Annotated in this window: 53 protein-coding genes, 1 rRNA gene and 2 pseudogenes (2 of these 56 cut by a window edge); 27 read left to right on the top strand and 29 right to left on the bottom strand. The window is 34.9% G+C overall.

Annotation, left to right across the window (positions count from 1 at the left end; genetic code table 11):
• The 4 genes in view from PI23P_RS00305 to PI23P_RS00290 are tightly spaced (at most 59 nt apart) and all read left to right on the top strand, a layout consistent with a single transcriptional unit that may run on beyond the window.
• Window positions 1-508: the 3' portion of an SRPBCC family protein gene (locus PI23P_RS00305; protein ID WP_004568678.1), read on the top strand. It extends 11 nt beyond the left edge of the window; 508 of the gene's 519 nt are visible here — the last part of the coding sequence; its start codon lies off the left edge, out of view; it ends in the stop codon at window positions 506-508.
• A 59-nt stretch (window positions 509-567) separates the two neighbouring features.
• A complete protein-coding gene (locus tag PI23P_RS00300) occupies window positions 568-1,608 on the top strand; it encodes an o-succinylbenzoate synthase (protein WP_004568677.1) in 1,041 nt (346 codons plus the stop codon).
• Between the two features lie 3 nt (window positions 1,609-1,611).
• Window positions 1,612-2,550 carry a CPBP family intramembrane glutamic endopeptidase gene (locus PI23P_RS00295; RefSeq protein ID WP_004568676.1) on the top strand — a complete coding sequence of 313 codons (939 nt, stop codon included), beginning with the start codon at window positions 1,612-1,614 and terminating at the stop codon, window positions 2,548-2,550.
• A gap of 19 nt (window positions 2,551-2,569) precedes the next feature.
• Window positions 2,570-3,646 carry an AMP-binding protein gene (locus tag PI23P_RS00290; RefSeq protein WP_004568675.1) on the top strand — a complete coding sequence of 359 codons (1,077 nt, stop codon included), beginning with the start codon at window positions 2,570-2,572 and terminating at the stop codon, window positions 3,644-3,646.
• Window positions 3,647-3,652: 6 nt separating this feature from the next.
• Here the strand turns inward: PI23P_RS00290 and PI23P_RS00285 are convergent, their stop codons facing one another.
• The 4 genes from PI23P_RS00285 to PI23P_RS00270 all read right to left on the bottom strand — a co-directional run bounded on the left by PI23P_RS00285 (window position 3,653) and on the right by PI23P_RS00270 (window position 9,534).
• Window positions 3,653-4,369, bottom strand: a complete 717-nt coding sequence (locus PI23P_RS00285; RefSeq protein ID WP_004568674.1) for a YebC/PmpR family DNA-binding transcriptional regulator — start codon at window positions 4,367-4,369, stop codon at window positions 3,653-3,655.
• A 163-nt stretch (window positions 4,370-4,532) separates the two neighbouring features.
• Window positions 4,533-5,717 (bottom strand): acetate/propionate family kinase, encoded by a 1,185-nt coding sequence (locus PI23P_RS00280; RefSeq protein WP_004568673.1) that lies wholly within the window; start codon window positions 5,715-5,717, stop codon window positions 4,533-4,535.
• A gap of 3 nt (window positions 5,718-5,720) precedes the next feature.
• A complete protein-coding gene (gene pta, locus PI23P_RS00275) occupies window positions 5,721-7,811 on the bottom strand; it encodes a phosphate acetyltransferase (protein ID WP_004568672.1) in 2,091 nt (696 codons plus the stop codon).
• Window positions 7,812-7,905: 94 nt separating this feature from the next.
• Entirely contained in the window at window positions 7,906-9,534 is a 1,629-nt protein-coding gene (locus PI23P_RS00270) for an acyl-CoA carboxylase subunit beta (protein ID WP_004568671.1), read from the bottom strand.
• A 616-nt stretch (window positions 9,535-10,150) separates the two neighbouring features.
• On the opposite strand from PI23P_RS00270, the gene PI23P_RS12615 reads away from it, so the two are divergent.
• The 9 genes from PI23P_RS12615 to ettA all read left to right on the top strand — a co-directional run bounded on the left by PI23P_RS12615 (window position 10,151) and on the right by ettA (window position 17,610).
• The gene (locus tag PI23P_RS12615) at window positions 10,151-10,312 is read left to right on the top strand and encodes an NUDIX hydrolase (RefSeq protein WP_004568669.1); all 162 of its coding nucleotides are present in this window, start codon (window positions 10,151-10,153) and stop codon (window positions 10,310-10,312) included.
• Window positions 10,313-10,387: 75 nt separating this feature from the next.
• Entirely contained in the window at window positions 10,388-10,792 is a 405-nt protein-coding gene (locus tag PI23P_RS00260; RefSeq protein WP_004568668.1) for an OsmC family protein, read from the top strand.
• A gap of 12 nt (window positions 10,793-10,804) precedes the next feature.
• Window positions 10,805-11,338, top strand: coding sequence for an NADPH-dependent FMN reductase (locus PI23P_RS00255; RefSeq protein WP_004568667.1), 534 nt, complete (start codon window positions 10,805-10,807; stop codon window positions 11,336-11,338).
• A 109-nt stretch (window positions 11,339-11,447) separates the two neighbouring features.
• A complete protein-coding gene (locus tag PI23P_RS00250) occupies window positions 11,448-11,885 on the top strand; it encodes a MarR family winged helix-turn-helix transcriptional regulator (protein WP_026288767.1) in 438 nt (145 codons plus the stop codon).
• Window positions 11,886-12,574: 689 nt separating this feature from the next.
• Complete coding sequence (locus tag PI23P_RS12280; protein ID WP_367888919.1) at window positions 12,575-12,781, top strand: pirin-like C-terminal cupin domain-containing protein; 207 nt, start codon at window positions 12,575-12,577, stop codon at window positions 12,779-12,781.
• 189 nt (window positions 12,782-12,970) lie between these two features.
• Entirely contained in the window at window positions 12,971-14,995 is a 2,025-nt protein-coding gene (locus tag PI23P_RS00245) for an NADPH-dependent 2,4-dienoyl-CoA reductase (RefSeq protein WP_004568663.1), read from the top strand.
• 34 nt (window positions 14,996-15,029) lie between these two features.
• Window positions 15,030-15,584 (top strand): hypothetical protein, encoded by a 555-nt coding sequence (locus PI23P_RS00240; protein WP_004568662.1) that lies wholly within the window; start codon window positions 15,030-15,032, stop codon window positions 15,582-15,584.
• 97 nt (window positions 15,585-15,681) lie between these two features.
• Window positions 15,682-15,864 (top strand): CAL67264 family membrane protein, encoded by a 183-nt coding sequence (locus PI23P_RS00235; RefSeq protein ID WP_004568661.1) that lies wholly within the window; start codon window positions 15,682-15,684, stop codon window positions 15,862-15,864.
• Between the two features lie 54 nt (window positions 15,865-15,918).
• Complete coding sequence (ettA, locus tag PI23P_RS00230) at window positions 15,919-17,610, top strand: energy-dependent translational throttle protein EttA (RefSeq protein ID WP_004568660.1); 1,692 nt, start codon at window positions 15,919-15,921, stop codon at window positions 17,608-17,610.
• 131 nt (window positions 17,611-17,741) lie between these two features.
• Here the strand turns inward: ettA and PI23P_RS12865 are convergent.
• The 18 genes and pseudogenes from PI23P_RS12865 to PI23P_RS00155 all read right to left on the bottom strand — a co-directional run.
• Window positions 17,742-17,960 (bottom strand): annotated as a pseudogene (locus PI23P_RS12865) (DUF6695 family protein); the annotation flags it as partial.
• A 213-nt stretch (window positions 17,961-18,173) separates the two neighbouring features.
• A pseudogene (locus tag PI23P_RS12860) lies at window positions 18,174-18,365 on the bottom strand (DUF6695 family protein); the annotation flags it as partial.
• Between the two features lie 351 nt (window positions 18,366-18,716).
• Entirely contained in the window at window positions 18,717-18,959 is a 243-nt protein-coding gene (locus PI23P_RS00225) for a DUF6095 family protein (protein WP_004568659.1), read from the bottom strand.
• A complete protein-coding gene (murQ, locus tag PI23P_RS00220) occupies window positions 18,956-19,768 on the bottom strand; it encodes an N-acetylmuramic acid 6-phosphate etherase (RefSeq protein WP_018945072.1) in 813 nt (270 codons plus the stop codon). Before murQ ends, PI23P_RS00225 begins: the two co-directional genes overlap by 4 nt.
• 52 nt (window positions 19,769-19,820) lie before the next feature.
• Window positions 19,821-20,651 carry a DUF4249 family protein gene (locus tag PI23P_RS00215; RefSeq protein WP_004568657.1) on the bottom strand — a complete coding sequence of 277 codons (831 nt, stop codon included), beginning with the start codon at window positions 20,649-20,651 and terminating at the stop codon, window positions 19,821-19,823.
• A gap of 18 nt (window positions 20,652-20,669) precedes the next feature.
• Window positions 20,670-23,048: a TonB-dependent receptor gene (locus PI23P_RS00210; protein ID WP_004568656.1), complete on the bottom strand. Its 2,379-nt coding sequence runs from the start codon at window positions 23,046-23,048 to the stop codon at window positions 20,670-20,672.
• A gap of 152 nt (window positions 23,049-23,200) precedes the next feature.
• Window positions 23,201-25,426: an NADP-dependent isocitrate dehydrogenase gene (locus PI23P_RS00205; protein WP_004568655.1), complete on the bottom strand. Its 2,226-nt coding sequence runs from the start codon at window positions 25,424-25,426 to the stop codon at window positions 23,201-23,203.
• Window positions 25,427-25,865: 439 nt separating this feature from the next.
• Complete coding sequence (gene rplS / locus PI23P_RS00200; RefSeq protein ID WP_018945071.1) at window positions 25,866-26,216, bottom strand: 50S ribosomal protein L19; 351 nt, start codon at window positions 26,214-26,216, stop codon at window positions 25,866-25,868.
• 111 nt (window positions 26,217-26,327) lie between these two features.
• Complete coding sequence (locus tag PI23P_RS00195; protein ID WP_004568653.1) at window positions 26,328-27,812, bottom strand: ArnT family glycosyltransferase; 1,485 nt, start codon at window positions 27,810-27,812, stop codon at window positions 26,328-26,330.
• 2 nt (window positions 27,813-27,814) lie between these two features.
• Window positions 27,815-28,489, bottom strand: coding sequence for a tRNA (guanosine(37)-N1)-methyltransferase TrmD (gene trmD, locus PI23P_RS00190; RefSeq protein WP_004568652.1), 675 nt, complete (start codon window positions 28,487-28,489; stop codon window positions 27,815-27,817).
• Between the two features lie 137 nt (window positions 28,490-28,626).
• Window positions 28,627-28,779, bottom strand: coding sequence for a hypothetical protein (locus PI23P_RS12470; protein ID WP_155811758.1), 153 nt, complete (start codon window positions 28,777-28,779; stop codon window positions 28,627-28,629).
• 161 nt (window positions 28,780-28,940) lie between these two features.
• Window positions 28,941-29,873, bottom strand: a complete 933-nt coding sequence (locus PI23P_RS00185) for an NAD-dependent epimerase/dehydratase family protein (protein WP_004568651.1) — start codon at window positions 29,871-29,873, stop codon at window positions 28,941-28,943.
• A gap of 1,129 nt (window positions 29,874-31,002) precedes the next feature.
• Complete coding sequence (locus PI23P_RS00180) at window positions 31,003-31,953, bottom strand: succinylglutamate desuccinylase/aspartoacylase family protein (protein WP_004568650.1); 951 nt, start codon at window positions 31,951-31,953, stop codon at window positions 31,003-31,005.
• On the bottom strand, window positions 31,943-32,818 hold the full coding sequence (gene rimK, locus PI23P_RS00175; protein ID WP_004568649.1) for a 30S ribosomal protein S6--L-glutamate ligase: 876 nt from the start codon (window positions 32,816-32,818) through the stop codon (window positions 31,943-31,945). Before rimK ends, PI23P_RS00180 begins: the two co-directional genes overlap by 11 nt.
• A 4-nt stretch (window positions 32,819-32,822) precedes the next feature.
• Window positions 32,823-33,257, bottom strand: coding sequence for an ATP-dependent zinc protease family protein (locus tag PI23P_RS00170; RefSeq protein ID WP_004568648.1), 435 nt, complete (start codon window positions 33,255-33,257; stop codon window positions 32,823-32,825).
• Window positions 33,258-33,316: 59 nt separating this feature from the next.
• Window positions 33,317-34,873: an NAD(P)/FAD-dependent oxidoreductase gene (locus PI23P_RS00165; protein ID WP_004568647.1), complete on the bottom strand. Its 1,557-nt coding sequence runs from the start codon at window positions 34,871-34,873 to the stop codon at window positions 33,317-33,319.
• 160 nt (window positions 34,874-35,033) lie between these two features.
• On the bottom strand, window positions 35,034-35,921 hold the full coding sequence (gene prmC, locus PI23P_RS00160) for a peptide chain release factor N(5)-glutamine methyltransferase (RefSeq protein WP_026288766.1): 888 nt from the start codon (window positions 35,919-35,921) through the stop codon (window positions 35,034-35,036).
• Window positions 35,918-36,409, bottom strand: coding sequence for a GNAT family N-acetyltransferase (locus tag PI23P_RS00155; RefSeq protein ID WP_004568645.1), 492 nt, complete (start codon window positions 36,407-36,409; stop codon window positions 35,918-35,920). The genes prmC and PI23P_RS00155 overlap by 4 nt, the downstream gene beginning before the upstream one ends.
• Window positions 36,410-36,536: 127 nt before the next feature.
• Here PI23P_RS00155 and PI23P_RS00150 point away from each other — a divergent pair, with 127 nt between their 5' ends.
• From PI23P_RS00150 to PI23P_RS00130, 5 genes are read left to right on the top strand one after another with little or no spacing between them, the layout of a single operon-like run.
• Window positions 36,537-36,926: a hypothetical protein gene (locus PI23P_RS00150; protein ID WP_238299955.1), complete on the top strand. Its 390-nt coding sequence runs from the start codon at window positions 36,537-36,539 to the stop codon at window positions 36,924-36,926.
• A complete protein-coding gene (gene ribD / locus PI23P_RS00145) occupies window positions 36,927-37,991 on the top strand; it encodes a bifunctional diaminohydroxyphosphoribosylaminopyrimidine deaminase/5-amino-6-(5-phosphoribosylamino)uracil reductase RibD (protein WP_004568643.1) in 1,065 nt (354 codons plus the stop codon). It abuts the gene before it with no gap.
• Window positions 37,984-38,589 (top strand): HAD family hydrolase, encoded by a 606-nt coding sequence (locus PI23P_RS00140; protein ID WP_004568642.1) that lies wholly within the window; start codon window positions 37,984-37,986, stop codon window positions 38,587-38,589. The genes ribD and PI23P_RS00140 overlap by 8 nt, the downstream gene beginning before the upstream one ends.
• Window position 38,590: 1 nt before the next feature.
• Window positions 38,591-39,451 carry a DMT family transporter gene (locus PI23P_RS00135; protein ID WP_004568641.1) on the top strand — a complete coding sequence of 287 codons (861 nt, stop codon included), beginning with the start codon at window positions 38,591-38,593 and terminating at the stop codon, window positions 39,449-39,451.
• 48 nt (window positions 39,452-39,499) lie between these two features.
• Window positions 39,500-40,105, top strand: a complete 606-nt coding sequence (locus tag PI23P_RS00130; protein WP_004568640.1) for an IMPACT family protein — start codon at window positions 39,500-39,502, stop codon at window positions 40,103-40,105.
• Between the two features lie 82 nt (window positions 40,106-40,187).
• On the opposite strand, the gene PI23P_RS00125 is transcribed toward PI23P_RS00130, so the two are convergent.
• On the bottom strand, window positions 40,188-40,586 hold the full coding sequence (locus tag PI23P_RS00125; RefSeq protein WP_004568639.1) for an acyl-CoA thioesterase: 399 nt from the start codon (window positions 40,584-40,586) through the stop codon (window positions 40,188-40,190).
• A gap of 168 nt (window positions 40,587-40,754) precedes the next feature.
• Here PI23P_RS00125 and dnaA point away from each other — a divergent pair, with 168 nt between their 5' ends.
• A complete protein-coding gene (gene dnaA / locus PI23P_RS00120; RefSeq protein ID WP_004568637.1) occupies window positions 40,755-42,182 on the top strand; it encodes a chromosomal replication initiator protein DnaA in 1,428 nt (475 codons plus the stop codon).
• Window positions 42,183-42,210: 28 nt separating this feature from the next.
• Window positions 42,211-42,918 carry an SAM-dependent methyltransferase gene (locus PI23P_RS00115; protein WP_004568636.1) on the top strand — a complete coding sequence of 236 codons (708 nt, stop codon included), beginning with the start codon at window positions 42,211-42,213 and terminating at the stop codon, window positions 42,916-42,918.
• A gap of 97 nt (window positions 42,919-43,015) precedes the next feature.
• Here PI23P_RS00115 and PI23P_RS00110 read toward each other — a convergent pair whose 3' ends face one another.
• The 4 genes from PI23P_RS00110 to dapF form a co-directional block, all read right to left on the bottom strand.
• Complete coding sequence (locus tag PI23P_RS00110) at window positions 43,016-43,642, bottom strand: hypothetical protein (protein WP_004568635.1); 627 nt, start codon at window positions 43,640-43,642, stop codon at window positions 43,016-43,018.
• 397 nt (window positions 43,643-44,039) lie between these two features.
• The gene (mltG, locus tag PI23P_RS00105; RefSeq protein WP_004568634.1) at window positions 44,040-45,065 is read right to left on the bottom strand and encodes an endolytic transglycosylase MltG; all 1,026 of its coding nucleotides are present in this window, start codon (window positions 45,063-45,065) and stop codon (window positions 44,040-44,042) included.
• A 27-nt stretch (window positions 45,066-45,092) separates the two neighbouring features.
• The gene (locus PI23P_RS00100; protein WP_004568633.1) at window positions 45,093-45,614 is read right to left on the bottom strand and encodes a GNAT family N-acetyltransferase; all 522 of its coding nucleotides are present in this window, start codon (window positions 45,612-45,614) and stop codon (window positions 45,093-45,095) included.
• Window positions 45,614-46,384 carry a diaminopimelate epimerase gene (gene dapF, locus PI23P_RS00095; RefSeq protein ID WP_004568632.1) on the bottom strand — a complete coding sequence of 257 codons (771 nt, stop codon included), beginning with the start codon at window positions 46,382-46,384 and terminating at the stop codon, window positions 45,614-45,616. The genes PI23P_RS00100 and dapF overlap by 1 nt, the downstream gene beginning before the upstream one ends.
• A gap of 126 nt (window positions 46,385-46,510) precedes the next feature.
• On the opposite strand from dapF, the gene PI23P_RS00090 reads away from it, so the two are divergent.
• The 3 genes from PI23P_RS00090 (at window position 46,511) to PI23P_RS00080 (ending at window position 51,244) form a co-directional block, all read left to right on the top strand.
• Window positions 46,511-47,881 (top strand): trypsin-like peptidase domain-containing protein, encoded by a 1,371-nt coding sequence (locus PI23P_RS00090; RefSeq protein ID WP_004568631.1) that lies wholly within the window; start codon window positions 46,511-46,513, stop codon window positions 47,879-47,881.
• A gap of 133 nt (window positions 47,882-48,014) precedes the next feature.
• The gene (locus PI23P_RS00085; RefSeq protein WP_004568630.1) at window positions 48,015-49,457 is read left to right on the top strand and encodes a glyceraldehyde-3-phosphate dehydrogenase; all 1,443 of its coding nucleotides are present in this window, start codon (window positions 48,015-48,017) and stop codon (window positions 49,455-49,457) included.
• Between the two features lie 929 nt (window positions 49,458-50,386).
• Window positions 50,387-51,244: a class I SAM-dependent methyltransferase gene (locus tag PI23P_RS00080; RefSeq protein WP_238299954.1), complete on the top strand. Its 858-nt coding sequence runs from the start codon at window positions 50,387-50,389 to the stop codon at window positions 51,242-51,244.
• Window positions 51,245-51,250: 6 nt separating this feature from the next.
• Here PI23P_RS00080 and PI23P_RS00075 read toward each other — a convergent pair whose 3' ends face one another.
• A complete protein-coding gene (locus tag PI23P_RS00075; protein WP_004568628.1) occupies window positions 51,251-51,952 on the bottom strand; it encodes a DUF3291 domain-containing protein in 702 nt (233 codons plus the stop codon).
• A 492-nt stretch (window positions 51,953-52,444) separates the two neighbouring features.
• Between PI23P_RS00075 and PI23P_RS00065 the strand changes: the two genes are divergently transcribed.
• Window positions 52,445-52,993 carry a hypothetical protein gene (locus tag PI23P_RS00065; RefSeq protein ID WP_004568626.1) on the top strand — a complete coding sequence of 183 codons (549 nt, stop codon included), beginning with the start codon at window positions 52,445-52,447 and terminating at the stop codon, window positions 52,991-52,993.
• A gap of 92 nt (window positions 52,994-53,085) precedes the next feature.
• On the opposite strand, the gene PI23P_RS00060 is transcribed toward PI23P_RS00065, so the two are convergent.
• Window positions 53,086-53,748, bottom strand: a complete 663-nt coding sequence (locus PI23P_RS00060) for a hypothetical protein (protein WP_004568625.1) — start codon at window positions 53,746-53,748, stop codon at window positions 53,086-53,088.
• Between the two features lie 77 nt (window positions 53,749-53,825).
• On the opposite strand from PI23P_RS00060, the gene ligA reads away from it, so the two are divergent.
• The 3 genes from ligA to PI23P_RS00045 all read left to right on the top strand — a co-directional run.
• Window positions 53,826-55,823: an NAD-dependent DNA ligase LigA gene (ligA, locus tag PI23P_RS00055; RefSeq protein WP_004568624.1), complete on the top strand. Its 1,998-nt coding sequence runs from the start codon at window positions 53,826-53,828 to the stop codon at window positions 55,821-55,823.
• A gap of 111 nt (window positions 55,824-55,934) precedes the next feature.
• Window positions 55,935-56,624 (top strand): DUF4294 domain-containing protein, encoded by a 690-nt coding sequence (locus PI23P_RS00050; protein ID WP_004568623.1) that lies wholly within the window; start codon window positions 55,935-55,937, stop codon window positions 56,622-56,624.
• 825 nt (window positions 56,625-57,449) lie between these two features.
• Window positions 57,450-57,671, top strand: a 16S ribosomal RNA gene (locus tag PI23P_RS00045); it runs 1,296 nt beyond the window's last position.

The following is a 57,671-nucleotide window of genomic DNA, read 5'->3' as shown; positions in this document are numbered from 1 at the left end:
AAGAGTAATTTTAATCATTATTTCGATATTTGTGCTTGGTTTTTTAGCAACTGGCTTGGTAATAAGAGATACTAGTTATACAGCCAAAGTACTTGTAGAGAGGCCAATTGAAGCTGTTTTTGAAAGTTTCACACAAATGGACAGTGTTAAAAATTGGATTCCAGAAATTAAGTCAATCGAAGTTTTTCAGAACAATATTGGTGTTGCAGGGAGTGCCTACAAGGTGGTTGTTTTAAATCAAGGGCAGGAAATTGTGATGACAAAAAAAATCGTGGCATATGTGCCAAATGAGAAGATCACTTTATTTTATGACGCAGAAAATATGCTTAAAAAAGATGATTTTATTTTTACGAGAGAAAACGGAAAAACGCGAATTAGTTTGCAGGCTAGTTGCCAGAGTGAGTCTTTTTTGATGGGGTGTATGTTTCCCTATTTTAAGGGAACTTTTCGTGCGCAAGACCAATCATATCTGGAGAATTTTAAGAAATATATAGAAGCAAAAAGGTGAAATTTGTTTTATAGATTGCAGTTTATAATTCCCATTATATTCATATAAATAGTAGCATTTTGATAAAAGCAGCATATAAGAAATACCTTCTAAATTTTAAAAATCCAAGTGGGACCTCTCGTGGAGTTTTAAGAACAAAAGAAACATGGTTTTTTATTTTAGAAGATCAGGGTAAAGTAGGAATTGGAGAGACTGGTTTGTTTCGAGGACTGAGTATTGATGACGTTTCCAATTATGAAGAAAAAATGAGCTGGGCTTGCAAGAACATACAGATCGGTTTAGAGCAACTACTAGTCGAGTTTATAAACTTTCCTTCAATCCAGTTTGGTTTAGAACAAGCTTTTTTGTCTTTACAAAGTCAAGATAAATTCGAATTGTTTCCTTCAGAGTTTACAAAAGGAACGCATAGTATTCCTATCAATGGTTTGGTTTGGATGGGAGATCAGCAGTTTATGAAAGAACAGATTCAAGAAAAATTAAAATCTGGATTTTCGTGTATTAAAATGAAAATAGGTGCTATTGATTTTGACGCTGAAGTGGCTTTATTAAAAGTGATTAGAAGCGAGTTTTCTTCTAAAGAGATTGAGTTAAGGGTGGATGCTAACGGAGCCTTTAATCCACAAAATGCATTGGAGAAATTAAAAATACTATCAGATTTATCACTGCATTCTATTGAGCAGCCAATTCAACAAGGGCAATTGGAAGAGATGGCTTGGTTATGCGAAAAAACGCCACTAGCGATCGCATTAGACGAGGAATTAATAGGCGTGTTTGCGAGAGCGGAAAAAAAGAAGCTGATACAAATGATAAAGCCACAATTTATTATATTAAAGCCAAGTCTGGTTGGAGGTTTTGGCGGAAGTAAAGAATGGATACAGATTGTGGAAAGTGAACAAATAAAGTGGTGGATTACCTCCGCATTGGAAAGTAATATTGGGTTGAATGCAATTGCGCAATTTACACATACCTTAAAGAATGAATTGCCACAAGGTTTAGGAACAGGGAATTTGTTTAGCAATAATTTTGAGAGCCCGTTAGAAGTTGAAAAAGGGAGATTGCACTACAATAATTCTAAAAACTGGAGTTTTAATATAAATTAAAAAATGAATTTTATACAGCAAGCATATAAGGGTAAAAATGAATGGTATCACTGGTTATTTGCAATCTTATTGGTGTTTTTTGGATGGCAAATATTAGGTGTTCTACCATTGATTATTGCGGTGGCGGCAAAATCTGAAAGTGCAAGTGAATTTACAGCTTTTGCACAAGAAAATTTTATGACAGCCGGTTTAGACAAAAATCTCATGCTATTTTTGACGCTCTTTATGTTCTTTATAGGATTTGTTTTTTTGGGAATTGCGGTAAAATATATTCACAACAGAAGCATTACATCTTTAATAACAAGCAGGGATAAAATAGATTGGAAACGGTTTTTTTATGGCTTTTTTGTTTGGGGGTTTTTAGCCGTTGCAATGACTTATATCTCTATTTTTTTAGCCCCAGAAAATTTCACTTGGAATTTTAATGCAGTTCCCTTTTTCATCTTAGTGGCAATCTCTATTGTCTGTATTCCATTCCAAACAAGTTTTGAAGAATTACTTTTTAGAGGTTATTTTATGCAAGGAATTGGAATTTTAGTGAAAAACAGATGGGTTCCTCTAATTATTACCTCTTTGGTTTTTGGAATATTACACGGTACAAATCCTGAAGTTGCTAAGTTAGGTCAAAGCATAATGATTTTTTATATTGGTACTGGTTTGTTTTTTGGTATTGTAACGTTGATGGACGAGGGAACCGAGATTGCCTTAGGTCTGCATGCCGTTAATAATATTACGGCGGCATTTCTTGTAACTACAGATTGGACTGTTTTTCAAACTGACGCATTGTATGTTGATATTTCAGAACCTTCAGCAACGTGGGAGACGTTCTTACTGGTTTTTATTTTATACCCGTTCATGTTGTTTTTATTCTCAAAAAAATATGGATGGACAGACTGGAAAGAAAAGCTATCAGGTAAAATTACACGACCAAGTAGGTTATAAAAAATAGCGCATATTCAAAATGAAGTTAAAGCATATTAATTTTCATAAAGATTTCAAATTAAATTCAAATTCGTTTGCCTCGGTGGATGATCTATTGAATTATACATCCAAACTTTCTATAGATACACATCAATTTTTAGAAGCATGGTTTTCTAATAAGGAATATGTTCTTGTAAAGACTTCAGGATCTACTGGAACACCAAAAGAAATAAAGTTACAAAAAAGTCAAATGCAGAACTCTGCAATTGCCACAGGTGTTTTCTTTGGATTACATGAAAATACAAGTGCCCTGCTGTGTTTGCCAGTAGTTTACATTGCGGGCAAAATGATGCTGGTAAGGGCGCTTACTTTAGGTTGGCATCTAGATGTAGGTCCTGCAGATTCTAACCCTTTAAAAGATAATTTTAAAGCTTACGATTTTTCGGCAATGGTGCCAATGCAGGCTGAAAATGCAATCGACAACATACACAGGATTAAAAAATTGATTATCGGAGGAGGTGCCGTCTCTCATACCCTTCAAGAGAAACTACAACACGTGGTGACAGCGGTATTTGGAACTTACGGTATGACTGAAACTATTACACACATTGCCGTTAAAAAATTGAATAATTTCAGCCCTCTTTACAGGGGGGCAAGTGAGCAATCACTACACAAAGACTTTTATACAACCCTGCCACAAACAGAGATTTATAAGGATGAAAGAAATTGTTTGGTACTAAAGAACACAACTATTTCAGATGTGGTTATTTTTACGAATGATGTGGTTCGTTTAATTTCGGATACCCAATTTGAGTGGTTGGGAAGGTTTGACAATGTCGTTAACTCTGGTGGAATAAAATTATACCCTGAGCGCATCGAGGAAAAATTAGGAAGTATAATGAAGCAACGTTTTTTTGTGGCAGGAATTCAAGACGATGTTTTAGGTGAAAAGCTTGTATTAGTAGTGGAAGGACCGCCGTGTGTCCTTGACATTAAAAAGGCAGAAGTGTCCAAATTCGAAGTTCCTAAAAAAACATATTTTATTGATCATTTTGTGGAAACAGCCACAAAAAAAATCCAACGTAAAAAAACATTAGATTTAATTAATTTTAATTAATGTATTTTACATTTCCATTGAGTGGTATACATTCTGTACATCCTCGTCTTCTTCTAATTTTTCTAAAAGCTTTTCTACATCTGCCTGCTGCTCTTCTGACAGTTTCGAGGTGGTAGTTGGAATTCTCTCAAATCCTGAGGATAAAATTTCAACATTATCTTCTTCAAAGAAAGATTGAATAGCGCCAAATTGCTCAAAAGGAGCATAGATAATAATTCCTTCTTCATCATCAAAAACTTCTTCAACTTCAAAGTCAATCAGTTCCAACTCTAATTCTTCCAAATCAATGGTAATGTCTTCTTTTTTGATTGTGAAAGTACACACATGATCAAACATAAAAACAACGGATCCAGAAGTTCCTAAATTCCCATCGCATTTGTTAAAGGCAGAACGCACATTGGCGACTGTTCTATTGTTGTTGTCAGTGGCAGTCTCTAAAAGAAGTGCTATTCCATGCGGTGCATAGCCCTCAAATAAGACTTCTTTGTAGTCAGCAGTATCCTTATCAGTAGCTTTTTTTATGGCACGCTCTACGTTTTCTTTTGGCATGTTTGCAGCTTTTGCATTCTGCATGACTGCTCTTAATCTAGAATTTGAATCGGGGTTTGGACCTCCATCTTTGATCGCCATGACAATGTCTTTACCAATTCTAGTAAAAGTTTTTGCCATCGCTGACCAACGTTTCATTTTACGACCTTTTCTAAGTTCGAATGCTCTACCCATTTCTAATCTTCGTTTTTATTACTGCACAAATGTAAAAATTTGAATGTGTTTTCACAATTTTTTGTTGCACCTATTTATAGGGGTTGAAAGTATCTCATTGAGAAAATGGATACGGCTGTTTTTAGCTGCACGGATGTCTTAAAATAAAAACCAAAAAAGTATGTTATTTTATAATTTGATAGGTTTGTTTTGCAATCTCAAGTTCCTCATTTGTGGGGATCACTAATATTTTTACTTTGGACGTTACTGTTTGAATTTCTCGAATCTCTTTTGAGCGAATTTCATTTTTTTCTGAATCTAATTGAATGCCCAAAAAGTCCAAGTTTTCACAAGCCATTTTTCGCATGATTGCAGAGTTTTCTCCAATTCCAGCAGTAAAAATAAGTGCATCTAATCCGTTTAGAATCGCGGTGTAAGAACCAATAAACTTTCGAATGCGGTATCCTGCTAACTCCAAGGCGTTTTTACATTCTTCATTACCACTTTTAGCGTTCTCTGAGATTTCTCTTAAGTCCGAGTATCCAGTTAAACCAAGCATACCTGATTCTTTATTCAATAAGTTATAAACTTCTCTATCTGTTTTATTAAGAACATTTATTAGGTAAAAAATAGTTGATGGATCAATATCCCCAGAACGTGTTCCCATAATTAAGCCGTTCATAGGAGCAAAACCCATTGAGTTTTCTATACTTTTTCCGTCTTTAATTGCAGACATGCTACAGCCATTTCCTAAGTGAATGCTAATGATATTTTTAGACTTTTCGCCCAAATAGTCTATGGCTTTTTCTGAAACATATTTGTGGCTCGTTCCATGAAATCCATAGGCTCTAATTTTATGCGTTTCTAAAAATGAGTTTTTTATGGCATATTGATATGCTGTTTTTGGTATGGTTTGATGAAAGGCGGTATCGAAAACAGCAATTTGTTTTGCAGTTTTAAAGAGGGTTTCAGCAATCTCAATGCCAGCTAAACTCACAGGATTGTGCAAAGGAGCGAGATCGAATAACATGCGAATACTACTTTTAACTTCGGTGTCGACTACAACCGTTTTGCTAAATTTACTTCCACCATGTACCACTCTGTGTCCGACAGCTTTAATTTCTTCGACATGTTGGATGACACCAATTTTTGCATCTAATAAAGTTTCTGTAACTTTTTTAAGGCCCACTGTATGGTTCAGTACAGACAATGTTCTTTGCTGTTTTTCACCATCTTTTTCATGTGAAAAAATAGCACAGTCTGTTCCAATATTTTCAATCATTCCGATACATTCGACCGTTTGATTTGGCATTTCGATCACCTGATATTTCAGGGAAGAAGAACCCGCATTTAAAACAAGTATTTTCATGGCTTATTGATTTGCTTGAATAGCAGTTAACAGAACAGTATTAAAAATATCATCAACAGTACAGCCTCTACTTAAGTCATTTACAGGTTTATTTAAACCTTGTAACATCGGACCAATGGCCAGTGCCCCAGTTTCCCGTTGGATTGCTTTGTACGTATTGTTTCCTGTGTTTAAATCGGGAAAAATCAATACGGAAGCTTGTCCTGCAACTTCTGAATCTGGCATCTTTGTTTTTGCAACTGATCGGTCTACTGCCGCATCGTATTGTATGGGTCCCTCAATTTTTAAATTTGGATTTTTTTCTTTGGCCAAGGTCGTTGCTTTTCTTACCTTTTCTACCTCTTCCCCTTTTCCTGAACTTCCGGAAGAATAAGAGAGCATCGCAACTTTTGCTTCAATTCCGAAAGCTTCAGCGGAGGCGGCGGAGGAAATAGCAATTTCAGAAAGTTGCTCTGCATTTGGATTTGGATTTACGGCACAGTCTCCCATTACCGAAACTCTATCCGACAAACACATAAAAAATACAGAGGATACCACCGTAACTCCTGGTTTTGTTTTTATCAATTGCAAGGCAGGCTTTATGGTATGCATGGTCGTGTGAACTGCTCCAGAAACCATTCCGTCAGCCAAACCTTTCAGAATCATTAGCGTTCCGAAGTAGGAAACATCATGCACTAAATCCATCGCAGTTGTTTCGGACATTCCTTTGTGCTTTCTTGCTTCAAAAAGTGTGGTTGCAAAATCTTTGTTGTGAATGGAATTCTCAGGATTTAGAATGTTTAGCGCATTTAAGTCAATTTGTAGACCAATTTGATCGCATTTTAACTGAATTGTATTGCGGTCACCTAACAGCGTTAAATCAACAATATCTAGTAATTGTAGACGTGCTGCAGCTTTCAAAATACGTTCATCGTCGCCTTCTGGTAATACAATGTGTTTTTTAACAATTCGTGCTTTTTGCAATAAATTATATTGAAACATACTGGGGGTTAATTTCTGTGACCGATAGGAGGTCAGAATATTTGCTAGACCTTCTGCATTTACATATTTGTCAAAAGTATCGAGTGACAATAATATTTTTTTATTGTGTGTTGAATAGATTTTGGATTGTACAGCACCAATTTTATTGGAAACACTAAAAGTGCCACCGTCAACGGAAATAATAGGAACTGTGGATTGTACTCCTTCTATTAATTTTAGGATAGGCGCTTCTGGAATGATGCTACCGGTTAAAATAATTCCTGCAATTTTAGGATAATTTTTAGAGGCATTTGCCTGCAAAGCACCTAAAATAATATCTGCTCTGTCTCCTGGTGTAATGACCAACGCATTTTCTTTAATACGCGTTAAGTAATTTCTCAATTGCATTGCGCCCGTGCTATAGCTACCAATAGCGTTGTCTAAAAATTGAGCTCCAAATAAAACACGTCCGTTCAATGTTTCTACGACTTCTTTTACAGTTGGAAATGCTAAGAAATCTATTTTTGGAATGATGTCTATCTGTAGCTTTTCGGGAAAATTTTTAGTGAGTTCTTCACGAATATAGTCTACTTCGTCTTCTTCAATTTTGTTGGCAATGATTCCAAGAACATCCACCTCTTTATGAATGAAAGAGTTGTAGGTAAGTTGCATCGTATTTATAAAATCCTTCTTTTTCTTTCCGTTTCCAGAACCTACAATTAATGCTGGAATGTTTAAGTTTTTAGCAATCATTAGATTCACATCTAATTCGGTAAAACCTACTTCACCAGAGAAATCGGTACCTTCAACTAATACGTAATCATAGTTGGCCTCGATCTTTTTATATTTTTCAATGACATTATGAATCATTTCAGCTCCTTTTCCTGCACTTAAAAGAGAAACCACCTCACTTTGCTTGTAAGCAAAAGAATCCTTATAATCGATGTCTAAATTAAAGAAATTAATAGCTGTTTTGGTATGTTCATCATAACCGTCACTGTCAAATTCATTGATAATCGGTCTAAAGTAACCGACTTTAGCGGATTTTGTTAACATTACGCGCAACAGACCGAGGGATATCAAAGATTTACCACTGTCAGATTCTACGGTAGCGATATAAATAGCTTTATTCATGTTATATTTTATTGTTTTGCAAAAATAGTGCATAAAAAAATGGCGAATTGTGATAACAGCCATTTATTACTTATTATTGAATAGGTATTATTTACTAAACTTGTAAAATTCCCATATTAAAAGGTTTTTGAATAGGTGCATGGTTCGCTGCTTCAATTCCCATAGAAATCCATGTTCGAGTATCTAGAGGGTTTATAACAGCATCCGTCCATATTCTTGCTGCTGCGTAGTATGGCGAGATTTGTGCATCATACCGAGATTTTATTTGATCAAAGAGTGCCGCTTCTTTTTCAGGGGTAATTTTTTCTCCTCGTTTTTTAAGGGACGCTGTTTCTATCTGAAGTAATACCTTGGCAGCAGAATTACCACTCATTACCGCCAATTCAGCAGAAGGCCAAGCAACAATAAGTCTTGGATCGTATGCTTTTCCACACATGGCGTAGTTTCCAGCTCCATAGGAATTTCCAATAATAATGGTAAATTTTGGAACTACCGAGTTACTGACTGCATTTACCATTTTTGCACCGTCTTTTATTATTCCTCCGTGTTCTGACTTACTTCCTACCATAAAGCCAGTAACATCTTGTAAGAATACCAAGGGTATTTTTTTCTGATTACAATTTGCAATAAAACGGGTAGCTTTGTCTGCCGAGTCATTATAAATAACACCGCCAAATTGCATTTCACCTTTTTTAGTTTTTACTAATTTTCGCTGATTGGCAACAATGCCAACTGCCCATCCGTCAATCCTAGCATATCCAGTGATTATTGTTTTTCCGTAGCCTTCTTTGTATTGCTCAAATTCAGATTTGTCCACCAATCGCTTGATGATTTCTAACATATCATATTGTGCGTTTCTCTCTTTTGGAAGAATTCCAAAAATATCATCTTCATTTTCTGCAGGTGAAAAGGCTTTGGTTTTGCTAAAACCAGCTTTGTTATAATCACCAATCTTGTCCACAATAAATTTTATTTTATCCAGCGCGTCTTTATCATCTTTCGCTTTGTAATCGAGTACTCCAGAAATTTCACAGTGTGTCGTGGCACCTCCCAGAGTTTCGTTGTCGATAGACTCGCCAATAGCAGCTTTTACAAGGTAACTTCCTGCAAGAAAAATACTTGCAGTTTTATCTACAATAATGGCTTCATCACTCATAATTGGCAAATAGGCACCCCCTGCGACACAGCTTCCCATCACTGCAGAAATTTGGGTAATTCCCATACTACTCATCATTGCATTGTTTCTGAAAATACGTCCGAAGTGTTCCTTATCTGGAAATATTTCATCTTGTAAGGGCAAGTAAACCCCCGCAGAATCTACTAAGTAGATAATGGGCAATTTATTTTCTATGGAGATTTCTTGGGCCCGCAAGTTCTTTTTTCCCGTAATTGGAAACCAGGCACCTGCTTTCACGGTTGCATCATTTGCAACAACAATGCATTGTTTTCCTCTGATATATCCAATCTTTACCACAACTCCTCCAGAAGGACATCCACCGTGCTCTTCATACATGGCTTCGCCGGCGAAAGCCCCAATTTCTATAGATTTTTCTTTTGGATCTAATAAATAATTGATTCGCTCACGAGCAGTCATTTTCCCTTTCTCATGATGTTTTTCAATCCTCTCTTGACCGCCACCTAGCTTTACCTTCGCAAAACGTTTGCGCAAGTCAGAGGCTAAAAGCTTGTTATAATCTTCGTTTTTATTGAAGTTTAAATCCATAAAAATATGTTTCTTAATTTAGGCTAAATTAGGAAATATTCTGATGAAACTCTAAGGAGGTTTTTGGTATTTAGAAAGATTCTTTTGTTTGCAGTTTGGTAAAAAAGATAGGGTGTTTTATATTTAAAAGAGAATGTTACGCTTCGGGTCTTCATAAACAGTGCGATATGAAAATTAAAGAAAAGTTACAAAATGCAAGTGTTAAACTAATTTCTAATTTTCGGGGGACTTTAGAGCACATCAATTTTGACTTCACTTTTAAAAGTAGAGAAGTAATAAACTGAATTTATGAATTTTATGAAAAAACAGAGGGTGCTGCGATTGTACGATACAACCTCAAGACGAAAAAAGTACTTTTATTGCGGTAATTTAGAATGTCAGTCGATACAACGGGTATTTCAAGAGGATCGTTAATACAGGTTGTGGGTGTGCTATTGATAAAAACGAATCAGCAAAAATAGGTGTACTTCGCGAAGTTTAGTAGGATGTTGGTTATCGTATTTTCGAAGTACAAAAAGCATGCACTATTTTTTTGTTGCTTGGAACAGTAAAAGAGCGAGTATCTCTTTTTATATAGGCTTATGAAAAAGAGGATACAGTATCTGAAGGAGGAGGTATGGCGATTGAAAATGAAGAAATTGAAGTATTGGAAATTAGTTTTACAGGTGCTTTCAAAATGATAGAGACGGAGGAGATTGCAGATGTGCGGACGATTGTACGATTAGAATATGCGCAAATTAAGGGGGTATACAGTAAGTATTATTACAGCAGCTGTTAATGGTTCCATGGATTTATTTTCCTTGGAAAATAAATAAATATAGCTTAACTTTGTTTTTGAAACTAAGGTTTTTTAATGGGAATAAACAACATAATGGTATATTCAAAAGTAGTTTTATCAAATAAGAATTATTTTGCGACGGCAAAAATGAAGGCCCATTCTGTTTTTATAGATATTCCTAAGTCTGAAGGAGGGGGAGATACTGGTCCGACACCAGTAGCCTATTTATTAACGGCAATTGGTGGTTGTGTTGCCATGACTCTTAGAATGTATGCAGAAAGAAAAAACTGGGAAGTAGGAAAAATAACCGTAAATGTTGCTCAATTAGAAGATGAAGACGGATTCTATTTGTCGGAAGAAATTTCTTTTGAAAAAGAGATTACAGTAAAACAAAAAGAGCGCTTGTTGTTTTTTGCTGGGAAATGTCCTGTGGCCAGAATGGTAAAAGGAGAAACGCGAACTACATCAAAAATCATATAAATTAAGCATAGTATGAGAAAAATATTAGCATTTGCAGGAAGTACAAGTTCAATATCTATTAATAAAAAGTTAGCAATTTTTGCTGCTGAAAACTTAAAAAACACGGCTTTTGATAGCATCGATTTAAGAGATTTTGAAATGTCTATGTACAGCACAGATGAGGAAAAAAAAGGTTTTCCAGAGCAAGCGAAACGGTTTACCGCGTTGTTGGAAAAGTATGATGGATTCATTCTTTCGTTAGCAGAGCATAATGGGTCTTATACCGCGGCTTTTAAAAATATATTTGATTGGAGTTCTCGAATTGAAGCAAATGTTTTTAGAGACAAACCCGTTTTGTTAATGTCTACTTCACCAGGAGCGATGGGCGGAAGATTTGTTTTAGAGGCCGGAATTCAAAAATTTTCTAGAATGGGGGCGAAGAAAATTAATTCTTTTTCTCTTCCAAATTTTGAAGAACACTTTAAAGAAGGAAGGCTAATGGACATTACACTTTTAAAGTTATTGTCAGAGCAAATTACTGAATTCGAAAAAGAAGTAAATGCATAAAGTGCGTTGGACGCGACTGTCTTTGTTTTAAGAAAATAAAAAAGTGATTCGGTACAAAAATTATTTTTTAAAACTTAACAGAGTTCATTATGCACCAAACATTGATACCATGGGAGATATTTCAAAGGATATAAAATCAAAATTTATTAATAGTAAGCTCAAAGCTTTCATCAATATAAAGTATACGGCAAGTTGGTTAAATAGCAAAGAAAACGTGTTTTTTAAACCACATGGTATTTCACCCCAGCAATACAATATACTTCGTATTTTACGGGGTGCAAAAGAGCGCATCAAAGTGCAAATAGTGAAAGATCGCATGATAGAGAGAGCTCCAAATGCAACGCGCTTGATGGATAAGTTGTGTGATAAAAAATTCATAAAAAGAGACCGATGTCAACTGGATCGCAGAGTTGTTTATGTTCAAATAACAGCGTTAGGTTTATCTCTGTTATCTGCTATAGACGACAGTGTAGAGGTTTCTTTTTTAGAAAAGTTATCGGAAGAGGAAGCACTTGTCTTAAGTAACCTTTTAGATAAAATGAGATGATTTATAGGGTTCAATTTAAAACATGCAAAATTATTAATTTATTTTGAAAAAAATAACAAAGTAAAAGTAGAGAACAGTGTAGTACAAAGTTTGCGGTTCTTTTTTTAATAGGAGTTTACAAAGCTACATCACTCATTACGCTAAGTAGGAATTGAGCATATAGATCCTTTTTTGTTATTGTATCGTAAAGGTACTGATGCTATTTTTGAGTTGAACAATCTGTTTGATTTAGGTCTGCATCTACACAGAGGTTTTGCGACTATTACGTTGCTGTTTAAAGGGGAATAATTACACAGAGATTCTCCAGGAAATCATAGGGTTAAAGCTGGGAGCTGTCCAATGGACAACAGCAGATACTGGTATTATTCACATAGCAGATCCAACTAAAGAATTTGTTCTAATTGTAGGATATTTTTAAGGAATTAGATTATCCCTGAACTTCTATGCAAAAGATAAAATGACAACACCCCGGTATCAACATATAGAAAACGGCAAATTCCTGTGGACTTTTCAAACGACAAAAAAGTATTTTTAAGCACAACTGCTGGGAGTCAGAATGCTAAAATCGGTCCTTTAGAAACTAAAGCTTCTGTGCCTTTTTTTAAGGCAAAAGCAAGCACTAGAGGGAAATAGAAATAAGAATTGCCATACCACATGAAGCATTAATTGATGTGTAAGAGACTGCCGTTATCGTACATGGAATTGTTCTTTCAAAGCTGTCCGACAATCAAATGATTGTTTTTAAACAGTACGGGGATACTGTCGAGCTTAAATCGAAAGAAGAAAGTGTTCTTTTGATTTTGTCAGGTTTTCCTATTAAAAAGAAAGGAACGCAATATGCTCTGTCTGTTATGAATACTCAAACTGAAATTTTAAAGGCGATGCATAACTATTAGAAAAGAAAGACGGGGCACTGGGATTAAGGTGCACACCAAAATCATTAAAGGTGGAAGTAAAGATTGATTGTACGATGGTCTATACTTATAGATGAAAACCAAGGAGTCAAATTCATTACTTTTTCTTTTCAAAAAATAAACATATCTTGCTACTTATTATGCATGCATAATAAATTTAATTTTTAAATTATGAAATACAAGCATATTTTTGAACCCTTAGATTTAGGTTTTACAACGTTAAAAAATAGAATTTTAATGGGCTCGATGCATACCGGTCTCGAAGAAGAGAAAAACGGTATTGATCGGATTGCAACGTATTATGCAGAAAGAGCAAAAGGGGGTGTGGGATTAATTATAACAGGAGGAATAGCACCAAACGTACAGGGTTGGACAGCACCTTTTGCGGCACGAATGTCTACCGAAAAGCATGCAGTACAACATCAAAAAATAACGCAAGCAGTGCATAGAGAAGGGGGTAAGATTTGCATGCAAATATTACATTCAGGAAGGTATGGATATCATCCTTTGAACGTAGCACCTTCAAAAATTAAATCTCCAATAACACCTTTCAAACCTTTTAAGTTAACACAGTCAGGAATTAATAGAACCATTCGAGATTTTGTAAGCTGTGCAGAGTTGGCGAAAATAGCAGGGTATGATGGAGTTGAAATTATGGGCTCTGAAGGCTATTTAATAAACCAGTTTATTGCGAAAAGAACAAATAAAAGAACAGACGGTTGGGGTGGAAATTATGAAAATAGAATGCGTTTGCCAATTGCTTTAGTAAGACAAGTGAGAGAAGCCGTAGGGGAAGATTTTATAATTATCTACAGGTTGTCTATGTTAGATTTAGTAGAAAATGGGAGTTCCTGGGAAGAGGTTGTTCAGCTAGGTAAAGAAATTGAAAAGGCAGGAGCAACAATTATCAATACAGGAATTGGTTGGCATGAAGCGAGAATTCCAACAATTTCGACGTCCGTTCCAAGAGCAGCATTTACATGGGTTACTAAAAAAATGAAAGAAGAAATTAAAATTCCGTTAATTACTTCGAATAGAATTAACATGCCAGAAACTGCTGAGAAAATATTATTAGATGGGGATGCTGATATGATTTCTATGGCACGTCCTTTTTTAGCAGATCCAGAATGGGTAAATAAAGCAGCACAAGAAAAGGCAGACGAAATAAATACGTGTATTGGATGCAATCAGGCTTGTTTAGATCACGTTTTTGAGCAAAAAGTAGCCAGTTGCTTAGTGAATCCTAGAGCATGTCATGAAACAGAATTAAATTACAACACCGCAAAAATTAAGAAAAAGATAGCAGTTATTGGTGCAGGGCCTGCAGGATTGTCGGCGGCCACAATTGCAGCACAACGCGGACATAATGTTACGCTCTTTGATGCGGATACGGCAGTGGGGGGGCAGTTTAATATTGCTAAAATAATTCCTGGAAAAGAAGAATTTCACGAAACCTTAAGGTATTTTAAAAGACAACTTGAATTGCATGGGGTTACAGTAAAATTAAACACAAAAGTTTCTGTTGGTGATTTACTGACTTCTGATTTTGATGAAATTGTAATCGCTACGGGAATTGAACAACGGGAATTGAAAATTGAAGGAATTCAACACAAAAATGTTTTGACATATTTAGATGTCTTAAAAGGACAAAAACCGGTAGGCAAAAGAGTCGCAATTATTGGAGCAGGTGCCATTGGTTTTGATATTGCCGAATACTTAACGCATCAGGGAGCTTCTACAGCATTAAATATAGATGCCTGGCTGCAGGAATGGGGAATTGATAAAACTTTTAAAGCAAGAGCTGGAATTGAAGGACAAAAAGCAGTGTCACACCCATCTCCAAGGGAAGTTTTTATGTTTAAGAGGAGTAAAGGAAAGTTTGGTGGTAATTTAGGAAAAACTACGGGTTGGATTCACAGAGCAACGCTAAAGAAAAAGAAAGTACAATTTATAGGAGAAGTTTCTTACACAAAAATAGATGACCAAGGCTTACACTATGTTCAAAATGAAGAGCAAAAGTTGCTGGAAGCTGATACCATAGTTATTTGTGCAGGTCAAATTCCCCACAGAGCGCTGTACGAACCTTTGTTAGCAGCTGGTAAAAAAGTACATGTTATTGGAGGTGCTGATGTGGCCGCAGAGCTGGATGCAAAAAGAGCGATCAATCAAGGGAGCAGATTGGCCGCGATATTGTAATTCTTTTTATACTTTTGTTTCCTAAACAAAAAAAATGAAAAAAGCACTAATCGCACTCTTCTTACTGGTTACTTATTTTTCTATAGCGCAAGAGGCTCCTGAGTTTCCTGAGTACAATGCCAGGAATGCAGCAACTATTTTTTATTATAAATTTTCTGAGATACCCAAGGAAATAAAGGTAAAAAAAGACATCACTAAAAATAAAACGATCACAGAATTGCGTTTGTACAATGATAAAATTAAAAAAATATCATTCTTAAATACACCGAAATTACAAGAGGTAGAGCTGCTGGTTAATTCTTTAGGCGCACAATTGTATTCCAATAGAGATTTAGCAGAAAAGGTTAAGACAAAAATAGAGTCCATCGTTTTACCCGTTCGAGATAGTGTAGCTGTGCATGAAAAGGTTTTAAATGATGCGTTGAAAAGTTTTTTATCTAAAAGGCAATTTAAAAAGTGGTTAAAGTACCAACGGGCAGAAAAAAGAGACCTCGTGCCAAAACCTCCAAGAAGAGAGGCAGCACCTCCGCAAAGTATGAATAGAAATAGAAATAGAAATCGACAAGGAATGGGTGGAAGAAGGTTTTAGTGTTCTTGTGATCACCACCATCGAATAAGTAATTCTTTTCTAGGGTTACAAGCAACAAATTGTCGATATTTGCCTCCTAACGAACGAATCACAAAATATGGGAATGAATAAAAATACGGTTTTAGCATGGGCGACCATGTTGATGTTACTAATGGGAGTAATTCTGATTTTAATGGGTGCGTATAAGTATCAAGATGTAGCTGGATGGGGTTTTGCGACCGTTGGTATTGGTTTTTTCTGTATTGCTTGGGTTTTTAACGCTTTGAAAGGCCGGGTATAAAAAGAACTGTGTTTTTGGCAGTAATTTTAAAACAAAATATAAATATAAAATATAATGAGTGACGATAAGAAAGTAATCTTTTCGATGAATAAGTTGTCTAAAACTTATCAATCAACGGGAAAACAGGTTTTAAAAGATATTTATTTAAGCTTCTTTTATGGGGCAAAAATTGGAATTTTAGGTTTAAATGGATCTGGAAAATCAACTTTATTGAAAATTATTGCGGGTGTAGAAAAGAATTTTCAAGGAGATGTTTCTTTTTCTCCAGGATATAATGTAGGATATTTAGAACAAGAGCCGCAGTTAGATCCAGAAAAAACGGTTTTAGAAATTGTAAAAGAAGGAGTGGCTGAGACTGTTGCAATTTTAGATGAATACAATAAAATAAACGATATGTTTGGCTTGGAAGAGGTGTATTCTGACGCCGATCGGATGGATAAGTTAATGGCACAGCAGGCAGAATTGCAGGATAAAATTGATGCAGCCAATGCATGGGAATTAGATACAAAATTAGAGATTGCAATGGATGCTTTAAGGACTCCAGATTCTGATAAGAAAATCGGAGTGCTTTCTGGTGGAGAGAAAAGAAGAGTCGCACTTTGTAGGTTGCTATTGCAAGAGCCAGAAATTTTATTATTAGATGAGCCAACGAATCACTTAGATGCAGAATCTGTGCACTGGTTAGAGCACCATTTAGCCCAATATAAGGGAACGGTAATCGCGGTTACGCATGATCGCTATTTTCTAGACAATGTTGCGGGTTGGATTTTAGAATTGGATCGGGGAGAAGGAATTCCCTGGAAAGGAAATTACTCTTCTTGGTTGGATCAAAAATCTCAAAGAATGGCGAAGGAAAGTAAGACTGCCTCGAAACGTCAGAAGACCTTAGAACGGGAATTGGAATGGGTACGACAGGGTGCGAAAGGAAGACAGACCAAACAAAAAGCACGTTTAAAGAACTATGACAAATTAATGAGTCAGGATCAAAAACAAGTGGACGAAAAACTTGAAATTTACATTCCAAATGGACCCCGTTTAGGAACTAATGTAATTGAGGCAAGCGGCGTTTCTAAGGCTTTTGGAGATAAATTGCTATATGAAAATTTAGCATTTAACTTACCGCAGGCTGGAATTGTAGGTATTATTGGTCCAAACGGTGCAGGTAAGACAACTATTTTTAAAATGATCATGGGAGAAGAGGTACCCGATGCTGGGAACTTCAGCGTTGGTGAAACTGCAAAAATAGCATATGTAGATCAAGCACATTCAAACATAAACCCGGAGAAAACTATTTGGGAAAACTTTTCTGATGGTCAGGATTTAGTTATGATGGGAGGCAAACAAGTAAACTCTCGTGCATATCTAAGTCGCTTTAACTTTTCTGGAAGTGAGCAGAATAAAAAAGTAAATACACTCTCGGGTGGAGAGCGTAACAGGCTTCATTTAGCCATGACGCTAAAAGAAGAAGGAAACGTTTTATTGTTAGATGAGCCCACAAATGATTTGGATGTAAATACGCTAAGAGCTCTGGAAGAAGGTTTAGAAAACTTTGCAGGTTGTGCTGTTGTTATTAGCCATGATAGGTGGTTTTTAGACAGAGTGTGTACACATATTTTAGCTTTCGAAGGCAATAGTGAAGTGTATTTCTTTGAGGGGTCTTTTTCTGAGTACGAAGAAAATAAAAAGAACCGTTTGGGTGGAGATTTAATGCCAAAAAGAATCAAGTATAAAAAGTTGATTCGTTAAGGATAAAAATAAATAAAAAAAAGCAGCTAATTTTATTAGCTGCTTTTTTTTGTTTTTTACTTACTGTGCTCTTTTTAAAATAAAAGCACATGTGCATTATTAAAAGATGTTTTTGAACAGTATGATTGTATTTATTGGAAATAGAAAGTATTCTTTTTTTGTTGAATATAAATCTCGTTACAATTTATCGCATGTATAAACTCGTAGGCCTTCATAAAATTAAATGTGGTATTCTGAACCTTTAGCAAGCCAGTAAAGTCTTTTTTTTCAAACGCGTTATATCTCGCTAAGGTATATGTTGCCGCATTCAATTTCGCTTCTATTTTAAACCAAGTATCTCTTCCAATGTCCCCGAGACAAGTAGCACGGTTTAATTTAAAAACTTCTAAATTTGGATGTTTTTATCTCCTTTAAATGCACTGCCTTTTAACATTTATTAAAAAATGAAGAAACATTTTTCTTTAGGATTGTACTATTTTTAGTATTGGTTATTTCTTGTTGAAGCACAAGATAAATTACTTCTGGTGGTTGTGAATTTATAACGTTTCCAATAATATATGTGGTCAAGAGCATTGATTTTTTAGCTGATTTTGGATTTTTTTATTGTTGGAAGATACCACAACAGTCTTTGTGACAAAGCGAGCACAGTTTATTTTATTTTTTATAAAAGCACCGTACGGTATTTCTCTTTTATCACAAATTTGTTGGGCTGTTGTAAAATCAATTTCTTCTTGAATGCTAGCAATTAATCTTCCATCTCTGTGTGTTTATCCTGGATGTTTTCTATTGAAAGCAATGTATTTGCTAAGTTTAAGAGCATGCTGTTTTTGAGTTTAGCAGCAATAGGAACTTGTAATTCAGGCTCTATTTACTTGGACCAAAGGCGTCTATTTTTACAACCAATGTGACCTCAAAAAAATCGTAATAATTGATTTCCTCTTGTTTTTTTTAAGTAAAAGTAAGGCAGAATGCCCAGTTTTTGTAGCATGTTTACAACCAACACCTCACAGGGGTGATAGCTTGCTAGAATTTTTTAATAGATTAGTCTTACAAAAGTATCTGGACAGATAAGTAGGATAACGAACCTATCAGATATTGGCACTTTACTAAGTATTAAAAATAGCGTTTAATAAAATTTTGAAAGTTTTAAAAGCAAAGAAAATGGTAAAAACCATAAGAATCCCAGCGCCTGCTAATAAGAGGTACGAGAGGTACTCATTTGGGGTGTCTTCAAACTTTTTGAGTGCTTTGAATGCCATCGTAAGTGAAATTGGTGCTGCAATAAATAAAAAGATAACAACTCCTAAATACTTTAACCCTTTTCCTAATAAATTTACATTCATACTCATTGCTTATAGTTTTTAACTGAATTTCTTACATTTCCATATTTAGCAATTAATAGCGCAGCTTGGTCTAGTGGTATGTTTAGTTCTTTTGCCAACATTTCTTGACCTCTAGCTATTAATTTATTGTTAGACAATTGCATGTCTACCATTTTATTTCCTTTTACTTTTCCTAATTGAATCATTGTGGCTGTAGAAATCATGTTTAAAACGAGTTTTTGAGCAGTACCTGCTTTCATTCTTGAACTTCCTGTAATAAATTCTGAACCTACGATAACTTCAACAGGAAACCGTGCGGCTATTGCCAACGGGCTGTTTTTATTGCAGGAAATGCAGCCAGTATGAATATTATTTTCATTGCATTTTTCTAAAGCAGCAATTACGTAGGGAGTGGTGCCAGAAGCAGCAATACCGATCACTACATCTTCAGCAGTTATTGCATGTGCTTGTAAATCAAGCCACCCTTGGGTTTTAGAGTCTTCAGCAAATTCTACAGCTTTTCGTATTGCAAGATCCCCTCCCGCAATGATTCCAACAACAAGTTCTGCGGGAACGCCAAAAGTTGGTGGACATTCAGAGGCATCTACAACGCCTAGTCTACCAGAAGTTCCTGCTCCAATATAAAAGAGTCTCCCACCTTTTTTTAGTTTTTGAACAATAGCATGCGTTAAGGCTTCTATCTGCGGTAAAGCCTTTTCAACGGCTAAAGGAACTCTCTTGTCTTCTGTATTGATGTGATATAACAGCTCTTTTACAGCCATGTGCTCTAGGTGGTTGTATTTAGAATCTTCCTCTGTGGTTTTCTTAAACATCATTTATCAAAAATACATTTTTTTTACAGTCTTAAAACATCATTTGAAATGAAGTTTACTCTTTTTCTTTCAACTGGATGTTGTAAGAGTCTGTTTCTGAGATATGAAAATAGCCCAGAGGAAAATTATTTTCATTGCTAGTATTTATCATATTTCCCAATAAAGAGGAGGGCACTGTTTCAAAAGGGCCGCCACCACTTTGCCCACTTTGACTCAACAGAACTCTGAAATAAGTGAAGTATTGCTTTGTAATTCCAGACATTTTTAGGGTTACATTGGCAGGAAGACTTATTTCATCTTCCTGATAAAAGAAACTAAAATTATAGGCTGTTCCATTAAAAAAACGATCTTCTAGCGCTAAAAATGAGGTGTTTGTAAAATCAAATAAATAAAAATTTTCATTGGAAATATCGTCTTGAAATGAAATTTTAACTTCTGTTTCTTTTCCTGAGAACAAAGTGGTGTTGCCCTGAGTAACACTGATAAAGGTAGGTGCTTTTATTTTTTTAGCGCGGCCTTTATAGGTCTCATTGTTATACATAACTGTCAATTCATATGTGGTATTGTCTTGTGGAATAAAGCGGTCTATTGGAGAAAAGTTACCGTTTAAATTAATGTCAATAAATGGGATGATTGTATTGTCAGTCCGATTGGTTAGGAAGACAACGGCATCTGAGACTTTTGGAATATCCTCCTCAAAATAGTCGGCAGACAATCGCAATTTGACCACAGTATTACTGGTAATAGGAAGCGCGTCAAAAAAGACCTCAAAAGAAGCATCTATAATTAATTTTGGAGCGATACTGGACACATCAATTTCTACCACTTTTTCGCAGCTCGCAAAAAGTAGTAGTAGTAAAATAGGAAGTATTTTTATATTTTTCATGTTTAGTTGCGGTGCTTATTAAAATTTGAAATTATACGTTACCGAGGGTACTACTCCAAAAATAGAAGTTTGAACTGCTTCATTCTTAAAAGTCTCCCTATTTTGACGAAACGCTAATGAAGCTGCATTTTGTCTTCCGTATAAATTGTAGATACCAAAGACCCATTCTCCTTGCCATCTTCTGTTTTTATTTTTTTTAGGTGTTAAGGTGGCAGCAATGTCTAAGCGATGATATGTTGGTAGCCTGTCAGCATTTCTTTTATTATCGTCGTAGATGGGTACATTTAAATCTTGCACTTCGTATTGACCAACAGGGTAGTTTGTTGGCTGTCCTGTCTGAAGTACAAAGTTGCTATTGAACTTCCATTTTTCATTCAATTGATAACTCGCATTTATAGAAAAGTCATGTGTTTTATCAAAAGGTGTGCTATACCATTCTCCACTATTAATACCAGGTTCGTTTGCCGTTCTCCCTGCGGTTAACTGCTCAGATCTAGAAAGTGTGTATGCAATCCAACCTTGTAATTTACCCTCATTTTTTTTTAATAATACTTCCACGCCGTAGGCCCTTGCTTTTCCATTCAAGATGATGGTTTCAATTTGGTTGTTGGCTATTAAATTTGCTCCATTTATATAGTCGATCCTGTTTTGAATGTCTTTATAAAAAGCTTCTGTCTCTAGCGTATATTTTCCATCTTTTAAAGACTTAAAATAACCAATGGCATATTGATCTAGTAACTGAGGTTTTATAAACTTTCCACTTGGTGCCCATACATCTAAAGGATTTGGAGACGCTGTATTCGAGAGTAGATGTAAATATTGTACCATTCTGTTATAACTTGCTTTTACAGCCGTTTCGTCGTTTACTGTATAAGAAACTGAAAAGCGGGGTTCTAAGTTATTGAAACTAGAAATGACATCACTTCTTTTAAACGTTTCTGTTCCTGTAGCTTCTGCTGATTCGTATTTTTTGAACTCCTTGTTGTAGAGTACAGCTTGATCATTTTCATAGGTATTTAATGCATCTTGTCCCAATCTGGTAAAATTGCTGTATCGCATTCCGTACTGCAATCTTAGGTTGTTGTTTATCTTGTGTTCGACATCAATATATGCCGCAAATTCATTGGCATATTTGTCAATTAACTTAGATGCTACGATGCCAGAGTCTGCTCTGTTCGGGATAATTTTGCCTGGATTAAACTTGTTATAGATATTGTTGATTCCATAACTTAATTTTATTTTTTCACTGAGATAATTTTTGAAATCATATTTGAGATTGAAGTTGGTAATTCCAGAGTTCCACTCAAAACCTACAAAATCTAGAACCAATCCATAAAAGTAATCTGAATAAATGACCGATAAATTTGAAAATAATTTATCCGTAAATAGGTGATTCCAACGCAAGTTTACCACAGTATTTCCATAATTTGTAACAAAGCTTTCATTAATTCCAAACACATCTTTGCCAAAATAAGTAGATAAAAAGATATTGTTATTGTCGTTGATCCGGTAATTTACTTTTGTGTTTAAATCGTAAAAATAAGCTTTGTTGTCATTGTCGAAAAGCGGCAAAAATAGGTGGGCATAGGAGGAGCGTCCTCCGATGAGAAAAGAACTTTTTTCCTTCTCTAAAGGTCCTTCGATAAGCAAGCGAGAAGAAACCAATCCAACACCACCGGTAATATTAAAATCTTTGCTATTTCCTTCCTTTTGATAAATATCCAACACCGAAGACAATCTTCCGCCATACTTGGCAGGAATTCCACCTTTGTATAGTTTTACATCTTTGATAACATCTGGATTGAAAACTGAGAAAAAACCGAAGAGATGCGAAGAATTAAAAACAATTGCTTCGTCTAATAAGATAAGGTTTTGGTCTGCTGCGCCACCTCTTACATTGAAACCAGATGCGCCTTCACCAGCACTAGTTACTCCTGGTAACAGAATTAACGATTTTATGATGTCTGCTTCTCCAAGTACTACAGGAATTTGTTTTATCGTAGAAGAAGTGAGATTATTAACGCTCATCTGTGGCGTTTTGAGGTTCAACCGTTCAGTATTACTTTCGATGACAATTTCATCCAAGCTTTGAGAAGCTTCTATTAAGCTAAAACTTTTTGTTGTTTTTTCTGCTAATGTAAGGGTTTCGGTGATGGTGAAATAGCCTAAATAACGTATTTGTAAGGTGTAAACTCCAGCGGGCACGGTAATGGAGTAAAATCCATACTCATTCGTGGAGGCACCAACGTTTAATTCAGGGATATAGATAGAGACACCGATAAGTGTTTCATTATTTTTATCGTCGTATACAGTTCCACTTAGCGTGTTTTTATCTTGACTATAGGCTGTAAAACTAACGAGCGCGAACAGGAAACATATTGTTTTGAAGTGGTGCATTCTTGTTTAATTATTCGATTAAATTCTGGAACAAAAGTACAATTCTATACTGATAATAGAATGTTAATAAATATATAATTCCAAGCGATAAAAAAATAAAAAAAAGGCCGATATAGCTATCGACCTTTTTGAGCGTTGCTTAAAAATAAAGCTTAGATACTGTCTAATATACGATTAAATGTAGCATTGGGTTTCATGGCGTTGTCTGCCATTTCTTCATTTGGTAAATAATACCCACCAATATTGTGAGCTTTTCCTTGTAAAGCTGCCAATTCTGCTATAATTTTAGATTCATTGTCTTTAAGATCCTTAGAAGTTTTAGAAAAAGTTTCTTTTAGTACTGCATCTTGGTTTTGATTAGCCAAAGCTTCAGCCCAATACATTGCTAAGTAGAAATGACTACCTCGGTTGTCGAGGTTTCCAGCTTTGCGTGAAGGGGATCTGTTGTTTCCTAAAAATTTATCGGTTGCCTCCTCTAGGGTTTTAGCCAAAACTAAGGCCTTGCTATTTTGATGAGAATTGCCTAAATGCTCCAAAGAAACTGCCAAAGCTAAAAATTCTCCTAAAGAATCCCAACGCAGGTGATTTTCTTCTAAGAATTGTTGCACGTGTTTTGGTGCAGAACCACCAGCCCCCGTCTCAAACAAACCACCACCACTCATTAGTGGAACAATAGAAAGCATTTTTGCCGAGGTACCGACTTCTAAAATTGGAAATAAGTCTGTTAAATAATCTCTTAAAACATTGCCAGATACTGAAATTGTGTCTTCCCCTTTTACAATGCGCTCTAAAGTAAATTCAGTTGCCTTTATTGGTGACATAATTCTTATATCCAATTCTGAGGTATCGTGATTTGGTAAATACGTATGAACTTTTTTAATAATTTCTGCATCGTGTGCCCTGTTTTTGTCCAACCAAAAAATTGCTGGAGTGTTAGAGGCGCGTGCGCGCGTAACTGCTAACTTAATCCAATCTTGTATTGGTAAATCTTTGGTTTGACACATTCTCCAAATATCGCCTGCTTCTACGGCATGTTTCAGTAGTATTTTTCCTGAGTCGTCTAAGACGACTACTTTTCCGTTTTGAGAAATTTCAAAAGTCTTATCATGAGATCCATATTCTTCTGCTTTCTGCGCCATTAAGCCTACGTTAGGAACAGTTCCCATAGTAGTAGGGTCTAGAGCCCCATTCTTTTTGCAAAAGTCGATGGTAGCGCTGTAAATACCGGCATATGAACTATCTGGAATGATCGCTTTTGTATCTTGTAATTTTCCTTCGGCATTGTACATTTTGCCAGAAGTCCGAATCATAGCGGGCATAGAAGCATCTATAATAACATCAGAAGGTACATGTAGATTGGTAATTCCTCTTTCTGAGTTTACCATCGCTAGTTCAGGTCCGTGGTCAATAGCATATCTGATATCCGCTCTAATCTCATCGCGTTTTTCCTTTGGCAACGCACCTAGTTTTCCGAGAAGATTTCCTAAGCCATTGTTTACATCTACACCAATCTTTTTAAAAGTTTTGCCGTGCTTTTTAAATAAAGCATCAAAGTAAACACGCACTGCGTGTCCAAATATGATGGGATCACTTACTTTCATCATGGTTGCTTTCATGTGCAATGAAAACAATACGTTTTTATCCAAAGAATCTTCATATTGCTCTTCTAGAAAAGAAATCAATGCTTTTTTGCTCATTACAGTCGCATCAATAATCTCTTTTTCTAGGAGTTGCAAATTTTCTTTTAAAACTATTTTAGTTCCATTTTCTGCAATGTGAACGATGCTAATGGTAGTTGCAGTTTTTGTGGTAATCGATTTCTCGTTGTGCGCAAAATCACCTGATGTCATGGTCGCGACATGTGTTTTCGAAGTTGAAGACCACGCTCCCATACTGTGTGGGTTGTTGCGGGCATAATTTTTAATTGCTTTTGGAGCTCTTCTGTCGGAGTTCCCTTCTCTTAGAACCGGGTTTACGGCAGAGCCTTTAACTTTGTTGTATAAACTAGAAACTATTTTGTTTTCCTCACTTTTTATTTCTTCAGGATAATTTGGAATTGCAAAACCTTTTTTTTGCAGCTCAGCAATTGCTTCTTTTAATTGCGGTACCGATGCACTGATATTTGGTAACTTTATAATATTGGCATCTGCTTGTTGTGCCAATTCTCCTAAAGCAACTAAGGCATCTTCAACTTTTTGGTCCTCCTTTAAATACGCTGAAAAGTTTGCTAAAATTCGGGCTGCTAAAGAAATGTCTTTTACTTCGATTTCTATCTGTGCTATTTTTGTAAATGCCTTTACAATAGGCAAAAATGAACGGGATGCTAAAGCGGGTGCCTCGTCTGTTTTTGTATAAACTATTTTAGGGATATTGTTCATATATAGAGTGTTTTAGGTAATTGTATGATTGGAATTGCTCTCCAAGTAAAAATCAAATTTTTGAAAGCGAGCAAATTTATGCAATTAAGTTGGTTTTTTAATTGGTAAAATCCTATTAATTAGCTAATTTAATTACATTTATAGTAATTTTTTAGCCCCAATTTAAGGATGTCGTAAAACAGGGCTATTTTTCAAAGGGCTTCTGTATGTTACTGTATATTGCTAAAGAGTCGTCAAATAAACAACATTTTTTGCCGCACTTTTTGTTTGCTTATTGAGAATCTTAGTTCCGTTTCAAAAGTATTTGAAAAGAACGCGGTGCCAAACCGGTCTGAGATTTGAAGACAGCTCTTTTTTGAGAAAAATTGCAAAAGTTTAGGCATAAAAAAAAGCATTGTAGCGATACAATGCTTTTGTGATTTCTTTATAAAATAAAGGACTATCTTCTTTTTTCAGTAATTCTAGCTTTTTTACCAGTAAGACCTCTAAAGTAGAAGATTCTAGCTCTTCGAACTTTACCTCTTTTATTTACTTCAATTTTTTGAATAGAAGGTAAGTTTACAGGAAAGATTCTCTCTACACCAACAGTACCAGAAATTTTTCTGATTGTGAATGTTTCAGATGCTGCGATACCTCTTCTTTGGATTACGACACCTCTAAAAAACTGCGTACGTACTTTTTCTCCTTCTTTAATTTCGTAATAAACAGTGATCGTGTCACCAGCGCCAAATTTTGCAAATTCTTTTTTTGCGACAAATTCGTCTTGTACAAACTTTACTAAAGCTTCCATATTTTTTAATTTATTGATTGTGTAAAACAACGTTCACGATATTTTCGTCAGAGGTTAATTTAGCGTTTGCAAAAATAGTATTTTTTTTTAGTTGATAAAATTAAAATTGAACTATTTTTTAGTTTGATAGTCAGTGCAGTAGAAAACCCAAAACTTCCTGCTTTCTTTTCCGTTAATTTTAATTATTATGGGTACTAACTCCCGTATATTTTTGAAATAATTGCTCAATAATGGAGGGATTACACCCCGCTTGTCGTTATTTTTAAAGCGCTTGTCAGAATCTATGAATAACGCGTGCTGCCCTTGCAAAGTTTCTAGATTGTCACCGAGATAGTCAAAATGTAAAGCAGGCAGTCCAATAATATTTTGTGCGTATACTTTTTCGTTCATAAAAAAGTTCAAGCAGGCAGATGTTTTATAATTGTCATCCGAAAAAACAAAGGTGTTGGCTTGTTTTTCTTTTAAATTCTTTATTTTAAGTGCCAATTCTTTCCATCCTACCCAAGTATCATCACTTTTAATTGGCACAAGGTAAAAGAGGATCTGCAAACTAAACAACAGGTGAAATGCAATCGAAAAAATAAGCTGAATCTTTAATAATCTCTTAGTAATAAACATTCCAGCAATAATGATTCCCGAAATATAAGAAGGCATCATCCAGTTTAGTTTGACCCAATAAATAGGCGTAAGTATAAAGAAGCCAACAAAAGTAGGAACAAAGAACGCGAGTAAAAACAATGTCTTGGGGTTGGGGAGTTTGAATTTTAACAATGCTCTTTTGGCATATTTGTAAGTGAACGTTATAAAAACTAAAAACAACACGGGCAGTAGCAAAAACATTTGATGGCCTACGGCTCCAAAGAAATTTTTCGGAGATATTTTAAATTCTGAAATAGAACTGGTTCTTTCAGAAGATTGAAAAACAAAGGATGCAAAATCATGCTGATAGTTCCAGTACCAGACTGGAAAGGTGACTGCTACTGAAATTAAAAGCGAACACCACAGCCATGGTGAAAGCAATAATTTTCGGTATTTATGAGAGAAAATCAGAAAAGATAAAAGCCCAAATTGCAATAAGATAGCAGTATACTTGCTGTTGAATGCAAGTCCCATGGCAATACCACCAAGAACGAAAAACCATTTTTTGTCTTCGAAAATTGCTTTGTACAGACAAATTAAACTTAAAGTCCAGAAAAGTAAGAGCGGCACATCTGGCGTTGAATTGAAAGAAAGTATTGAAATGAAAATGGTAGAAGCAACTAAAACAATAGCCTGCTGTAATTTTTGTTTTGATAAAAAATAAGAGGCCAACGTGTAAAAGCTTAAAATGGTCAAGGAGGTAATGCAAAAGTCAGCAAATTTTACAACAAAAACTGAAGTTCCAAATACATCCGTAAAAAAACGCAAGAGATATCCAATCATTCCAGGATGGTCGAAATAGGAAAGGGATAAATTTTGACCGTAGAGGTAATAATAGGCATCCTGAGGCATTAATCCCATGAAGGGTAGCAAAGCCAATCGAAATACTTGAAACCCAAGCACCCATAAAAGGGCTTTGTTATTTCTTATAAAGATGGTTGTGGTTTCCAAAGACATGTTTACTTTAATAAATCGGGTCTGATTTGTTGCGTTCTCTCGTAGGCCTGGTCACTGCGCCAATCTTCAATTTTTGGAAAGTTTCCCGACAGTAAAATTTCAGGAACTTTGCTTCCTTCAAAATTAGAAGGTCTTGTATACACAGGGGGTGATAGTAAATTATCTTGAAAGGAGTCTGTTAAGGCAGATTGTTCATCACCAATAACACCTGGAATCAAACGAACGACCGCATCTACTAAAACAGCTGCTGCCAACTCACCACCGGTTAAGACATAATCTCCAATCGAGATTTCTTTGGTAATAAAAAGTGTGCGAATGCGATGGTCTACGCCTTTATAGTGGCCGGTTAAGATCAGAATATTTTCTTTTAACGAGAGCGTGTTTGCAGTAGACTGATTTAATGTTGGTGCATCTGGTGTCATGTAGATAATTTCGTCGTAGTCTCGCTCTTCTTGTAGTTTTCGGATGCAATTGGCGATAGGCTCAATCATCATGACCATTCCTGCACCACCACCAAACTGGGTATCGTCTATCTGCTTGTAGTTTCCCAGACCAAAAGCACGCAAATCGTGAATTACAATTTCTGCCAGCCCTTTTTCCTTAGCTCGTTTAATAATCGAATGATTGAACGGACTCTCTAACAAATCTGGAGCTACTGAAATAATATCTATGCGCATCTTGCAAATGTAGCGTTTTAAAAGAATGAGAATTGCTATTTGCACCTTCTAATTTTGAAGCATTAAAAATGAATTTTTATATTGGATTTATTTTATGCGGTATGTATTCAAACTGCTTATGCAAGTGCCCATAATCGTTAATGTGTCAGGTGGTAATATGCCGTTCCGATGGCTTTTCCAGCATTAAAAAATTCCTGTAGTAGAAGTAATGTGAGAACTATCGCAATGGAGAGGAATATTTTTTTCTGATGGTTTGAAAGTGTGTTGTACTTTCTTTTTAATAGTTTCATTGGCTATTTTTTAAAAAATAAAAGGTGTTGTTTAGTGTAATTTCCAAAGTTTATGAGGACAATACAAAACCTTCTTTAGGAATGTTAGTAACGCTTCTTCGAAAACTGCAAAGTATTGCATAAAAGCAATTCGTAAATTTAGGTGTTATTAGGCAACCTCGTTATTTTAAATGGTAATTGTCAATTATATTTTTAATTCCTTCTCGGTAGGAGGTTATTTTAAAATTGGGAAATCTACCTTTAAACTTTGAAGAATCAAATAGATTATCATTGGCGTAGCGCGGCAACAATTCTTGAGTTTCTTTGATATTTGCATTAAAAAAAGAAGCTATTTTTAAAGTAAATGAATTCAAAACATCATATTTGACAGTTCTATTTAATTGCTTTGATATTTCTTCCATTATTTCGCGATACGTCAGTCGGTTGTCGTCACAAGGAAGATGCCATGTTTGCCCATATGCTTCTGGAGTATTGCCGATTAGTGCCATTGCTTTACTAGCGTCAGGTGTGTAGATTAAAGTTCTTAAAACAGTATCTTTTAGAAGTATTTTCGGGTTTTTACCTATTTTCAGTTTTTCAAAAATGAGCATATTCGTAATCCCCTTTGTTTTTCCAGCGCCATAAAATTCCGGTGCTCGGCATATAACAGCAACGATTTCCTTTTTTTTAATAGCATTTAACAACATTTTTGCGGCCTTTTTTTTTGCGATTCCTTTCTTTCCTTTCGATGTTAAAGGGGTGTTTTCTTTTTGAATTTTGTGAGCTTGCGGATAGGCATAGGTATTGTCAAAGTAGACAAGTTTGCAATTGTTTTTTTTACAGGCTGCGATTACATTTTTCATAATTATTGGCCAATCTCGCAACCAAATTATTGAGTTGTAAGTGAGGCCAACAGTCAAATAGGCAATTTCAGCATTTTCTAAAGCGCTGTTTACTTCCTCGGGAATTAGCAAATCAGCTTTGAATAAAAGATCGTTGGGATCTGTTTTTTTAGGGTTTCGTCCCACTAATTTTATTTTATTAGTATAGGTCTCCCTTAACTCTTTTGCTAATTCTTCTCCAATAATGCCATTGGCTCCTAAAATTACTTGCATTTTTTATCTTTTAGTGATGCTCAAGATTGTTGAGCTGTCTATGTGGTGATTTTAAAATTGAAAGTTAGTGCATAAAAGTGGAACTGAGAAAGTTCATCGAATCGTTTATCGTTAGAAAGTGGCTTTAGCGTTAAATAGGAACGCACGAACAACTGTTTTTTTAAAAATAAATTTAGGCATTAAAAGGATGTTTGTCAATCCCTATACATCGTATGAATTTGGTGCACCTGAATATAAGATGCAGGCTAAAAACAGATAAGAACCTTTGGTTATTGACTGTTGCGAGTTTTTATAGAGCGTGTCAGATGAGAGATCTGTAGTAAAGCGCAGCTGTCGTTTTAGGAATAATTGTGAGGAATTAGAGGAAGCTGCTATATGCCATGTTATTTTTTTGATGCTAGTGTCTTGGGAGACTCAATAGTAAGGGTATCGCATGGATTATAATAAAATGGTTCTTACGAGTGGTATGGTAGGTTTTTTGGATTCATAGGTAATTGAATCGTGTATTATTCAGGAGACAAGGTTGCGTTTTCAGTAAGAAAAAATGTATTAAATGGAGAATGCAATGGTATAAAGTAATACTTCGCTGACTGCACAAAGGAACAAATGCTTGTGAATTTCCTTTTGATATTCTTTTGGAACGCTCGGTCTAGTCAAGTATTGTATGAGTGTAATCATAGTGAAAAAACGCATCCTTAGAGTGTGCAAATACAAAAGCTTTTTAAGGTGCTTCATTTTGAAGCTTTTGCTTGGTCGTTAAGTGTCTTACTTATTTCTTGTCTGTACTTAGCTAAAATTTTAATATTATTTGTCTATCGAAAACAAATGCTGTGTTGTAATTCTTGAATTTTTGTCAGCTGAGGAAAACCACAAAAATCGGGTCTTATTGTATAAAATAAAAAGGGTGTACATGAAGAGGGGGAAGGTCAATATTTAATAAACCATTGTAATTGCAATATAAATATTAAGGCAGTGAAGAATGTTACATAATTTTAGGAAGATGTTATATAATTTATTGTCGTGCCTATTTTTATAGCCACAAAAAAAGGTTTAGAGTGGAGTCAGATAAAAAGAATGTATGGTTTATATTGTTTGTAGATTGCGTTTTTAAAAAGAGAAGTATCGCATTTTAGTCTTCGATGCTCATGTGAAACAAGGCATCTCCTTTATTTACAATGGGTGTTTTGTTAATGCAAAAGATATGGCCATTGAAAGGAGCATAAATTTTCTTTTTAAACTCGCCAAAGGGATCTTGAAGAACACCGAGTACTTCTTTCTTTTTTACATAACTTCCAATGGTCACTTTAATCTTAAACATTCCAGAATGAGAAGCGCGCAGCCATTTTGCCCTTTCAACATAAATAGGACTTTCTCTCACAGCAATAGTGCCTTCAATAAGCCCTAAGTGAATCAGTACGTTTTTTGTGCCGTTTACACCCTCATTGATAATGGTAGGACTCAGTTCTTTTGATTTTCCTCCTTCAAAGAGCAAAACAGTTTTCCCCATTTTGTGTAAAGTATCTCTTAAGGATTTTGTTATTTTATTAGAGAATACAATAATGGGTGGATTGAAAACTTTCGCAAGCTCTAAGGATTTTGTGTCGTCTTTGCTACATCTTATCTGCGCAATATTGTCGCGCTCACCACCTCCGGTATGAAAGTCGATTACATAATCAACAAATGGTGCAATTTCTTTAGTAAACTGATAGGCAAATTGGCTGGCTAAAGAACCATTTAAAGTTCCCGGAAACATTCTGTTCAAATCGCGTCCGTCAGGGAATTCTCTTGTTTGAATAAGGTATCCGAAGATATTAAAAACAGGAATGCAAATAATGGTGCCGTTTTTCGGTTTGTTAATCTCTAGGTTTATAATTTCTCTAATAATTCCTACACCATTAGTTTCGTCACCATGAATTCCGGCCAATAGTAACACAACAGGTCCAGGTTTTGAAGAACGTTCTACAATAACAGGTACTTTTACGGTGGTTCTCGTGTGTAATTTTGCAACTTCTAAGTCAAGAACCGTTCGCTTTCCTTCGGGAATTTCCTTCCCTAAAAGTACAAAAGTTTTATTCGACATTTAGCTCTAGATAACGGATAATTTCTTTTGCAATATTTTTTCCAGTAGCAATCTCAATTCCCTCTAAACCGGGTGATGAATTTACTTCTAAAACCAAAGGTCCTTTAGAGGATTGTAGCATATCTACCCCCGCAATTCCTAAACCTAGCGCTTTTGTTGCTTTGAGTGCTGTTTTTTCCTCTTCATCGGTCAGTTCAATTACGGTTGCGTTGCCACCTCTGTGCAAGTTTGAGCGGAATTCGCCTTCTTTTCCTTGGCGTTTCATTGCGCCAACAACTTTGCCGTCAACTACAAAAACTCGGATGTCTGCGCCACCAGCTTCCTTGATGAATTCTTGTGCAATTACGCGGGCACCTAAACCATTAAACGCTTCTAAAACAGAAGTTGCTGCATTTTGAGTTTCTGCCAAAACAACTCCTAAACCCTGAGTTCCTTCTAGTAGTTTTAGAACTAAAGGAGTGCCACCAACAGATTCTATAACGTGTTCTACGTCTTTTGTATAGTTGGTAAATACTGTTTTTGGTAAGCCAACACCTGCTCTTGCTAAAATTTGTAAACTGCTTAATTTATCTCTAGATCGCACCAAACCGATAGAGGAAACTGCAGTAAAAACTTTCATCATTTCAAATTGACGGATTACAGCAGTACCATAAAAAGTTACAGAGGCTCCAATTCTAGGAATAATGGCATCAATATTTTCTAAATATTCTCCTTTATAGTATATTTTTGGAGCTTTTCGTTCAATTTCTATATTGCATTTTAAGTGATCTACAACCAGCACTTGATGTCCTCTTTTTTCGGCAGCTTCCACCAGTCTTTTTGTTGAGTATAGTTTTGAATTTCTAGATAAAATAACAATCTTCATTTATTTATATATTTTTTAATTTGTGTGATAGGTTTATTTTAAGCGTGTCTATCACAAATTTTTTATTTAAAAATTTACGCCCAAGTAAGATAGGAAATTTCATTTCTTTTCGTTCGCTTAATGTCAAGTAAATTGGAAAATTCTTATTGAAAATAAAAATTTCAGTTTGAATCATAAAACGCACTTCAGCAATACCATTTGAACTTTTTACTTTTTTTGAAGTGTAATTTTTTGATGTGAATTGTTTATTATTGTAAAAAGGGTGCTCTGGGTCCAGCAATGTAAATTGGAGGACAGATTCCCCTTTTGCACTCATTTCTTGAATATTAGAACAATGAATTGTAGATGTGTAGGCTCCAGAATCTATTTTTACATCAATTCCCGAAAGAACAAATTCTGGAAAATCCGCTTTGTCTATGCGGCCAATAGTCATTTTCATTTTTAGGATTTAAACCAAGGTAAACTTAAGAATACTTTTTTGCTATTTGGATGAAATTTTTAAAACTTTGCAATGGCTGCTTCTGCACAGCGTTCTCCGTCCATGGCAGCAGATACAATTCCACCAGCATAGCCTCCACCTTCTCCACAGGGAAACAATCCGTCGATATCTGTATGCTCTAAATTTTCTTTTCTTGGGATATTTATGGGAGATGAGGTTCTGGACTCTACTCCAATGATATTTGCTTCATTGGTATAATATCCGTGCATTTTTTCTCCAAAAGCAGCAAAACCTTTTCGCAGTCTACTTCCGATGATTTTTGGTAAAAGGGAATGTAGGGGAGCAGAGTTTAAACCCGGTTGATATGAAGTACTGTTCAAGTCTGTGGATAGTTTTCCATCGACAAAATCTACCAATCGCTGCGCAGGTGCTTGTTGTGATCTTCCTCCGGCATAAAAAGAAGTTTTTTCTAAATCTTTTTGAAATTCTAAACCTTTTAAGGCACCAAAAGACTCATATTTTTTAAAGTCTCGATCGATGTCTAATTCAACCACGATACCCGAGTTTGCAAATTTATTATTTCTTCTTGAGGGCGACATCCCATTTACAACGACTTCGCCATTTGCCGTCGCTGCAGGGACTATAAAGCCACCAGGACACATGCAAAAGGAGTAGACTCCTCTATTGTTTACTTGTTGTACCAAACTGTACGCTGCTGGGGGCAATAGCTCGTGTCTTTCTCCCGAGCAATGGTATTGTATTTGATCTATTATTTCTTGCGGGTGCTCAACACGAACGCCCATGGCAAAGGATTTCGCTTTCATGCGAATTTCTTTTTTATGAAGTAATTCATAAATATCTCTTGCAGAGTGACCTGTCGCTAAAATAACGGCATTTACAGTCATTTCTTGGCCATTTTGAAGCTGGATAGCACGAAGCTTATTGTTTTGAACAACGAAATCAACAACTCTCGTTCCGAAATGAATTTCCCCACCAAATTTTAAAATAGTTTCGCGAATATTTTGAACAATTTTAGGCAATTTATTCGTGCCAATATGCGGATGTGCATCGACCAATATTTGTTCAGAAGTTCCATGGTATACTAAGTTTTCAAAAATTCTTCGTACATCACCACGTTTTAAAGAGCGCGTGTATAGTTTTCCGTCAGAATACGTACCTGCTCCTCCTTCTCCAAAGCAGTAATTAGAATCTTCGTGGACAATGTGATCTTGGTTGATTGCTTTTAAATCACGTCTTCTATCTTGTACATTTTTTCCGCGTTCTAAGACAATCGGTTTGTAGCCCAATTCTACGCAGCGCAGTGCCGCATACATTCCTGCGGGCCCAAATCCAATAATATGAATCTCTTTGGCAGCAGAAACGTCTTGATAATCAAAAATATAGTCAGATTTTTCAGGGACAGCTTCATCAATGTACACCGCCACTTTATAATTAAAAATGACGTCTTTTTTACGTGCATCAATTGACTTTAGTAAAACTTTTACAGCTGCGATTTCTTTGGGATCAATTCCGAGTTGTTTGGAAGCCTTGTACAAGAGAATATCTTCCTTTAATTCCTCTATTAAATTTACACGAAGTTGAATTTCTTTAATCATGCAGCAAAAGTAATTAATTTAAAGCGAATATGAAGTCAAAAAATGAGGCTGATTTTAGAGTAAGTATGTAGACTTATTTCAAATATATTTTTCCCAAAAAACACATTTAATTGTATAATTTACAAATAGATAAGCTTTTTCTAAAGACGTAAAATATAAGTTACGATATCCGACAAAGAAGCATGCGGTCATTGCCAAATAAATCTTTTTTTAATTGTATCGAATGAAATCCTTTTTTTGTTAACATTTTTATGGTTTCCTTTGCTAAATATTGATTGATTTCAAAGAATAATAGTCCGTTTTTAGTCAACCCTTGTATCGCCAAGTCCGCAATTTTGTCGTAAAAAAGCAAGGGATTTTCATCGGAAACAAATAAGGCCAAGTGCGGCTCGTTTGCCAACACATTTTTATTTATTTCTACCTTCTCTAATTCTCTTACATAAGGAGGGTTGGAGATGATGATGTCGAATTTTTGAGGCAATTCCGTGGTTTTCAAAATATCGAGTTGTATAAAATTTACAGCAACGTTGTTTAATAGCGCATTCTTTTTCGCAATGTGAAGTGCTGTCGCAGAATTATCAATTGCAGTAATTTCTGATTGTGGGCTGTTTTTAGCCAAGGAAACAGAAATACAACCGGTTCCAGTGCCAATATCTAAGATGGTGAGCGGCGTTTCTATCGCATTAGTAGCCTTATTTTTATGTTCCCCGTGTATTTCCTTTATCTCATGGAGCACCCATGATACCAATTCTTCCGTTTCGGGTCTCGGAATTAGGGTGTTTTTATTTACGAGAAAAGGCAAGCCATAGAATTCCGTATTCCCAAGAATGTATTGGATGGGCTCCTCTTTTTGCAAACGATCAATAATTTTTTTCAGAGACGTAACAAGAACATCTCCAATTATCAAATCTGGATTTAAAACGGTATCGATTCTTTTTAGTTGCAGCTTTTCTTCCATTAAAATAAAGAAAAAACTCTCTATTTCAGTGGATGGATAGTTGTCTGAAAGTGCTTCGAAAAACAAAAACTTAAATTCTTTTAATTTCATATTTTTTTTAGCATCCATACATTACAAGAATAATGACCGGTATTTCCTAAAGGTGCTGGCAGATTTAAAAATCCATTTTTCTCATATAATTTTCTTGCAGCTTCCATGTAAGGCATTGTTTCCAAGTAGCAGTTTTCAAATCCAAATTCTTTTGCTTTTTCTAAACATTTAGAAATGAGATCCGTTCCCAAACCTTTTCCTCTTGCAATAGGGAGGAAGTACATTTTTTGCAGTTCACAGATGTTGTTTTTATCATTTTGCAAAGGTGCAATTCCTGCGCCTCCTATAACTTTGTGGTCATGTTCTAGCACAAAATAAAATACCCTTTCTTTCTGATAGGTCTCAAACATGCAGTCTGTGGCCTTATCTTCATATGCTGTTCCTATTTTAGGGGCACCCATCTCTAAAATCACACTTCTGATAATTTCGGATATTGCTAGGTTGTCGGTAGGTCTTATTTCTCTAATGATAAAATTTTCAAGTGTCATTTATTACTGTATTTTTGCAGGAGCAAGTTACTTTAAATTTTAATTTTTTTTTATGAAAAACAGCATCTATTTTTTGTGCTTCACTTTATTGATATCCAGCTGTTCTGTTCAGAAAGAGCCTGTTTTCGTGAAGGTAGACAACCTAGAAATAGTTAGTTTTGCTTTGGATACGATAAAATTAAAAGCAGCTGCTTTTTTTGAGAATCCCAACACTGTAGGTGGTATAATTTCTGCAGATGAGGTGAAAATATTTGTGAATGGAGCGCAGGTAGCACAAGTTTTTTTGGAACCCTTTAAAGTTCCGAGAAACAAAGCTTTTTCTATTCCTTTGATAGCAAATATCCCTACAAAAAATTTATGGAGTTCAAATAAAAAGGGATTGTTAGGAGGATTGTTAAACTCTTTGTTGACGAAAAAAGTAACGGTCCAGATCAAAGGAAACTTGCAGTATGTTGTTTTTGGATTTAAAAGGGTCTTTTTAATTGACAAGACCCAAGAAATAAAGGTAAAATTATAAATGATTAGACACGAGCAGTACATACAGCGTTGTTTGCAAATTGCAAAAAATGGAATTGGGACTACGCGTCCAAATCCTTCAGTTGGCGCCGTTATTGTATGTAAAGGCGTGATTGTTGGAGAGGGCTTTACAGCAGCGTACGGGGGAAATCATGCAGAGGTAAATGCAGTGAATTCTGTGGAGCATAAAAAATTGTTAGTTGAGTCTACTTTATATGTGACACTTGAACCTTGCAGTCATTTTGGAAAAACACCACCCTGCGCAGATTTAATCATAAAATACAATATAAAGAGAGTAGTCATTGGTTGTGTGGATACCAATAGTTTGGTGGCTGGTCAAGGAATTGAACGCCTAAAATCTGCAGGTGTTGTTGTTACTGTAGGTGTTTTGGAAGCTGAATGTCGCAAGCATCACAAACGTTTTTTTGTAGTACAAGAGAAAAAGCGTCCTTATATTATTTTAAAATGGGCAGAAACAAAAGATGGATTTGTTGCACCCCTATCAAAAGATGCTGTCGCGCCAAAATTCATTTCCAATCGCTATTCTCAGCAATTGGTGCACAAGTTACGCAGTCAAGAGCACGCAATTTTGGTAGGTAAAAATACGGTGTTGGAAGACAATCCAAAATTAAACGTTCGAAGTTGGTCCGGAAATAATCCCATTAGAGTTGTTTTAGACAGTGCTTTGGGTATTCCAGAAAGTGCACATGTTTTCGATGGGAGTATTACAACAATTGTGATTACAGGAAAAATTCATGGCCACGAAGAAGTAAAAACCAAAAAGTACGCATTCAATAAAAACTTAATTTTTGAGCCTATTGATTTTTCTAAAAATGTGGCAGAACAAATTTGTGTGGTATTGTTAAAGCATCAGGTTCAGTCTTTAATTGTTGAAGGGGGTACTCAAACCTTAGCGACTTTTATTTCTGAAAATTTGTGGGATGAAGCGTTGGTTTTTGTTGGAGACCATTCTTTTGATGCTGGTGTAAAAGCACCAAGGCTAGATAAGAATTACAAAAAAGAGCATGTGCTTGAAGATCTGATAAAAAAATATACCAATGATTAAAAATATTGTTTTCGATTTTGGAGCTATTTTTATCAACTTAGATAAAGAAAAGTTTGCGTTAGAATTGCAGAAGTTAGGCATTTCTCAACAATCGGACGAAGTACTGCCTATTTTACATCAATATGAAATGGGACTTATTTCTACAGAAAAGTTTACAGCTATTTTTGAGGAAAAATTGGGGGTTTCTACAGAAGAATTTACTAAAGCGTGGAATGCTATTTTATTGGATTTCCCCAAAAAACGGTTGAATTTTATTCAAGAGCTCGCAGAAAATAAAAAATACCGTCTTTTTTTATTGAGCAATACAAACGATTTACATATTTCTTGGATACAAAATAACTGGGGTACCGAATTGTATGATACTTTTAAAAAATGTTTTGAGCAATTTTATCTGTCGCACGAAATAAACCTTCGCAAGCCAAACATTGAGATTTATAATTTCGTTTTGGAGACCAACCACTTAATTGCGCAGGAGACCCTCTTCATAGATGACACAAAAGAAAATACAGAAGCTGCAAAATCTATTGGAATTGAGGTCTGGCATTTAATTCCTGAGAAAGAAGATATTGTAGAATTATTCACTAAAAACAGCTTATAAATTGATTTTTTTACTCTTAAGTATTCTTTTCTCTACAGGATTATTTGTTATTTTTAAATATTTTGGAATTTATAAGATTGATATCTTAAAAGCTCTTTTTGTAAATTATATTGTGGCTTTTTCCATGGGCTTTTTGTTGGCGGAAAGACGAATTTCGATAACAGAGGTTTATTTGGAGCCTTGGTTTCCAGGTGCGCTAGTTTTAGGAGCCTTGTTTATCGCGATCTTTTTTGTCATGGCAATGACTGCGCAAAAAAACGGTGTTTCTGTGACGTCCATTGCTGGTAAAATGTCGGTGGTAGTTCCAATTTTATTTGGAATTTTTTTATACAATGAATCGGTTACTTTTTTGAAAATATTGGGAATCATGATTGCGTTAGTTGCAGTTTATCTCTCTTCTATTAGAGAGGGGAGACAGAAAGAAAACGGAACTTTATTGTTTCCTATTCTTTTGTTTATCGGATCTGGAACCATCGACACCCTGTTAAAGTATGTGCAAGTAAATTATGTTTCAGATGGAGATGTAGCTATTTTTTCAGGAAGTTTATTTGGGATTGCAGCCATTTTTGGATGTCTAATTTTAGCGGTAAAAACCATCATAAAGAGGGAATCTTTTGGGGTAAAGAATGTAATAGCAGGAGTCATTTTAGGCATTCCTAATTATTATTCTATTGTTTTTTTAATGAAGGCTCTTCAGAATAAAAACATGGAGAGTTCAACACTCTTTACCGTAAACAACGTAGCAATCGTAATTGTATCTACATTGGTAGGGTTGTTTTTTTTTAAGGAACAATTTAGTTTTAAAAATAAAATAGGAGTTGTTTTGGCAATTTTAGGAATTGTATTAGTAACAATTGCTTAAAGTTTGCGAAGGGAACCTGCATAATTCAATTATATTTAATCGAAGAGAATGGACGATGTTTATAAGACCGTAGAACAACCATCAGAAGAAACACTTTTTAAAGAAAAGGGGAGTAAGTTTTTTGGGTACGCCTTTCCAGTTGCCTCCGAGGAGGCTGTTAAGGAAGCTTTGGAGAAGCTTCGGAAAAAACACCATACGGCGAGACATTTTTGTTATGCTTATCAATTAGGAATTGACATAATTAGATTTAGAGCAAACGACGATGGAGAGCCAAATAATTCTGCAGGAATGCCTATATATGGTCAAATACAAGCTTTTGAAGTCACCAATATCTTAATTGTTTCCGTGCGCTATTTTGGGGGCATTAAATTAGGTGTGGGAGGACTTATGTCGGCATACAAGTTGTCGGCTCAAATGGCGCTAGAAGCTTCTGATATTTTAGAAAAGACGGTTAAAATAGCGTGTCAATTGACGTTCAATTACGATTTGATGAATGCTGTAATGCGAATTATTAAAGAAAGAAATATCGACATCGTAGATCAAAAGTTAGAAATGGAGTGTCAGTATACGATTGCTGTTCGGAAAAAGGATGCCGAAACTATTTTTGCAATCTTTGAGAATATGTATAAAGTTACGGTAAAAGAGGTAGCGTGATTTTTAGATCCCGTAAGCGACTTTTGCTTTTTTTTTGTCTAGATATAGACAATGATCTTAAAAGTTGCCAGAATATTATTTACTAATATCCCAGACTTTTTAATAAGTTCTCTGGACAACGTCTGGGTTTCATAGTTTTTGAATTCACAAAAGCTAAAACTGTGTTTCCTGTGCAGATGAGTTCTTCGTGTTGATTTTTTATTTCGTAGTCAAATTCAATTTTCACCAAGGGTTCTTTCTTTAGAAAAGTATGGATGGTTAGAACATCGTCATAAAGGGCTGATTTTATAAAATTGCACTTTAAAGAAATTACAGGGAGTATTATTCCGCTGACTTCCATGTCTTTGTAAGTAATGCCCAAAGAGCGCAACCACTCAGTTCTTCCCAATTCAAAAAATTGTGCATAATTCCCGTGATAGACTACGCTCATTTGATCTGTTTCTGAATATCTTATGCGCGTTTTTGTTGTAAATTTCTTCAATAAGTGTGGTTATTTTTTCTGTCTCATAATACGTAAAAAATAATTAATAATCAATAGCACATACATTTTTTTATATTGAATTTTATTCACATTTTTGTATGACCTAAAAAACGCGACTCATATCAAGTTTTAACCAAATTTAATAACCTCAAGTACCTACAAAACTAAATGACTTTATCTTCAGAATCAGTTTGGAACGAATGTTTGATTTTCATCAAAGATAACATTAAACCACAAGCCTACAAAACTTGGTTCGAACCGATAAAACCTGTTAAACTGTCAGGAGAGTCCTTAACGATACAGGTACCGAGTAAGTTTTTTTATGAATGGTTAGAGGAGCACTATATCAAGTTACTAAGGGTAGCATTGGTGAGACAATTGGGTAGTGATGCCAAATTGATTTACGATGTAAAAATGGAAAACAATTATAGTAGCAATCGACCACAAATTGTTAAAATTCCAAGTTCAAATAGAAACCCTCTAAAACCTCAAAACGTAACTGTTTCTTTAGATTCAGGAAAAAGAGAGCTTAGAAACCCATTTGTAATTCCAGGATTGCAAAAAGTTAAGATAGAATCTCAGTTAAACCCTAATTACAATTTTGCAAATTTCGTAGAAGGAGATTCCAATCGATTGGCACGATCCGCAGGAATGGCAGTTGCAAATAAGCCAGGAGGAACCTCTTTTAATCCACTGTTAATTTACGGTGGTGTTGGTTTGGGAAAAACACATTTATCCCACGCAATTGGAGTCGATATTAAAGACAAATATCCAGACAAAACGGTTTTGTATATTTCTTCAGAAAAATTTACACAGCAGTTCATCGATTCTGTAAAGTCAAATACTAGAAATGATTTTATCCATTTCTACCAAATGATTGATGTATTGATTATTGACGATGTTCAATTCTTATCTGGTAAAGCCGGAACACAAGACGTGTTCTTTCATATTTTTAACCATTTACATCAAAATGGAAAGCAAGTAATTTTAACCTCAGATAAGGCACCTGTAGATATGCAAGACATCGAACAGCGTTTGTTGTCTCGTTTTAAATGGGGATTGTCGGCAGAGTTGCAAGCACCTGACTATGAGACAAGAATTTCTATCTTACAAAATAAATTATTTAGAGATGGCGTAGAAATGCCAGAAGACATTGTAGGGTATATTGCTAAAAATATAAAGTCCAACGTTAGAGAATTAGAGGGAGTAATTATTTCAATGATTGCACAAGCTTCCTTTAATAGAAGAGAATTTTCTTTAGAATTGGCAAAGCAGATCGTAGACAAGTTTGTAAAAAACACCAAGAAAGAAGTTTCTATAGATTATATCCAAAAAGAAGTCTCTAAGTATTTTGACATGGATGTTGCGACCTTGCAGTCGAAAACACGCAAACGTCATATTGTGCAAGCAAGACAATTAGCAATGTTTTTTGCAAAGAGATTGACCAAAACATCGTTGGCTAGTATTGGCAATCAGATTGGACAAAGAGACCACGCAACCGTATTGCACGCTTGCAAAACTGTTGACAATCTTACCGAAACAGATAAGCAGTTTCGAAAATACGTAGACGACTTGACTAAGAAGTTAACTTTCTAAGACCCTTTTTATTTTTAAAATAGAACCAATGATTGGTAAACTTTATTTAATTCCCACGACTTTAGGGGATACAGAACCTTTGGAAGTAATGCCACTATCGGTAAAAAAAGTCATAGAGGAAATTGATTATTACATTGTCGAAAATGAAAAAACGGCAAGGAAATTTATTAAAAAAATTTCACCTAAAAAATCACAAGCTTCTTTACAGCTGATGTCACTGGATAAATATGCAAAAGATATCGAAACAAGGAGGTATTTAGATGTCTGTAAAGAAGGGATCAATGTAGGATTATTGTCAGAGGCAGGAGTACCGGCAGTAGCAGATCCAGGAGCAACTATTGTAAAACTAGCACATGAAAATAATATACAAGTAGTTCCTTTAGTGGGGCCAAGCTCTATTTTAATGGCGATGATGAGTTCTGGTATGAACGGACAGAACTTTGCTTTTAATGGGTATTTGCCAATTGACAAAGACGAAAGAAGGAAAACCATAAAAGAGTTAGAGAAGCTTTCAAAAGATAAAAATCAAGCACAGATTTTTATTGAAACACCGTATCGCAATGAGAAAATGTTTGCAGATTTAAAAGCAGCTCTGTCACCAGCAACATCCCTCTGCGTTGCGGCGGATATTACCTTACTAACAGAGTTTATTAAAACGCTTTCTGTACAGGATTGGAAGCACCAAACAATAGACTTGTATAAGAAACCTGCAATTTTTATCATTCAAAAAGAGTAAAGAATTGCAGCGGTTGTGCTTAAAAAATACCAGCTATCGTTAGTGTGTTTAAACGAAATTGTAAAAACGTACTACTAGACGAAAATAAGTTTGAGTATTAAACTTTTGCCAATCGGTCCGCTACAATATTTGAGAGGTCATAGTTTGCAAATTTTTTCAAATAGGATGCGATACTTGAACCATAAGCATCAGAAAAACGCTCACATCCGTCACTGCGTAAAAACTTCTTTACATTTCCAGCACCGCTCAAGTGTGCAGCGGCTAAAATTCCGGACTCTGTGATCAGAACTCCATTTATTTTTTTCCCTTCTGTGCTTAGAATGTCTTTTCTTAAAATCCACTTATTGACTTTACACAAGGCTACAAACGCTTTTTCTTGTAATAGTGGAGTTTTTAAAAAGTGTTGAGTATCATATATTTCAAAACGCTCTAATGTAGTTTTTCCAAACTGATATTTTCCGAGATACCCCAAGGTATTCACAATAGAATATTTTCCTTGAGATTCTTTGAAAGCTACTGCCTCTTTAAAGGCAACAAAATCTCTTTCCAGATAAAAAATAGTACTGCTGATTGTTTTGGGAAAGTTTACATCATCTCCTCTGATCCATGCGGATTCTGAGGAGCTTGTTGGGGTAATAGCAATTGCATTTACAAAGAGTATTACTGCGCTGAATAAAAATATTTTATTTTTGATAAAAATGTGTTTTCTGTTTTGCGGTTGCAAAATTACAATACAATTTTAAAGTAATTGACAGTCAGTTTGTTAAATTTAAATGAAAATGTAAAAAGTGCGGTATATTCTTAATATTTGCACTAATACCTGTAAATTTTTAAAAAATTATTGTGAAATTATCAATAGAAAAGACATTCTATCGTATTCTTTTGATTTATTTGTTTTCTATAAAAATATTGGACGTTTGCGTATTATATTGCTTGAAGTTCCTACCTAGACTGACATTATAATGGTTTGTTGTACCTGTGTACTGTTTGTTAAAATATTTTAAAATGTTAAATTTCAAGTTGCATTTTACGTTTTCTTCTCTAAAATGAACTCAATATCATATTTTTAAATGCGAAGGTGGAACATATTGTATTTTAGAAAATTTGGTTTGAAGTGTTTTTTATCTGTGTACGCGTTGTGTATTCATCCAAGTATGGTACTTAGTTGCGTTTTTATTGTGTTCTGAAAGTGATTTTGCAAATACATGAAATCCGCGTTTATCAACATTTGCGCACATGTATAAATAGTCGTGTCTTTGTGCATTGAGAACGCCATCGATGGAAGAAATATCAGGCATCGAAATTAGTGTTGGTGGCAATCCTTTAAATTTATACGTATTGTAAGGGGATTCAATCTTTAAATCAGCAGTTAAAACCCGTCGCACCGCAAAATCTTGACCTTTTTTTTCTTTTATACAGTAGATAACTGTAGGATCTGCTTGCAGCGGCCAGCCTCTTCTAAGTCTGTTTAAATACAATCCTGCAACAATCGGTCTTTCGGTATTTTGAGCAGTTTCTTTTTGAACAATAGAGGCTAAAACAATCACTTCTTCTTTGCTAAGGTTTAGTTTTTTTGCTTTTGTAGTTCTACTTTCATTCCAAAATTTATAATACGAGATAAGCATTTTTTGTTTGAATTTTTCTGGGCTAACTGTCCAGTAAAATTCATAAGTATTTGGGATGAATATTTGCAGTATCGATTTTGTTGTGAGCTTGTGCTCATTCAAAAAAGAGTCTTCTTTAAAAGAAAGGAGCAAAGAGGTAGAGTCTGCGGCTATTTGGCCTGCAATTCTACCTGCTAATTTTTCAAGGGTGTCTTGATTGTTAAAAGATAATTGAAAAGGAGTTTGTCCGCCACTTCGCAACATGTTTACCAGGTCATTGTTAGACATTCCTTGTTTCAGGATATATCTTCCCGCTTTTGGTTTTGAAAAACTTTTATTTGCGGCAACCCACAGGAAAGTTTCGGGTCTTTGGGTTAATTTTTTTAATTTTTCATTTACATCCAACAAGCTATCTGCTGTTGTAATAAAAAGCACGTGTTCTTTTGTAATTGCAGTTCCAAATATTTTTTGATAATAGTTGGAGATTACAAGTATAATAAATAGAATTACAGATGCAAATATATAAGGTGTTTTTTTCTTCAATTGTAAATTTGTTAGTGCGTAAAGTTACTATTTTATCAATTGAAATAAGAGCTCATCTTTGAATTTTCCTTCTGAATAAATCCATTCTTTTTTTAATCCTGCTTCTTGAAAGTCATGTTTTTTAAATAAGGAGATGCTTTGTACATTTTCTGAGGTAATATTTGCGTACAATTGATGCAAATGTAAATGAGTGAAAGCGTAGTTTGTTAGTAATCCTAAAGCTGCTGAGGCATATCCATTTCTTTGAAATTCATTCGCTATTAAAATGCCAATACCCGCTCTTTTATGCTGTGGATTAAAGTCAAATAAGTCGATCAATCCTACCGTTTTTTTTGAGTTGTTTTCTTCAATTATTAAACGCAACTGTTTTGCTTCATAAATATCTAAATGAGCATTTTCTAAATATTGTTTTAAAAGATATTTTGAAAAAGGACTTTGGGTGTGGCTTACTTCCCAATATGCTTCATTATTTTCTATCTTAAAGAGAAATTCTAAGTCCTCAGGTTCTAATGCACGGAGTTGGATTTTTTTTCCCGTAAGTCTTTCCATTAAATTTCTATTTTTCCTTGATAAACAAAACTGGCTGCACCTCTTAAAAATATGTTTTCGTAAACGCCCTCTTTTTCTGTAAAAGAGACTTCTAAAATACCGCCCGCTACAGGTAAGGTAATTGAAGTGCTGTTCGTTTTTTTTGTTTTATGCATCGCAATAGCAACTGCTGTTACACCAGTACCGCAGGCTAATGTTTCATTTTCTACGCCCTTCTCATATGTTCGAACTTGAAATGTAGTGTCGTTTATTTGTTCTACAAAATTGACATTACTTCCTGGAGACTTGTAGGTATATCTAATTTTTTCACCTTCTCTAAAAACATCAAAATTTGATAAGTCAGTCACTACTTGTACGTGATGAGGAGTACCTGTATTTAGAAATACAGCTTGTTCGAGAATTTGAATATCACTTACATCGATCATTTTTAAAGAAACAATGTTATTTTTTATTTTCGAAAAATGAGTTCCATCGAAAGCAGTAAAATTTGTTTCGTTTTTAATAATTCCAAGAAAGTGGGCAAAAGATACCGCACATCTTCCTCCGTTTCCACAAAAAGTTTGACTTCCATCTGGATTGTAATACACCATTTTAAAATCTAGCGCTAGATCGTTTTCTATCAAAATTACCCCATCTGCACCAATACCAAAATGTCGGTCACAAAGTTTTGAAATCGTATTAATAGTGTCTTTATTGAAAGTTTGCGAACGATTGTCTATCATTACAAAGTCATTTCCGCATCCTTGGTATTTATAAAAATTCAGATTCATAAAACAAATATAAGAATTTCAACAACAAATATGGGATGTTAAAAAGTGGTTAAAGTCCGTTAAAAAGAAGTTAAACTGATTTTTTAAGATTTTGAAAAGAATACCTTTACTGTAAATAATTATACAATGAAAAAAATAATTTCTTTTCTTGGTATGGCGATCTTGGGAGGTATGATCACCCTAGGCGGTTATAAGTTACTATTTGATGCACCCGTAATTATGGAAAGGATGATTAGTAGTCCGATACGACCATTGGAAACAATTTTTAGTGCAACTGATAAAACGTTAAATGCAGCAGAGATGACTACGGATTTTACTGTAGCCGCAGAGAAGACGATACACGCAGTAGTGCATGTAAAAAATACAGCTATTCGGACACAGACAAATAAAATGGATTTATTTTTCGGGCGAAGCAATGATAGAAAATACGAACAAGTGGGCACAGGAAGTGGTGTTATTATTTCTGCAGATGGATATGTAGTAACCAATAATCATGTAATCGATGGTGCTACTGAGCTTGAAATTACATTAAACAATAAGAAAAAGTATCAAGCCGAATTGATAGGGAGAGATGTTGCCAACGATATTGCTTTATTAAAAATTAAGGCAGATACAAAGTTAGATTATATTCCTTTTGCAAATTCAGATGGCATAAAAATAGGTGAATGGGTTTTAGCAGTGGGCAATCCCTATAATTTAACTTCCACAGTAACTGCAGGAATTGTTTCTGCGAAGGGAAGAGATTTAGAGGGGAATAGAAATATAGAATCTTTTATTCAAACAGATGCGGCCGTAAATCCAGGAAATAGCGGCGGTGCTTTAGTGAATGCTCGTGGAGAATTAATAGGAATTAATACCGCTATATCTTCAGAAACAGGTTCTTTTATTGGATATTCGTTCGCAGTGCCTAGCAATATCGCAAAAAAAATTATCAATGATATTTTAGAATTTGGCAGAGTACAAGAAGCTATTTTGGGCATTTTAGTAGATCCTAGTTATCAAGATGAAGGTGTAAAAGTGGCAGACATACTGGAGAAAAAAGGCGGCTTAAAGGGAGCCGGATTGAAGTCTGGCGATGTTATTACAAAAATTGATGAAGTTAAAATTTCAAAATTTTCTGAATTAAAAGGTCATTTAACGGCTAAAAGACCTGGTGAATTTGTAAAAGTAACCATCGAAAGAGGATCCAAGGTATTGGTAAAAACAATCAAGTTAACTGAAAAAATAGCGCCTATTCTAGCCAGTTCTTTGGGATGGGAGTTAAAAGACTTGTCAGCAAATGAATTAAAAGATAGCGATATTAAAGCGGGAGTTATGATCGTAAGAGATAGTAAATATGGCTTAGAAAGTTACATTATCACTAAAATAAATGATAATGAGGTTAAAGATGCGCGAGAAACCGCAAAGCTTTTAAACGAACTGTATACGTCTAGATATGCAAATAACATAATAGAGCTTTTAAGTGTCTCTGGAGAAAGAGAAAGAATACGCTTTTAAACATTATGACAGTACTATATAAATCCTAGCAGAACGCTGGGATTTTTTTATTTACAAACTTTGGACGAAATCGATTTCGTATTGTAAAAAAAAGAGATACTTTTGCCGAAAATTTAATTAGAAGATTACAATTATGGCAATAAAAGCAGATTACAACGAGGAAGTTTTATCTCAAGCTCAGATAAGAAGGGCAACGGTAGAATTTATTAATATCGTCAATGATTTATGGTATGACAAAGCTATCGAATTGGTGCTTTTTAGAAATCCTTTAATAGATAAAAGGGCAAGCGAAGTTTTAAATTTAATAGCATATGCAAAAGAGTTTGTAAGCAAGCCTATTTCAATTCAAGATGCGTTAGAAATTGCGAGGGCTATTCAGCAGTTAGATTTGCCATCTTCAAAATTAGACATTGGTAAATTAGCCTATGAGTCCTATTTAAGTTCAAAATACGGTGATGACAAAGTTGCGTTTGTGCAACAGAAGTTAAAAAACGCAACGGTAGCTAAAGGCATTCAGCCAAAAGATGTGGTGTTGTATGGTTTTGGAAGAATTGGGCGTTTGCTAGCAAGAGAGTTAATGGTTAAAATGGGCAAAGGTTCTCAATTAAGGTTAAGAGCCATTGTAACACGGGGGGACATAAATTATACAGTTTTAGAAAAACGAGCTTCCTTGTTAAGCATCGATTCGGTGCACGGGGATTTTTTAGGTACGGTAGAAATAGATGCAGAAAATGACGCATTGATTATAAATGGGACCACAGTTCATATGATTTCTGCAAACAATCCAGAGGATATAGATTATACTAAATACGGAATTAAGGATGCGTTAATTATTGACAATACTGGCGCTTTTAGAGACAAAGAAGCGCTGAGCCGTCACTTAAAAGGGCAAGGGGTGCACAAAGTATTAATAACAGCCCCAGCAAAAGGAGTACCCAATATTGTTCATGGTGTAAATCACCAGCAGAATGATCCAGATACGATAGATATTTTTTCAGCAGCATCTTGCACGACCAATGCAATAACTCCTATTTTAAAAGTTTTAGAAGATAACTACGGAATTAAAAAAGGACATTTAGAAACGATCCATGCATATACAAACGATCAGAATTTAGTGGACAATATGCACAGTAAATATAGAAGGGGAAGAGCGGCTGCATTAAATATGGTCATCACAGAAACGGGCGCAGGAGCGGCGGTAGCAAAGGCGATTCCAGCTTTAAAAGGAAAGCTAACTTCCAATGCCATTCGAGTACCTGTTCCCAATGGCTCTCTTGCTATTTTAAGTTTACAATTGCGGACAAAAGTGACCAAAGAGAATGTGAACGCGTTGATTAAAAAGCATGCCTTAGAGGGCGATCTAGTGGAACAAATTAAGTATTCTATGGACAACGAATTGGTTTCTTCGGATATTGTCGGAATCACAGCGCCTTCAATTTTTGATAGTAAAGCAACAATTGCAGACGAAGAAACAATTGTAATTTATATTTGGTATGACAATGAATATGGATATTCTCATCAAGTAATTCGATTGGCAAAGCACATTGCAAAAGTTCGAAGATTTACGTATTATTAATATAAATAGTCCATAGAATTAATTTTCTCTATTTTTTAATAAGATTATATTTAGGTAAAAATCCGACACATTTTTGTGTTGGATTTTTTTTGCTATTATCTGCTTTCTGCGTTCTCTTTTAATTATTCTATAGAAAAGGACGTTATTCCAATCTGGGTGGCTCCAATTTTTAAAAGTTAAGCTGACCAATATCTGTACTTCTTTTAATTTTTTAACTTAATAATGCAAGAATCAAGCATAATTATAAGTTTCTTATGCCAATCATTTAAACTTTTCCGTAATTTAGCTGCTGAAATGAAAAACAACTTCTAAAAGCGTTTTCTAAACCATCGCAGCGTTGTTTTTTGCCATTCCAATTAATTCTTAAAGAGGTTTCCCAAAAGATTCAATTTATAATATACGCTACTATTATAGTGCGTAAAAATGAAATAGTAAGACTGATATTGAATAGAAAGCTCAGAATTATTAGAATTTTAAACACGTAGAGATAGTACGTGAATTAATTTAATTTTTAAATTTAGCAAAAACGTATTTTAAACAAGACAAAAAAAGTGTTTACAAAAAAGATAAAACAAGTATTCTTATACTTTCAAAATACTAATAATTTCAATCAACAGCGAAAAAATTTAATAAAATTGACGGTACTATAGGTAACACAGCAATTTTCTCTTTTTTTAGTGTAGCTCATAGATTAAGTACTGCTGCCACTCGGCATGCAATTTTAGTCTATATTTTTAAGAGGTTTTCTTGAAATCCATTAAATCCACAGTACATCATTTTCAAGGGATCGTTACAGCGTCTATCATTTTGTCATTAAAAACTATTTTTTTTAAAATAACAATCAATATTTACACACCATGCATCAGCTTTACAATTGTCCTATTTGCAACGCGAGTTCTATCGCCTCTTTTATAAAAACAACAGCTCAGATGCACTCGAGCAAAGAGTTATTTAATTTTGACCAATGTGTAGACTGTCAGTTTGTTTTTTTAAATCCAAGAGTAGATTTAGACCATTTAAAAAATTATTATACCTCTCACTATTTGCCTTATAGGGGGCCTGAAGCTTGGGGTAAGTATAAAAAATTGGTAGCGGGAAGTCAGAAAAAGTTAGATTTAGAACGCGTAAAACGAGTGAAAGAGACCTATGCCATTTCATCAGAATCACTGATTTTAGATATTGGTTGTGGCAATCCAAGTTTTCTAAAAGCTTGTCAGCGAGAGTTAAACTGTCAAACGATGGGTATCGACTTTAGTGATGAAGGCTGGAAAGAGCAGCGCAACCAATTTCAAGGCTTAGACTTGCAAGTCGCAGAAATTAAAGACCTTGCTGTAAACCTAGGGCCGGATGTAATTACTATGTGGCATTATTTAGAGCACGATTACACGCCATTGGAAAATCTTAGTTACTTAAAGTCGATTTCGAAACCGGCCACAACACTTATTATTGAAATTCCAAACTTTGATTCCATAAGCAGAAAGAAATACAACGAGAACTGGGCAGGTTGGCACACTCCGCGTCATACTTCGTTATTTTCTCCAAATAATATAAACCTTTTGTTAGATAGAAGTGGTTGGCAGGTTTCAGAGGTATTAACGCACGGTACGTTAAATCCTTATCTACTTTTTTGGATGAGTGAAATGGAGCAAAAAGGGATCCTATGGACTAAAAATATGGAAAAAGAATTCTGGAATTTTGTAACTGGAATGCTTCAATTTGTGCCAAAAAAGTGGCGACAAAAAAAATCATCTTTAGGCGTCATGACAATTATCGCTACACCAAAATAAGGTGTTTTAAAAAACCAAAAGATCTTTCCCTTCCCAAGTCCCTTCTGATTTGTAAGGTTGAAATCTAGAAAAAAGTTCCTCCGAATACCAATCATGTTTGCGTGTTTTTTTGATGGCTTCTTTGTGTTGTTTGCTCTTATAGGCAAATTGTTTTACAGATTCAAAATCTTTCCATAAACTAAAAGTTGCCATTTGAATAATAGGAACTTCGCCCACACCTTTGGTGTAAATTAATCCTTCATTACCCTCTAATCCTTCTTCGGAAGTTGGTACATATTTCCAAAACCGAACAAGCCAATTCCATTTGATTGTTGCGCGAGTGATAACGGCAATTGGTAAACTGGGATCCAAATTTGTTGCTGGTTCAAATGGATTTTTTCCAATCCAAGTTCCGCCTGCAGAAATATTTTTCATATAAAGTGTAAACAATTCTTCCGTGTGATCTCGGTAATTTTTTATCAAGTTGGAAGCGTTAAAAAAAGTATTAGCAGCTTCTTCAGATTCCCAGACTTGAAGTAAACAATAGACAGACCAGTCAGGGAAAGGATTAAAGCCTCTGCCTTTGCCGCTTCCCATCAAGCGATAAAAACTTAATCCCTGCACTTTTTTCAAATCTTTATTGGCAAATTGCATCATTTTAAATGCCCAAACTTTCTCCCGCAATGAAACATATTTAAAAAAGCTAATGGTGGTAATTTGTTTACTCATTTTAAAGATAGTTGAAATTAGTTGTCTGTGATTTTGCGATTTTTAATCAGAATAGCGCTAAAATAGTTTTGCAATCAGTCCACAAAAAAAAATGGAGAAAAGGAGCATTGTTATTCCGCTGTAAAGATAGAGATTTAAAAAGATACCGTCTGTTTGGTTTTCTGATTTTTCATCCATTTAAAATACTTATTGGGAATGTAATAAGTAAAAAAGTGTTGTTTGCATTTGAAAATGCTTGTCGTTGATAATTTGTACAAACGCAGTGCATCACAGAAAAATAAAGACCCTTTTTTTTCAATGCGATTAAAAAGCGTTCATGCTCCAACATTTTTTTAAGTGATGTATTTAATTTTGCGATGAGGAGTAGATTAAAGAGGTTTTAAATTTTAAAGAGGCTTCATTTTAGACCAATATCTTAATGGCGTAAAAAAAACAAATTTTCACTTAATTTTGTAGCGAAAGTAAAATTCATAAAAAAGGAAACGTCTATTAATGTCTTTGCTATTTATTACCACAGCAATAAAAGCTCAAGAAAAATTGCCTTACGATCAAATTCCAAAGATGGAAGAAAATTATTCAGCGCAAAACACGGTTGCAAGAATGATAGATGGTTTAGGATTCAGGTATTATTGGTCCACTAAAGGTTTGCGAGCGGAAGATTTAGCATATCAACCAATGGGTGAAGGTAGAAATTGTCAAGAAACAATAGAGCACTTGTATGATTTGTCAAATATGATGTTGCGGCTTACTCAGACCGATTTTAAACAAATTATTGAAAAAGAGAAGATGACCTTTGTAGAAATGAGAAAACAGACACTTTCAAATTTTCAAGCGTTCAGTAATCGGATACAAGCGAGTAAAAATTTATCAGAATTTACAGTTCAAAAAGATGGGGATGTCAGCATCCCATTTTTTAATTTAATTAATGGACCAATTGCAGATGCTATTTGGCATTCAGGTCAAGTTGCAAGTTACAGGAGATCTTCAGGGAAACCTATAAATATTAAAATAAATCATTTTACAGGAACGCTAAGAGAGTAGTTTTCGCATTATTGCGAGTGCAGTGAGGTAGAACTGAAAAGATCAATTTTTTATACAATTTACTTCACTGCCTTTGCTATTGGAACTTATCGTTATGCTTCCTCAAAGAAATCAATTTTACAATCCATTTCTGGCTGTAAAAACTCCTCTTTATGCATCCAATAGTTAGAAGTAGTAAGCCTATAACCATTTTCATTTTTTTCAAGATCCCAGAGCACATCGTTGGCCTCTTCAAATTTCTCATTTCCCTCCAATTGACTGCGAAATAGGCGAATAATTATATTGTGACTGTCTAAGTTTTTTGCAAAACATTTGAGAACAATTTCTTTAGTGATTTTAGGATCCGCATTTGAAAAGGGCGTGATTTCAAAATCGACAAGTGTTGCTTCTGTGTTTAAGAATTTACCATTGTAGGCTTTATAAAGCAGCTGGTTGATCATATAAAGTTCTTTATGTAACTCAATTTTTGGATATTCTTCAGAAATTCGATCCAATAACATTTCGTGCGAGAGTTGATCGATTTGACCTTCATTCAAATGCTCAGATAGCTTATAGTGTAAAAGAATGGTTGCCGCTTCATTTGTTTCGTAATCAGCAATTGCCATGCACAGCAATCCTTGCAATTCTGCTGCATCTGATCCTTCCGCATTTGGGAAATTAAATTTTGTTAAAAGTGCTTTATAATCATCGACGCTCCAAGAATTAGGAAGTTCATTAACTGTAGAAATTTTATGTATTTTTATAGCGTATTTCATTTTTTTATTTCAATTTTGAATGCAAATATAAAGTACATTTTTTTAAGTTTAAAAAAAAGGTTTTCCACAGAAATATTATGGGTGCAGCGCAAACAATTCAATTACTTCGAGACGAATTAAATACACATAATTACAATTATTATGTTTTAGATAATGGAATGATTTCTGATTTCGATTTTGATGTAAAACTAAAAAAGTTAGAGCAGTTAGAAAAGGAGAATCCTCTATTGTTTGATGCAAATTCGCCTACACAAAGAGTAGGAGGAGCGGTAACCAAGAATTTTAACACTGTAGTTCATAAGAATAGAATGTATTCTTTAGATAATTCATATTCAAAAGAAGATTTGTTGGATTGGGAGAAAAGAGTTGAAAAAGTTTTAGGTAGTTCAGCGTTAGAGTATACTTGTGAGTTAAAATTTGATGGCGCTTCTATTAATTTAACTTATGAAAACGGGCAATTTGTAAAAGCAGTTACGCGTGGAGATGGTTTTCAGGGGGATGAAGTAACAAATAATATAAAAACAATTCGCTCTATTCCCTTAAGTCTGAGTGCTGACTTTGTGCATAATTTTGAGATGCGGGGAGAGATCATTTTACCTTTAGATGGATTTAATAGTATGAATGCCGAGCGCATAGCAAATGGAGAGGAGGAATACAGAAATCCTAGAAATACAGCAAGTGGTAGTTTGAAATTACAAGACAGTGCAGAGGTAGCAAAAAGACCTTTGGATTGTTTATTGTATCAAATTGTAACCTCAGAAAGGAAATACAAAACACATTTTGAGAGTTTAGAAAATGCAAGGCGAGTGGGGTTTAAAGTGCCAAAGGCGATAAAACTAGTAAAATCGATAGACGCCGTTTTTGATTTTGTGAGTTATTGGGATGAGAAGCGTCACGATTTACCATATGAAACAGACGGAATTGTAATAAAAGTGAATGATTTACAGCAGCAAGAGGAACTTGGGTATACCGCAAAAGCACCAAGATGGGCAATTGCTTATAAGTTTAAAGCAACTCAAGTCACTACGATATTGAATGCTATTAGCTATCAGGTCGGCAGAACCGGAGCCATCACACCAGTAGCGAATTTAAATCCTGTTCAACTGGCAGGAACTACTGTAAAACGAGCTTCTTTGCACAATGCAGATCAAATTGAAAAATTAGATATCAGGGAAAAAGATACGGTCTTTGTAGAAAAAGGTGGAGAGATCATTCCTAAAATCACGGCGGTAGATTTTACCAGGCGTTTAGAAAACTCAGAACCCACGAGATATGCAACGAACTGTCCGGAATGTAACACGCTTTTGGTCAGATCAGAAGGTGATGCGAAACATTATTGTCCGAATGAATTTGGTTGTGCACCACAAATAACAGGAAGAATTCAACATTTTATTTCTAGAAAAGCAATGGATATTGAAGGTTTGGGTGGGGAAACGGTAGATTTATTGAGAAAAGAAGGGTGCATTCAGAACTATGCAGATTTATATGATTTAACTGTGGAACAGGTAATTCCTTTGGAAAGAATGGCGGAGAAATCTGCTCAAAATATGATCGCTGGAATCGAGAAGTCAAAAGAAATTCCATTTGAAAAAGTTTTATTTGCACTGGGAATTCGGTTTGTTGGAGAAACGGTTGCGAAGAAATTGGCAAAATATTTTAAATCCATAGATAATTTGATGCATGCAGAATTCGAAGTTCTCATTAGTGTCGATGAAATAGGGGATAGAATTGCACAGAGCATTATTGATTTCTCTTCAGATGAAGGAAATATCCAATTGATTAATCGCTTAAAAAGTTACGGAGTCCAGTTGGAGGTTTCTGCAGAAATTTTAGAAAACCAAACAGAGTTGTTAAAAGGACAAGTTTTTGTGGTTTCTGGTGTTTTTCACCAATTGTCTAGAAACGAACTTAAAAAGGCAATTGAAGACAATGGAGGAAAAGTTAGTGCTTCCATTTCAAAAAAAACAAATTATATAGTTGCTGGGGATAATATGGGGCCTTCAAAATTAACAAAAGCACAAGATTTAGGAATTGAAATTATTTCGGAACAAAACCTAATAGATAAAATAAGTTAAAACCTAAGGTAATACTTCCGTATAATCAAGTCTTTACAAACCACAAGTCACTTAGATATTCGCATTAAATCCTTGAAGAAATTAGTTTACATATATGTAGTGTTCATTTCAATGGTTGCTTTCACGCAAAATAGAGATGGTGATTCATTGCCGATAAACACAAATGAGTATGTTTTCGTAAAACCTGGTGATTCCATAGTAATACAGTTAAATGAAATCGCCCTTTTGCCAAAACCTAAATTCAGCGCAAAAGAAGATATTCGGTATTATTTATGGTTTCGTAAGAAAGTATACAAAGCATATCCGTTTGCAAAATTAGCAGCAGAAAGATTGGATAGTTTAAATGCGCGTTTAGATAGAATAGATTCAAAACGTAAGAGAAGAAAGTATACGAGGCTTATTCAAAACTACATAGAAGGAGAATTTACAACTCAAATTAAAAAAATGACGACTACAGAAGGGCGTGTTTTAATTAAATTAATTCACCGCCAAACGGGTAAAACTGCGTTCGACAATATAAGAGGACTGCGAAGTGGCTGGAAAGCGTTCTGGTACAATACAACGGCAAACGTTTTTAAGCTTTCTTTAAGGACCGAGTATCAACCTGATAGAATTAATGAAGATTTTTTAATAGAAGATGTTTTGGTGCGTGCATTTCGTGATGACAAGTTGGAAGTTCAAGATTCTAAATTAGATTTCGATTTCATTAAAATCATAGCTGCAAAGAAAGCAAAGATAAATGTAGAGGAATACAAGTTGATGTTTGCTAAAATGAAGAGGAAAAAGAAGAATAAAAAGTAGCCATTTATTGTAAAGAAGAGTTTGTATTCCTTTTCCTTTGGTGTTTTTTTAAAACGTCTTATTGGAGAATAGCGGCGCCGTGTGAAGAGAGGTTTCTTGTTTTTTTCTTGAAAAAGGATTGTCTTAGATAGAGACATCTGCCACAATTAATTTTTTAATATTGAAAATAGAGTCTATTTTGGCAACTTGTATTTTAATTTTTACTCATTTTTAGATTCTGTATGGATATTTAAATTGTATTGAGAGCTATTTTTTGGTATTTATGGGGTATTGCTGTGGTTGCTTTTTGAGTTGTTGTGAAGGGGCTGTTTTTTCAGTTGTTTTAATGATCCTATTTTCAGGATGTTAATAGAGTGTAAATAAATAATTAAAAATAAGTGAATAAAAAGTATTGTGCGATTAAAAAGGTGTCGTATGTTTGCACCCGCTAACAGCTATTTTGTTTGTTGGTTTCGTTCCTTGAGTTTGCTGGTTGAGTGTTTTTTTTACGGTTTTAGGTTTAGTTATTACTTCCAAAATTTAGTTTAAAAATATTTAATTTTTTTCTTGTTAGATTGCAAATAAGTTTTATATTTGCACCCGCTAACAGATATAGCAAAACGTTCACAGAGATAATGGCATTGATTTTTAGTAAAAAGGTCATCTAGTTCGATTCTAGAGTTTCTACAAATTAGGGTATACATTTCTTGTTTTAAGGCGAGGGGTTATGATTCTAAAAGTTCATTGAAAATATTGAAATTGACAGCGTAATTAAAGAGTAGAATAACCACATTATTTATAATGTAAATTCTTTTGAAACTTATTCATTCATATTATTTAAAATATACAATGAAGAGTTTGATCCTGGCTCAGGATGAACGCTAGCGGCAGGCTTAACACATGCAAGTCGAGGGGTAACATTGTGCTTGCACAGATGACGACCGGCGCACGGGTGCGTAACGCGTATAGAACCTACCTTTTACAGGGGAATAGCCTTTAGAAATGAAGATTAATGCCCCATAGTATTGAGACTTGGCATCAAGTTTTAATTAAAGATTTATCGGTAAA

The organism is Polaribacter irgensii 23-P (assembly GCF_000153225.1).
Taxonomy (GTDB): domain Bacteria; phylum Bacteroidota; class Bacteroidia; order Flavobacteriales; family Flavobacteriaceae; genus Polaribacter; species Polaribacter irgensii.
Note: the sequence above shows the minus strand (reverse complement) of the source record. Positions and strands in the feature narration are given on the sequence as shown.

What these genes read in the sequence shown, in the direction of transcription:
- PI23P_RS00295 (WP_004568676.1), top strand. Translation starts at nt 1,612, where the DNA reads ATGAATTTTATACAGCAAGCATATAAGGGTAAAAATGAATGGTATCAC.
- PI23P_RS00290 (WP_004568675.1), top strand. Translation starts at nt 2,570, where the DNA reads ATGAAGTTAAAGCATATTAATTTTCATAAAGATTTCAAATTAAATTCA.
- PI23P_RS00285 (WP_004568674.1), bottom strand. Translation starts at nt 4,369, where the DNA reads ATGGGTAGAGCATTCGAACTTAGAAAAGGTCGTAAAATGAAACGTTGG.
- PI23P_RS00280 (WP_004568673.1), bottom strand. Translation starts at nt 5,717, where the DNA reads ATGAAAATACTTGTTTTAAATGCGGGTTCTTCTTCCCTGAAATATCAG.
- pta (WP_004568672.1), bottom strand. Translation starts at nt 7,811, where the DNA reads ATGAATAAAGCTATTTATATCGCTACCGTAGAATCTGACAGTGGTAAA.
- PI23P_RS00270 (WP_004568671.1), bottom strand. Translation starts at nt 9,534, where the DNA reads ATGGATTTAAACTTCAATAAAAACGAAGATTATAACAAGCTTTTAGCC.
- PI23P_RS12615 (WP_004568669.1), top strand. Translation starts at nt 10,151, where the DNA reads ATGGCGATTGAAAATGAAGAAATTGAAGTATTGGAAATTAGTTTTACA.
- PI23P_RS00260 (WP_004568668.1), top strand. Translation starts at nt 10,388, where the DNA reads ATGGGAATAAACAACATAATGGTATATTCAAAAGTAGTTTTATCAAAT.
- PI23P_RS00255 (WP_004568667.1), top strand. Translation starts at nt 10,805, where the DNA reads ATGAGAAAAATATTAGCATTTGCAGGAAGTACAAGTTCAATATCTATT.
- PI23P_RS00250 (WP_026288767.1), top strand. Translation starts at nt 11,448, where the DNA reads ATGGGAGATATTTCAAAGGATATAAAATCAAAATTTATTAATAGTAAG.
- PI23P_RS00245 (WP_004568663.1), top strand. Translation starts at nt 12,971, where the DNA reads ATGAAATACAAGCATATTTTTGAACCCTTAGATTTAGGTTTTACAACG.
- PI23P_RS00240 (WP_004568662.1), top strand. Translation starts at nt 15,030, where the DNA reads ATGAAAAAAGCACTAATCGCACTCTTCTTACTGGTTACTTATTTTTCT.
- PI23P_RS00235 (WP_004568661.1), top strand. Translation starts at nt 15,682, where the DNA reads ATGGGAATGAATAAAAATACGGTTTTAGCATGGGCGACCATGTTGATG.
- ettA (WP_004568660.1), top strand. Translation starts at nt 15,919, where the DNA reads ATGAGTGACGATAAGAAAGTAATCTTTTCGATGAATAAGTTGTCTAAA.
- PI23P_RS00225 (WP_004568659.1), bottom strand. Translation starts at nt 18,959, where the DNA reads ATGAGTATGAATGTAAATTTATTAGGAAAAGGGTTAAAGTATTTAGGA.
- murQ (WP_018945072.1), bottom strand. Translation starts at nt 19,768, where the DNA reads ATGATGTTTAAGAAAACCACAGAGGAAGATTCTAAATACAACCACCTA.
- PI23P_RS00215 (WP_004568657.1), bottom strand. Translation starts at nt 20,651, where the DNA reads ATGAAAAATATAAAAATACTTCCTATTTTACTACTACTACTTTTTGCG.
- PI23P_RS00210 (WP_004568656.1), bottom strand. Translation starts at nt 23,048, where the DNA reads ATGCACCACTTCAAAACAATATGTTTCCTGTTCGCGCTCGTTAGTTTT.
- PI23P_RS00205 (WP_004568655.1), bottom strand. Translation starts at nt 25,426, where the DNA reads ATGAACAATATCCCTAAAATAGTTTATACAAAAACAGACGAGGCACCC.
- rplS (WP_018945071.1), bottom strand. Translation starts at nt 26,216, where the DNA reads ATGGAAGCTTTAGTAAAGTTTGTACAAGACGAATTTGTCGCAAAAAAA.
- PI23P_RS00195 (WP_004568653.1), bottom strand. Translation starts at nt 27,812, where the DNA reads ATGTCTTTGGAAACCACAACCATCTTTATAAGAAATAACAAAGCCCTT.
- trmD (WP_004568652.1), bottom strand. Translation starts at nt 28,489, where the DNA reads ATGCGCATAGATATTATTTCAGTAGCTCCAGATTTGTTAGAGAGTCCG.
- PI23P_RS12470 (WP_155811758.1), bottom strand. Translation starts at nt 28,779, where the DNA reads ATGAAACTATTAAAAAGAAAGTACAACACACTTTCAAACCATCAGAAA.
- PI23P_RS00185 (WP_004568651.1), bottom strand. Translation starts at nt 29,873, where the DNA reads ATGCAAGTAATTTTAGGAGCCAATGGCATTATTGGAGAAGAATTAGCA.
- PI23P_RS00180 (WP_004568650.1), bottom strand. Translation starts at nt 31,953, where the DNA reads ATGTCGAATAAAACTTTTGTACTTTTAGGGAAGGAAATTCCCGAAGGA.
- rimK (WP_004568649.1), bottom strand. Translation starts at nt 32,818, where the DNA reads ATGAAGATTGTTATTTTATCTAGAAATTCAAAACTATACTCAACAAAA.
- PI23P_RS00170 (WP_004568648.1), bottom strand. Translation starts at nt 33,257, where the DNA reads ATGAAAATGACTATTGGCCGCATAGACAAAGCGGATTTTCCAGAATTT.
- PI23P_RS00165 (WP_004568647.1), bottom strand. Translation starts at nt 34,873, where the DNA reads ATGATTAAAGAAATTCAACTTCGTGTAAATTTAATAGAGGAATTAAAG.
- prmC (WP_026288766.1), bottom strand. Translation starts at nt 35,921, where the DNA reads ATGAAATTAAAAGAATTTAAGTTTTTGTTTTTCGAAGCACTTTCAGAC.
- PI23P_RS00155 (WP_004568645.1), bottom strand. Translation starts at nt 36,409, where the DNA reads ATGACACTTGAAAATTTTATCATTAGAGAAATAAGACCTACCGACAAC.
- ribD (WP_004568643.1), top strand. Translation starts at nt 36,927, where the DNA reads ATGATTAGACACGAGCAGTACATACAGCGTTGTTTGCAAATTGCAAAA.
- PI23P_RS00140 (WP_004568642.1), top strand. Translation starts at nt 37,984, where the DNA reads ATGATTAAAAATATTGTTTTCGATTTTGGAGCTATTTTTATCAACTTA.
- PI23P_RS00130 (WP_004568640.1), top strand. Translation starts at nt 39,500, where the DNA reads ATGGACGATGTTTATAAGACCGTAGAACAACCATCAGAAGAAACACTT.
- dnaA (WP_004568637.1), top strand. Translation starts at nt 40,755, where the DNA reads ATGACTTTATCTTCAGAATCAGTTTGGAACGAATGTTTGATTTTCATC.
- PI23P_RS00115 (WP_004568636.1), top strand. Translation starts at nt 42,211, where the DNA reads ATGATTGGTAAACTTTATTTAATTCCCACGACTTTAGGGGATACAGAA.
- PI23P_RS00100 (WP_004568633.1), bottom strand. Translation starts at nt 45,614, where the DNA reads ATGGAAAGACTTACGGGAAAAAAAATCCAACTCCGTGCATTAGAACCT.
- dapF (WP_004568632.1), bottom strand. Translation starts at nt 46,384, where the DNA reads ATGAATCTGAATTTTTATAAATACCAAGGATGCGGAAATGACTTTGTA.
- PI23P_RS00090 (WP_004568631.1), top strand. Translation starts at nt 46,511, where the DNA reads ATGAAAAAAATAATTTCTTTTCTTGGTATGGCGATCTTGGGAGGTATG.
- PI23P_RS00085 (WP_004568630.1), top strand. Translation starts at nt 48,015, where the DNA reads ATGGCAATAAAAGCAGATTACAACGAGGAAGTTTTATCTCAAGCTCAG.
- PI23P_RS00080 (WP_238299954.1), top strand. Translation starts at nt 50,387, where the DNA reads ATGCACTCGAGCAAAGAGTTATTTAATTTTGACCAATGTGTAGACTGT.
- PI23P_RS00075 (WP_004568628.1), bottom strand. Translation starts at nt 51,952, where the DNA reads ATGAGTAAACAAATTACCACCATTAGCTTTTTTAAATATGTTTCATTG.
- PI23P_RS00065 (WP_004568626.1), top strand. Translation starts at nt 52,445, where the DNA reads ATGTCTTTGCTATTTATTACCACAGCAATAAAAGCTCAAGAAAAATTG.
- PI23P_RS00060 (WP_004568625.1), bottom strand. Translation starts at nt 53,748, where the DNA reads ATGAAATACGCTATAAAAATACATAAAATTTCTACAGTTAATGAACTT.
- ligA (WP_004568624.1), top strand. Translation starts at nt 53,826, where the DNA reads ATGGGTGCAGCGCAAACAATTCAATTACTTCGAGACGAATTAAATACA.
- PI23P_RS00050 (WP_004568623.1), top strand. Translation starts at nt 55,935, where the DNA reads ATGGTTGCTTTCACGCAAAATAGAGATGGTGATTCATTGCCGATAAAC.